This window comes from Anoxybacteroides tepidamans, from assembly GCF_014201465.1.
In the GTDB taxonomy this organism is placed as follows: domain Bacteria; phylum Bacillota; class Bacilli; order Bacillales; family Anoxybacillaceae; genus Anoxybacteroides; species Anoxybacteroides tepidamans.
The window spans coordinates 26,334-81,789 of record NZ_JACHEP010000012.1; the positions used below are offsets into that span (position 1 = coordinate 26,334).

A 55,456-nucleotide genomic window follows, 5' to 3' on the forward strand; every position below is an offset into this window, starting at 1 on the left:
TTCAATTCCTCATAGGTACGATACAAACAATATGCCTTTTGACCAAAACCAATTGCCAACGTGGAAGTTTCAATTCCTCATAGGTACGATACAAACGATATGCTGGTAGTGTTTATTACGATATTGTTGGATGTTTCAATTCCTCATAGGTACGATACAAACTTGGTAGTGGTTTTACAGATCACGATAGAGAGTTTTATTTGTTTCAATTCCTCATAGGTACGATACAAACAAATCGACAGCATTTAAGTTATTGCTTGCAGTTAAAGAGTTTCAATTCCTCATAGGTACGATACAAACGACGATCTTGAAATCTTGTACTGGATGGGGGCGATGGTTTCAATTCCTCATAGGTACGATACAAACGGAGGTTGTTTATTATGTTAAAAGTGGAACGTAAAGGTTTCAATTCCTCATAGGTACGATACAAACAGAGTGGACTATGTAAGGGATAGCGTAATTGTTAGCGAGTTTCAATTCCTCATAGGTACGATACAAACATTTTCTATAGCATAGTTAAATGCTTCATTGTACGTTTGTTTCAATTCCTCATAGGTACGATACAAACAGTAAGAAGCAAAATTATAGACAATAGCCATTTTTAGTTTCAATTCCTCATAGGTACGATACAAACAAAACTTGTTCATTGACAATACCAATGACGCAGCCAAACGTTTCAATTCCTCATAGGTACGATACAAACTTCTTCTGCGATTATCCAAGCTTTTTCTGCCAATTTGTTTCAATTCCTCATAGGTACGATACAAACTGGTGTTTCTTCTGAAAAGAATTGCAAGTCAAGTCGGTTTCAATTCCTCATAGGTACGATACAAACGGCCGTGTTCAGTTTGAAACAATTAGGTTGGAGAGAGTTTCAATTCCTCATAGGTACGATACAAACTCGAACTTGAATATTATTACGAGCAAGAAGGTCACTGGGGTTTCAATTCCTCATAGGTACGATACAAACGATATCGGGGATTGGGTTGTTTACTTGAATCAATCGAGGTTTCAATTCCTCATAGGTACGATACAAACGTTAGAACATATTTTCGTCAGAACACCTCTTTTCAAGCAGTTTCAATTCCTCATAGGTACGATACAAACTTTAGCCGACATTCACAACGCATACGAATGGATTATTGTTTCAATTCCTCATAGGTACGATACAAACACTCGACAAACAAGGGAATGTGCGCCCAATATGGGGTTTCAATTCCTCATAGGTACGATACAAACGAGTATAAAGGCGACCGCTACACGATTCAAAACTTGTTTCAATTCCTCATAGGTACGATACAAACAAAGGTGGCATATAAGCTAAACGCAGGAAAGATGGAAGTTTCAATTCCTCATAGGTACGATACAAACTTACATTAATCAAAAAAATCTAAAATAAACAAAATAAAGTTTCAATTCCTCATAGGTACGATACAAACAGTGTCGCCAAGCTGACCAAAGACAGCAAATTTTTGATGTTTCAATTCCTCATAGGTACGATACAAACCCGCTCCTGGAGTGGCTGTTATCCATCCTTGTTGAACCCAGTTTCAATTCCTCATAGGTACGATACAAACGCCAATGAATGGTTGTTGACTCTTCAAGCTGATTTTGTTTCAATTCCTCATAGGTACGATACAAACTTTTCACGATGCCTTTTTCCGTGTTCTGATACATTTTGTTTCAATTCCTCATAGGTACGATACAAACAAATACCCGTCTCTTATCATTTGGTCTGACAGTGTTTTGGTTTCAATTCCTCATAGGTACGATACAAACTTGCTCTTGCGGTTGCGGGAAAGAAATTAGACCTGAAGTTTCAATTCCTCATAGGTACGATACAAACAATATCCGGCAGAAGGATTGGTAGCGTTGCTAGCGCCGGTTTCAATTCCTCATAGGTACGATACAAACAAGAAGCGGAAGCAAAGTTACGTCCGAACGACGAGTTTCAATTCCTCATAGGTACGATACAAACAAAGCAATGCGACTATTCCGCGCTCACCACGTTGAAGTTTCAATTCCTCATAGGTACGATACAAACTCATTAACTTATCCACAATTTTGCTATGGAATGAGTGTTTCAATTCCTCATAGGTACGATACAAACGGTGTTATTGATGATCCGAAAGACATCGAACGAATATGTTTCAATTCCTCATAGGTACGATACAAACTGATAAAACATGAGACAGGTTTGTCCAAATTGTAATAGTTTCAATTCCTCATAGGTACGATACAAACGCTTTTTTATACGTCGATGTTATTTTTATTTTACCAATGTTTCAATTCCTCATAGGTACGATACAAACCCAAAAAAGTGCTGATAAATCAACACATGGAAATCATATACAAATTCATTATACAATCATGGGAAAATTCAGTCAATATGTTCAATCCATTGATAGCATTGAAAATGACGGAAAAAATAAACTGTCGTCGATCCCCCGGGATTTTTGCAAGATTGGAGGTCGACGACGGTTGTGAAATGTTTCACTTTTCTTTTATCATGCGGAACATGCCAAATCCTTGCGAGTTTCGCCCGCCGATGCCTACACGGTATAAAAACGTTAAATTTTCCGGCGATGAAATAAGCTTATATCGTCCTTTCCACGCCGTAATATAAAAGCCTTTAAAGCTCGTTACGACGCGGTCGTTTTTCCGAACATCGACAGGCTCGATCATCAGACGCTCACTTGGCGGAACGCCGTAATATGCTTCATATTTATTGTGAAAATTTCGTTCAATTAAATGTAGAAATACTTCATCGCTCGGATCGAAAAATTGCGTTTTTTTCTTTCCATCCACTGTTTCGTACGTGCTGTATACGGTCATTGGTGAAAGCATATCAACCTCAATCTCACGTTGTTGAATATTCCGTTTTTCAACTTCCACTCGTTCAACAATGACACGTTGATCGGCAATTTGCACATACGGCTGAAGAAGCAAATACTCCCCTAGCTGCTGCGTTAATTCAGGAAGTACTGTTCCTATGTACCATTGAATCGAATCAACAAAAGTAATCGTTTTCGCATCATATTGAACGTGATGTTCGCCAAATAAGCGGCTAAATGTAAACAGTTTAAACGATCGCTTTTCTTTGCGAAATCCCCGCTCGTGCAAAAAGTAAGCAAACGATTCGTCGCTAAGCGAACGATACAACAGCCCTTGCAAATAATGTTGGTAATGAAGCGGCAATGTCACCGCTCCATCTAGTCCCCTTAATGTAATCGTTAACCGCATTCGTTTCTTCCTCTCTACAAAATAAATTCCTCTCCGCCTTTTTTCAAACCAAATTCTTCACGCTTCGAATATTTTTGCGTACGAAACGTGTAAAAAATAACAGAGTCTTCATCCGGATGCATAATGTTTTGCAGTTCGATTTTCAATTTCTTGTAATTCGCTTCTGATATTTCACCTTCAAACACAGAGTTTTGCACCCAATGAAGATATTTACGCGCAATTTTTAACGCTTTGGCGACACGTTTCTCGTTAAAATCGTACACTAAAATGACGAACATGACGCTCCCCTACCATTTCGCCGCATATGGTTCATATGGCTTTTCACCAAGCAAATGCTTTTGTATTTTATACAGTTCTAACCTAATTAGTCGCCGATACGAAACAGATTTTCCTAAATGGCGATGTTGCACCGTCGTCTGCATTTTCTTTTCTAATTCGCTCACAAATATTTTTCGTCCTTCTTCTGACAAAAGAATGCCGTCCGTTAGCTTCTCAAAATGTTTCTTCGCCAACATTTTTTTATTCACAAGTGAAAAAATAAGACGATCAACAATAATAGGCTTAAAAATTTCAGCAACATCTAGGTTAAGTGAAAAACGACGGAAATTTGTACTATGCAAAAAACCAATCCGCGGATCAAGGTATGTCTTATAAATTTCACTTAAACACATCGTATACACGATCGAATTTCCAAAGCTAATGAGCGCGTTTAAACGATTATGTGGCGGGCGCTTCGTTCGTTTTTCAAATACAAAATCAGGATGTTGAATAATGGTATCAAACGTACCGTAATATTTTTCGCGCATATGTCCTTCGGATGACATTAATTGTTCTACTGATTGAGCATCCACTAACAAAAGCAACTCTTTTTCAAAACTGTCTAATACGTCATTGAAAACGTCTTTTTTCTCTAAACGGGAACGATAATATTTCAATACTCGACTCATTTGCTGGATCGAACCTTCAATAAACCGCCGTGCCAAGTCAAGACGTTTTTGTATGTCTATATAATGCTCCGCTTGTTTTAAAATCACATGGCCCGCATTTAAATGTTCCCGTGGATAAAACGAGCCAACGTAATAGCCGTAATGGTTAAAATAATGAACGATAATCTGTTTTTGCGAGGCAAACTCCAAAAAACGCTTAGACACATCTACCTCTCCAAAAATATATATGTCACTCGTGTTTTCGACTGGAATATACTTTTTCCGCTCTTCTGTTTCAAAATAAAGACTATTATCCTTTCGTCGCAACTCTCCGTTTTGAAAAATGTACAACGTTTTTTTCATCTTATTCCTCCGCCCAACAATATTCTCGATAAGCGCATTTTGCGCAAAATGGAATTTTCTTTCGTTCCGGTGGCACCGGCATACGTGCAATGCGGCGAATATGTTCAATTGCTTGTTCTAGTTCTTCCTTCGCTTCTTCCGTCCATTCAACCATTTCTTTTTTTCGTTCTTCGGGAAACAACAGCTCCCCTTTGGCGTAAATCCCCATTTTTCTTAATGTGTCAAGATAGTACAATAACTGCATTTTCGCACTTTTTATATAGCGCGACGATTTTTTCACTTCTCCAATCACGAGCTGGCCATCTTCTTGCCGAATGCGATCGACAACAATATTTCCAATAGACATCCCCTTTTTATCTCGTTTATAATACATCTCTGAAATAAATCGCCCAATATCTAGCGATTCATCTTCTTGATCGGGCGCAATTTGATGCTTCATGAGCCATACTTCGCGATGGCAAATGTAATAGTACCATATATCGGTTCCGGTTACGGGCATGTTGTAGTCTTCCATATACAATCTTCCTTTCTTAAATAATGCAATCAAATTGTTCATCGAAAGGAAAGGTTAGACCAAGTTTCGGGTGATATGCCTCTGTATCTTCCAGTAGTGGGATTCTTTTTTGCAAAAATTGTTCTTTGCTTGCAACTTTTAAAGCGTATTTAATTGGCACATTAACAACAAACGCATGTACAAGAATCATAAAACGTTTTCTTTCTTCAAATGATAAGCGTTTTAGCCATGCTTGATCTTGAAATTTTTCGTACAATTCCATAGGACAATGAACGTCGTAATGCTGCATTAACCTTATGACATCCGGCGATACGTATTGTATATACTCTTCCCAATCCCAGTCTACAAATAGGGGTAGTCTTAAATAATCTTTCCCGAAAGGTTCGTACTCGCTAAGCTTGTTCCAATTCCCTTCATATGCTTCTTGGATCATTCTTTTTGTCGCCTCATACGTGTTGTGAGCAAACATTTTTTCGTAATATTTTTGAACGACTGAAGTAAGCTCAAACTCCGTCCATGTTTCTTTTTCCATTAAAATTTCGTCCGTTATACTTGTTAAAAAACGATCGTAAATGGGATGTCGCGTATCCTTCTCTCCTTCACGATAAAATGGCATCATCCAAAATACTCCTTTTTCTTTTTCTAAGTGTCGATTAACCCGCCCCGCTGCCTGAACAATAGAAGGTAAAATCGCATTCGCTCGAACGACTGTTTCAAAACTCACGTCTACACCAGCTTCAATAATTTGCGTGGATATAACTGTTGTCGGCAATTGCTCTAGTAAACGAGACTGGATTTGTTTAATGACTGCTTGTTTATGAATCGGAATCATGAGTCCGTGAAGAAGATAAACATTTGTTTCTAACGATTTGATTTCTTTATACACCCGATACGCATCTTCAATCGTGTTTAAAATCATCGCCTTTGATTTACTATTACATTTTGACAAAAACATAGCAGCCTGTTTCTCATCCATGCTTTCTGTTCGCTTCACTTTATAACGATTATGAGCCTCTGTCGCTTGTACAGATAATGAAATGGGTGGCTGTGACAATCCGTATTGGAAAGGTGGCATCGTAGCCGATAGGAAAATAACCCGCAAATCATAACGTTCTACCATCGCCTCTAATCCTAACAAAAACACATTCCAGCCCTCTGGTTGAAATATTTGCGGTTCATCAATAATGATGACGCTTTTCTCTAAAAAGCTTCGACGCAATGCATGTTGAGCTCGTTTAGGAAACATTGCCCTTGTCCACTGTTGAAAGCTTGTGCACACAATTCCGTTAGCCCATGCTTCAATTGCGAGTGAGAGTCGATCTTCATCATCTGCTAGTGAAAGTCGTTTTTTGTCATCTTTCAGCATAGACAGCGAATGATGTTGCAATACATTTTGATTCAGTGCTTCCTCTATCGTTTTAGCTGTTTGTTCAATAATTGACAAATACGGAGCTACATAAATAATTTTTTTATAATCGTATGTTTGCAGCATTTCAAGCGCCAAATACAAAGATGCGATTGTCTTCCCGTAACCAGTAGGCATATTTACCGTGTAAAAACGAGAGGAATGATTACGTCGCCACTCATCAATAATTTTTTCCTTCGCTTGTTGGCGCACAGATGACATCGGATGTGAATTTTTTTTTGCACAATATTTTTGTAAATGAACGAACGATTCATCACGTTGCCAAACAGATATAATTGCTGGGCAGATGCTTTTTACATCGAACCGATCTCCTGAAATGAGTGCTGTCGTATAATGTCGCCATCGTTGTATTTCGCTCATCCAGTACCGGTAATGACTCTCTTGGTAAGATGTGTCTAATTCATGTAAAACTTCTTCAACAATCTCATCGACTCTCCACACCCATTCAGACAATTGTTCCTTTTGAACATATAAATGTGGAATATACTTGTTCAAAAAAGAGACATATCCATCTACATCGATTTTTGCCCACTCATATTGTTTTACCCAATTCATGTCACTTAAAGGATGCAGATGACTATGGTGATCAGCGATGTCACGCAATAGCCAAAGCCATTCGCGACAATACTTCTCCCAAACTTTCTCTTTTTCTAAATACTGATACGCTAAATAAGAAAAGAGAAAGGCACCGCTCGGAGCATGAGCAGGCCCTTTTGTACCAATGCCTTTAATGTACTTTTGCCAATCTATATGCGCTTTTGTCATATCGTGACATAATCCCGCTAAAATAAGCAATACTTTAATATGCGGATCATCTGTCCAATTCTTCATCCATTCACAAACGTTTGCTAAATGATTTTCTAACGGATACTTCCTGTCTTGATCATTAGGACGAGCGATACATTTCGAAAATGGGATTAAATGAGACATACATATCCCCCTAGGTAAGAAATAAAGGAAAATCCATCCTCTTTATAATCGTTCTTCACCTGTATTGTCATTGGCTTCCCGTTTTTTTCATATAAAAAACTTAAAGAATGGGAAAATGTTCGCTCTCCTTGGTAGTATCGTAAAAATCCTCCTGCACGACACAATTGTTTTTCATTTTCAAACGCAATGTGCTCGACAATGGAAGTAGGCACGACAGATAGTATGTCAATCATTTCTGTTGTTAGGACAGCTTCATTGACAGTAAAAACTTCTACATTAAATGGTTTTGTCAAAGCATACGCCACACCTAAATAAGTATGATACGTGCAGTGATCTGCCTTTAACTTCTCCGCGAGCGCATCCACATATTCCTCTCCTGCGTAAAAAATACGATAATGCGGAGAAACAATGAGCTCAATCGTTGTCGGTCGATTAAATTGCTTCCCATCTTCTTTCCCAAACATAGATAGCTGTTGGGAAATGGTACGAACCGGCGACATGATTTGAATGCCAATTTGATCGTTTGTTTGGAAATCTTCTACTCCAATAATTGCTCCAATTAACCCTTTAGCAGCAGTAATAGACATAAAAGGATACGTTAAATGCGTAGCTGTCGTATCTGGTCTACGAAAATGAGCAATTTGACCTTTTACTTCGAATGAAACTACTTTCATTTTGTTCACCGCTTTACCATAAAGGTTGCTCGTAAGCTGATGTATTTCCTATTACATGTAAACGATCATCTCTCCATATGCGAACATTGTGTATTTTATGATTGTACTTTTCAATAACATGTAAAAGATTGCTGACATCAAGTTGAACTTCTTTTAATGAAGAAGGACGCTTTCCATCTTTTCTCCATACATCTCCTTCTGGCAAAAGAGTGATATAATCTTCTAAGTAACCAATTCGGAAAAAAGGGTCGTTGTACTCGATATGAACGAGAAAAAGAGGTTGTTGCTGTCCTCGTCCACGTGCTTGACGATGCAACGTGCCGCGCCATAATGCTTTCAGTAACAATTCTTGGTCTTCGATTGTCATATGTGAGTGCTCTGCATTTTTTGCGTTAATAACCCCCGACATCGCAAAAACGGCAAACGGAACAATGTACGATGTCCAAATTGTCCCTTGAGTTTTCCCTTGTTCCTCGTTTCCTTTTGCATCTACCTTTTCATCGGAACTCGGCATGACAACCGTTCCTTGAACATACTGGCTATCAACAGGATGAAGCGAATGAGCCCATCCAAACTGAACAGGACCTGTTAAATGAAATTTCGGTGTAACAGAATATACGATTCCAAACGTCCTCACATCAAAACTATGCTCGAGCAAAACAGACTTCATATCTTGTTTCGCCTCTTTTTCCTTGCCAACTTGCTCCGCAATCCATTGCGCAAGACTTTGCCGACCTAATAATTTCCCTTTTTCATTCATTCTTTCTTGCACAAAGATGTAGTTACATTTCGATTGTCCACCGTCTTTTTCTTCTTCCAACACATAATCGCGAACATCACGCTTTATGCTCACATCGCTTAATGAAATTCGCCCATCTTCTTCTGGGAATATTCTTCGTACATCACTATCTTGGAGTGGATCACGATTAGGAATTCCATCTTTTACAGATTTAATAAATAAAATTTCCCCATTGCGAATGCTCATATTTGGATCCTCCTATTCTTTTGCTACTTGATCATACATTAAATATCCAGACCAAAAAGCTGTCATCATGTGTTCTTTTTTATTTGCTAGCCATCCTTCCTCCTTCGCACGAAGAAACCCAATCAATACATACGCCAATGTTGTTCGAAAGTTTTCTTTGATTCCTAAATCCCATTGCCTTGCCAACTCTTCACAACGAAGTAACCCATTTTTCCAAATCATTTCTGGATTTAACTTACTACCAAAATTCATCACTCGATGGTTTATAAAATCTTTTTTCGTTTTTGCTCCGTATGACCTTGAAAATTGTCGCAACGCTAGCCCAGATACAAATCCTAATGATTCTGGTGATGTTAAATCGTTAGCTGTTATCGTTCCTTCATGATATTTTGTAGCTAGCACAAGGAAATCTTGCAACGTTATCCCCTCCCTTTGATCGTTTAACACAATTTGATAATAAGCGTCTAAAAAATAAATAAAGCTATAATAAAAGACAAGCTCTTGACGCATAGAAAATATTTGCTGTTTATTTGCTAATTCTGTTAACTTTCGAGCAACCGCCTGACGAATGCGCTCCATTCGAATCGGCTGTCGATGAAATACAGATTGCATGCTGCTCCAAACGTATCCTGGCCCATATGCGTTTGCTAGCATCGCTGGCAAAGAAGAGAGTCGTACATCCTCCTCATTTTCCTTCCGTTCTAATCCAAACAACTCACGTATCGAAAATAGTTCCGAACGGTTCAACCTTTTTAAAATTTGTTGCACTTTACTTGCGACGCTAGGGATCACATCTTCAATAACTGCGCGAATATGCACATCCCCTCTCGATAAATCCCCAGAATAATATAAAAGCATGAGACGATAGTCATCCGTACTTTCTGGAACGACAATCCCATCTAATGCTGCCAACAGTTTCATATGTAGCGCTTCGTTGCTATGCTCCTCTTTTTTTAGAATCCGCCTATATTTTTTGAACAACTGTTTAACTTCACCATCATGTAAAGGAAGTATGAGGGGAACACCAAAAATTTTTTCAAAACTAGATGACTTCATTTTCTTTTTCGCTTCTACGTTTGTATGAGTGGAAAATATCTCTTTTAACGTCACGTTGGATAACGATACAGTTAGTTGTTTTAAAAGCTGAGCACCGTAAAGAAACGCTTCATATGATTGACGATCTACTTTAATCCCTTTCGTCCATTCCTTATCCCCCCAATAAATCGACTTTGGCGCTTTCCATGTAGACGATAGCCATAACCACGACTTGTTATAAATCGATACAACTTCTGTTTCCATTTTGTTTGTAAACGTCGAAACTTGATTTGTGTCTCTTCCTAATGTTTTTGCTTCTTCTAAACGTGCCGAAATAATTTCTTCTAGCAACACTTTTCCGTCCAAATATATCGATTTGTTCACATCAATATGGCTGTCTCCGATTTTTATATATTGTTGTGGATCTAGCTGTTGGGAGGTGTATTGATAAACAGGAAACAAAGGATCTACAATCATGAGAACCCCTAGCTGCTTCTCTTCATAAACAGACGTGGCTACTTGTTGGGACAATGAATCAGCAATTTTTTTTGCATAGGAAAGCTTCTGTTCATTAGTCATATGTCGTATACAAAGTGTTCTTTCAAAACGAGGCAAAAGCATTTCTTTTGCAAACTCACTGCTATTTTTAAGCATTTTTATGTGACGATCGTACATCAAGTAACATGGCAACGCATACAAACCTTGGGCTTTTAGCGGATCCCCTCCGTTAGGACAAATGATAGGAAAAGCAACGTTTTTAGCTCTATCAACAACAAACGTTTCTTTTTTACCTTCCTTCACCTTTTCTCCTATTCTCATCAAACGAACGTTCACTTGTTCCTCTATGCATTCCACAACCCAGACATGCTCAAAAAAATTCTTGCAAGCTTCATTATCTACATCCGTTAACCAACGAATACGCTCCGTTAAAGGTAAATCACTACTCGCAATCGGTCTACCGACTCGAATAATCGCTTCAGCTAACAAAATTCCACCTCACTTATAAATAAACTGGTCTATCTTACAAAATACGACATAAAAGAAATATATTCCTTCTAATTAAGATAATTTTTGAAATCAACGACATAAAAACATGGATTGGAAGGAAACAAAAACTGAGGATGATTAAGTGTCGGTCTAAATATTAGGATGAAATTAGAAATTATAGTAAAAAATAAGGGAGCAATTCTTAGCTCAAAACCTACAAAAGAAGCATCAATGTAGAAGTGGTGATAGTAACAAAATCCTTAATAGGTACGATACAAACCTGATTCGCACAAGTGAGATGGTGGATGCATGGACTATGGTTTCAATTCCTCATAGGTACGATACAAACTGAGGTAAAGCGTGTGGGAGCGCGGATGAACGGAAGGTTTCAATTCCTCATAGGTACGATACAAACACTAGGAACGGGATTTCATAACATGAAAGGAAGGCAGTTTCAATTCCTCATAGGTACGATACAAACAGAGTGTGACATTAAAGAAAAAATCGACTGGAGCGTTGTTTCAATTCCTCATAGGTACGATACAAACCACAATGGAGAAGTATTTCTTTCTAAAAGTAGATTGTGTTTCAATTCCTCATAGGTACGATACAAACGCAAAAACCTTTTCGGACCTTGTGTACTCATTACGGTTTCAATTCCTCATAGGTACGATACAAACCCTTTTATCGTTTTTGCTCCATATGATGGTATAGGTTGTTTCAATTCCTCATAGGTACGATACAAACCGGTGGATATTTAGGAGCAATGTTTGTCGATTCAGAAGAGTTTCAATTCCTCATAGGTACGATACAAACAACCTTCTCTAATAAAATCCCATATCAATTCTTCATCAGTTTCAATTCCTCATAGGTACGATACAAACTGGTGAATCTATGTCTACGAATTTAAGCCGGGGTCCTAGGTTTCAATTCCTCATAGGTACGATACAAACCATAACACGAATGAAGCCCAAACTCTGCAAATATCTTAGTTTCAATTCCTCATAGGTACGATACAAACTTCAATTGCTTTCGCCTTGATTGTGTCCCAATTTTGAGTTTCAATTCCTCATAGGTACGATACAAACGACCGGAGCGCTTACCCATCACTAACAGTTCCAAATCGTTTCAATTCCTCATAGGTACGATACAAACTCCGGAAGTCATGTCCGTGTATGTGGATTGGATGTGTGTTTCAATTCCTCATAGGTACGATACAAACAAGCCGTTTATGCGCGTTTAAAACGATGTTATTTTTAGTTTCAATTCCTCATAGGTACGATACAAACCATATTGGCAAATGTCAAAAGACGAGCAGGAACGAGGTTTCAATTCCTCATAGGTACGATACAAACAAGGATTTTTAGACAAAGAAATTGAAATGTATCTAGTTTCAATTCCTCATAGGTACGATACAAACTAAAGCTAAAAATAGTGATTTTATATTGTTAGAGTGCATGTTTCAATTCCTCATAGGTACGATACAAACGCGTTGCTAAAAAATTACTACATCTTATCGAATCGAAAGGTTTCAATTCCTCATAGGTACGATACAAACGAGTAGAAAACAGAACGGCCAAACTACGAAAAGAAGTTTCAATTCCTCATAGGTACGATACAAACTTCAGTTGCTTTGCTTCCTCAATTTTGTTTTCAGCGTTTCAATTCCTCATAGGTACGATACAAACTGCTAGGCACCGAGCACGCATCTTCTCAACGATCCAGTTTCAATTCCTCATAGGTACGATACAAACATTTTACCAATTAACACCGATTCAATATCCTCATTTGTGTTTCAATTCCTCATAGGTACGATACAAACCCCAAAAAGTGCTGATAAATCAACACATGGAAATCATATACAAAGTCATTATACAATCATGGGAAAATTCAGTCAATATGTTCAATCTGTTGATAGCATTGAAAATGGCGGAAAAAATAAAGTGTCGTCGATCCCTTAGGATTTTTGCAAGATTGGAGGTCGACGACATATATGAAAATATTCACTATTTAAAAACGAAGGAAAATGCATTTTCTTAAGTACATAGCCCCCTCAACTTCCTTACCCACTTCAGCGCATTTGGGAAGTTCGGGTAGCGGATTGGGATATCGAATTTTGTCGTTTGTTTTATTAAGACACTTTTGTAGTGCGAGAAGGCATCGAAGCTTGCTTTGCCGTGGTAAGCGCCGATTCCGCTTTGCCCGACGCCGCCAAATGGCAGATGTGGGTTGGCGATGTGCATAATCGTGTCATTGATACAGCCGCCGCCATGACGATTTTTCCGACCGGTACGCTTCCCGTGAAAAAAATATGGTCAAAGCGCAAATCAAGCAGTTGTTGACTGACGTCCGCATCACCCTCAACGACAGTAATATATTCTTCCGGAAACGCTTCGGCGACGATTGTTTTTACAATGCCGACATCGCTAGCATATATTCAGACGGTTTCACTACCGCACAATTTCCTGCGGCAATCGCTCCGATCAGCGGACTAACTGCAAGCTGAAACGGGTAGTTCCACAGCGCAATGATTAAACTCACTCCATATGGCTTTGGATATACGTAGCTTTTTGAGCCAAAGTGCGTCAACGGCGTCGGCACGCGCTTTCATTTCATCCATCGAGCAAGCCGCTTCATAATAAAATGGATTCCTTCATACACAATGCCGATTTCTGTCGTATATGCTTCAAACGGCGATTTATTCAGTTCTTTCGCTAATGTATCGATAATCGCTTGTTCATGCGCTTGAATTCGTCTCTTTCAAACGCGCAAGCTGTGCAAGCCGAAAAGACAACGAAAGCGTTGCCCCTGTGCGAAAATACCGCTTCTCTTTTTGTAGAATGTCATTCATGGCTTTCCCTCTCTTTGAATACATATTCCATATCAGATAAATACCTATAAAACTCCCTCGGATGAATTCGCTTAATCGATCCAATCTGGGCCGGAAATCGCCGATAATTGGTCGTAAGTATGTAATCACATTCCTCTTGAATAGCTGTTATCCAAACATGAAAGTCTTCTTGATCAAAACGATAAAGTGGCTCAGACATTTCTTGCGAAGTAATAATCTGCTTAGCAGTTTCGTGATCACATCCGCTTAACTCGACCAATACTTCTCCAATCGGGCGATTCTCTCGCATGATTGTTTCAACACTATACCGACCAACTAAGCTATTGACAGGAAGGTTTGTATAGTACCGAAAGATTGGACATAAAAATTCGTTTAAAAATGCTTCGATTTCTTGCAGAGTGTATACAACTATCTTATCTCCTTTTCCAAGTCCTTGGAAAGCATTTCTAACAAACTCAAATAAACAAACACGTGATATGACTGGCTGAAAGAAATGTGGGAAACGAGCAGCTTTAAGAATCTTTCGGTTAATTCCATCGACTCGCAGCGCACCGCATAAAACGGTCGTGTCGATCAATACTTTGGGGGGCGCAGGGAATCATAGATTAAATTCATCTACATCCCCTGCCTCTTGGTTCTTTCTATCGATTTGGTGTAGGATTTGCTCTGCACGGTCATCTTGTTCTGGTGTTGTAACAAAAATGTCTTGTGGAATTCTCCAATGACCGCCATCTGTTTTATATGCTCCTGGGAATTTTCCAATTTCACACATTCGTCGAATCGTTTGGTCACTTAACCCGAGCTTTTTCGCTACTTCAGTCGTCGTGTAATAAGCAATAGCAGTCTGTCTAGATGGAAATGAAACGATAGAGGTTGGTAGCTGGTAGTTTTTTATTTTATTGTTTAATTTAGCACTTTCATTTAACAGGGAAACAAGCAATTTTTTGCGAACAGTCAGTGAATCACCTTCCGCTATTTCGGACAGCTGTTCAATATAATCCACTAAATATTCATACGCCTTCTCCTGTTCTTTCGTTGTATAAGCCTCTCGCATTTTCTTTTCGATGTCCCGAAGCCGAGAAAGATGCTCCGCATTTGGCAATGAGAAACGAATCGTTGAAAAAACAGGGAGCGTAATCCCTAGTTGCCAAAAAGATTTTTCAATTGCTGCTTTGAATACAGCTTTCGCCTTTTCACTATTAATTTGCGAAAGAATGTACACACTATCCCACATATGTTCTTGCTCTCGGTCGATGGCACGTGTCACTTTTCCCACCTCCTGTTAACATTATTTTACTACCAAAACTCCAACAAAATCAACAATTCAAACAAAATCAACACCTCTCTTTACCTCCCTCCTCAACTCTTCCACAATCGCCTCTTGATATCCCGCTTTTTTCCGCCGCAACATTTCTTGTTTGACCGGCTGCAAGTCACGAAGCGTAACCGATTGCAATTTCGCTAGCCGCTCATCTGGTAACGGAACGGTCGGTTTTGTCGCCAAATAATCGGAACGGTCGTAATGCCAAAGCCGAACAGATGAACCGTATCGTTCGACAAGACGCTGGGCCATTTTTAATCCTTCCGGGTCAAAATCGCCGGAATAGTAAAGAACCGCTCCTTCTTTTACAAGCAAATCAAGCAGCCATATCGTTGCTAAGTTCAGCTGGCCGTTTGTGCTAATGAGCGACACGTTCGTATCCAAGAGCATCGAAAACACGCCGGCATTTTCAACGACAAAGACGGTGTTGCCAATGGACGGATACGCCCGTGTCAACGGCATCACTTCCCGAAGCGGTATGTTAAGCGCGGTGTTCGTTTCACACGCAGCGGCCCATACAAGATGGCGTCCGCTTTCTGTTTCTGCCATAATGCCAGCACACGTGACAAAATTCAACACATCTTCCCGCAACAGCCGATACGACTGCAATAGTTCGTTCACGTCTTCGACCGATGAGAGGTCGTACTCTTCTTCCGCGTAAAATTGCAGCGCCGAAAGTAACAGCTTTCCTGTAAGCGTATGCAAATCAAACGCATGCGGATCGTTCGCCACTTTTTGTGCAAATACCGGCAGACGCACATACATAGGCGCAGGAAGATGCTTGAGTGCATGACAGACAGCCACAAACGCTGTTTCTAGCTCTTCTCGCTGTTGGGCGTATGCCAATTGCACCAACCGCTGTTTGGAAGCGGCTTGAATCCAGTCGCGATGTTCTCGATCCATATTCATCAGCCGTTCGAAATACGCTTCTTTTTCCCGCTCCGCTTCTATCTGCTGTTCTTTTTTCGTCACAAGCGGTTCGCCAAAATAATGCGACAGCAGCTCGACAAGAGAAATGCCGGCAAACCGTGTATTTTGGAGCTGTTTTTCAAAAGCGGCGAGCGACACACGGCTCATTTCTTTGCCGAAAAACGACGCGACCGCTTCCTTTTCTTCCGCAGAAAAAGACGCAACGGAAATCGTGCCACCAATGCGGCCAAGCGATTCATATTTCTGTTTCATTTCGCAAAAAAGGCGGTGAAACGTGCGTTCACCGCGAAAAAATTGCACCGCTTCTTCCAATCGGCTCAATGCTCTCACCCTTTCGTCATCGCCAATTCGTCATCGTTCATGACAAGCTGTTTCACTTTTCCGTTCCAGTAATAACGAATGACCGTAACAAACGAGGCGTTTTTCGGACGAACGAGTTCGCAAACCGAAAGCGACGGAACGGTGTCATAATCGCCCCAAAGCGCTTGCGAGTTTATGATGTAATTAAACCCGAGCTGCTCGACTAAACCGAACATATTGCGAATATTATTTTCATCGACGCCGGCGAACGCTTCATCAAGCGAAATAATATACGGCGCGTCATCCGCCGCTTCTTGATAGCGTGAATACGCTGCGGCAAAAAGCGGAATGTACATCGCCATTGCTTTCTCTCCGCCGCTAAATTGGTAGAAACGCTGATTCGTCAATTCGCGTTTCGGCTCGTTTGTTTTTTGGTAATAAAGCGTAAACGCAAACCATTTCCGGTAATCGAGCACTTCTTTTATAATTTGATGAAGCGTATTTCCTTGCCCGCGCTCTTCTAATAGCTCGCGCGCTCGGTTAATTTTCGAGCGGAAATGTTTTGTCACTCGCTGCAAATCTTCCTCTTTCAACAGACGCGAATTCATGCGCAACAATTCAACGAGTTCTTTCGTATCCATTTCTTCTTCCGTTTCCGCTGTGCGCGGCTTCCATTGAATAAATAATACAAGCCCTGAAGACGTGTCGAGCTGCTGCATCAGCTCGTTCATATCTTTTACCCAGCGCTCCGCCCGCTGAATGCGGCTTCGCAAAATGCGCCCGATCGTTTTTAAAATAATGTCTTCATACAATTCGCGGTCTTGTTCTTTCATATATTCATTCTGGAGAAAAATATCGTGCTCAATTTCTTGCAGCACATAAAATGGAGTCACCCGCTGCCCTTTATAATCAAGCAAAAGAACGATCCGGTCTTGTTTTTCTTTCCAATCTCTCGCTTTCAGCTCTGCCTCATCATCGAGTACAGTCTCCGCAAAAGGATCGCTTTCATCGATAGCGACTGGTTCCTGATTGAGCCGATATTCCGTTAAATTGGCTGATTCTTGGAAAAAGACGCTATTTAAGCGATTTACAACCGATGCCCTTGTGTCTTTTAAAAGCGCCCCGTAACGCTCGATTGCCTCTTTCGCTCGGTCAAGCAACGTTTCCTGTTTACCGAGATCAACAAGCGCTAATTCCACTTCCCGTTCAAATGATCTTTTCCATACTTTTTCCATTAAATAGAAAAATGTTTCCTTTTGCGCCAGTTGTTCGCGTTTTTCCATAATGCGGGCAAGCTGCTGTTCCGCTTGTGCCCGCTCGTTCATTTTCGCCGGAATGTCGCGTTGCAAAAAGGCGATTCGGTCGCGGACGCGCTGAATTTCCGCCTGCACTTCTTCCGCTCCCATCAATTGAAGCGTCCGTTCCATTTGTTGCAGTTCAAGTTCAAGCTTCTGTTGCTCCTTCGCTAGCACATTCATATCGCCTTTTGCTTCATCGATTTCCTGCTGCAACGTTTCTAACTGCTCGGTTCGGTTGCGGATCATCTCCAGCAAGTGAATGAACGCGCCATGCGTGACTTGCACTTCATGAAGCTGGCGCATATATGACTTCATAAATGTCAGCGCCTGTTCGTAGCCGTACTTCGAAAACTCCAAATCAAGCCCGTCCGTTTGTTCACGCAACGTTTGTTTCACTTGTTGCCAGTCGCGGGCAAACTGAGCAAGTTTTTCGTTTTTGCGCTCCCATTCTTGTTGCCTGCTTGCGATTTCTCGCTTCGTTTTTTGCCATTCTTCAAACGCGGCACGCATATCGTGGTCGGACGGAAACGAACGGAACCAGCTGGCAATTTGCCGAAGCGATTCGTCGATGCGCGCTAATATTTCCGCTTGTTGTTGAAGTTTTGTTTGCAGTTCTATTAATTCCGCTTCCAGCATGGCGATTTTCTCAAGCCGCCACCGTTTGCGCGCTGTGCGTCCGATAAACATTGCTTTTTCGCGCTGCGGCGCATGCCCTTTCAATAAACCGAGCGTATAATATCCCGCTTCATTGATCGTAAGCGTTCCATCCCTTTCCTCATCGGCAATGACGATGCTGCGGAGCACTTCTTCGATGCGCGCTTTCGACACACGGCATTCATCATCGACATCAGGCTTTAAATACTCGGCCAGCGTATGCGCCATCTCAACCGGGCGCGGAACAATGATGCGGTCGCAAGCGACATTGACATCTGTTTCCGTAATAAGCGCATCAAGCAAACCCGTGTGATACAGCGTTGATTCGATCCGTTCCCGCAACGGCTCTGGCACATCGTCTTGAAATTCGACGCTAGCGTAAAATGGAACAAAAGCGATTCCTTTTTCTGTTAACTCCGTTCGTGCTGCCACCGTTTGTTCATCGCGCTCAAGATCGGGATCTTTTTGTTCCTTCCATGCACGCAATTCGGCTTCTTTATTAGAAATGCTTTCCTTTAATAACGCATGAACATGTTCTTGCTTAATTTTCTCTTCTTTTTTCTTATCCAATGCCGCATAATACGCCTCAACGAACGGCTGCTTCATTTCTTCTGCATGATACGTTTCATATATTTCATGAAGCCGCTGTAAAAACAATTGAATGGACGCCTCTGCGACGACAACATCCGCACATTGATCGAGCCAGCTGAACACTTCTTGTTGAAAGCGCGACTTTTCATGTTCCAAAAGCTCGAACCATTTCCTTTCATCATTGCGCAATTGATCAAGCTCGCGCTGCAATTCGCCAACTTCTTTACTCGTTTCTTCATATCGTTCTTTCACGTCATCATGGCGGCGCCAAAGGCTGATGATCTGTTCAAGCTTCTCGGCATATGCCTGTCCTTCCCGCTTCCATACGGTGAAGTCAAACGCCGTTTGGCGATGGCGGGCAAAGTCGGCTTCATTCAGTTCGTGCGCATAAAACGAACTTTCAAGGGCATCGTGGTGCAAATCATCAAGTAGTTCATCGATTTGTTTTTCCGTTTTATATAGCCGTTCCTCATCATCCGCCAGCTGACGGTGATAGCGTCGTTCCAATTGTTCTTTTTCCTCGATTTGGCGTGCGACTTTCTTTTGTTGTTCTTGTATATCTTGCCGCTCTTTCTTAATGCGTTCGTACTCTTTTGCCGCCTGAAACACTTCATGGCCAGCTAAATCAAGCTCACGTCGGTGAAGCACTTCCTGCTCGTTTGAAAGCGTCTGAATTTGCTCAACTAAGGCGGCAAGGCGTTGGCGTTCTTCTGTTTCTTTCTGTAGCCACTCTTTTCGCTCTTCCGCTAACCGTTTTGCTTGTTTGTCTGCCTTCAAAAATTCATTCGCTTTTTCGGCAATCATGTATTCGTTATACGCACGGTATTGCGAACAAAGCCGTTTTAACGATTGCTCATCTCGCTCAAGTTGCTCAAGTTGTTGCTTCGTCTGGTCCATATTTTCAATCGTTTCCGATAAATGGCGAAGCTCATCATCAGTGAGCGCCGGAAGCGAGCTTTCAAGAATTTCGTAAATGACCGTCGGCTTAAAATCTTTCGATAATTTCGGACTGCGTAATTGAATAAGGAGCTCGACCAATTCTTGAAACGCCTCGATCGATTCAAAACGGAAAACGTGTTTGTTGACAAGCTCCATATATTCTTTTTGCGTCTCGACAACCGTTCCGCCGCTGCCAAGAATGTTCGCTAATTCCCGTTTCGTCAGCGGAATTTTTTCCGTGCCGTTTCCTGTTTTTTCCGTTTTATAAAGAAAGAGGTCACGGCCGATGCGGCGGTTGTCAAAAATGACGAAGCCCCAAAAATCCATATTTTTTTGCCGTTTTGCCCGCAAGCCGATGCCTGTTGTCACATATTGGTCCGTCTGTTGGCGCTTATATTCCAAAAACAAATAGCCCGTCCGTTCATCGCGGTCGACGATTTCCTTTTCGCCGAGCAAATAATCTTCCATTTTTCGTGCGCGTGAACCGAACGGGTCGAGCCGGTCCGGCGTTTTTTTGCCGTCCAGTAATACAGGCAGAAGACTTTGCATCGTCACCGACTTTCCGGAGCCGTTCGTGCCGCGAAGCAACAGCTTACCATCTGCAAAATCGAAATATTGTTCATCATAATACCAAAAGTTGATCAACCCTGCCCGATGAAGCACCCATTTATTCGTCATCATCGTTCATTCCTTTCGTTGTAAAATCGTCCGGATAACGGCCGATAAGGCGTCCAAGCAGCGGATAAAGCACAATCATTCCGGTTTCGTGTTCTTCATCGGCCATCTTCCACTCTTTTAAAGCCACAAGCAATTCAACAGTGAGCTGAGAAGGCGTCATATCGCGGTACGTTTTGCTCCAGCCTTCGCCATATTCGTGAATGGACCGCTTGAGCAGTTGTTGAAACTCATGAGTGGTCAGGCGGATTTGCCCATATTCATCCGGCGGATACTGATCGAGATGGGCGCGCACAACTGCCGCAAAATGAAGGATAATATCTGATGTCCCTTTTTGGTCGGGAAAAAGCGTATACACATTTTGCCGTTGTGGAAGCGTCAACATCGCCGCATTTTTATACAGTTCATATCGAAAGTCCGTATGCGATTCAATATCGTCGCGCAATCGATGGCGGAAATTGCGCAAATAATAAAAATCAGGGTCGTCTTTTTGCGTTCGATAGACGGACGGCGATAAAAAGAGCTGCCGGTAGATGCGATGGCGGCGGTAGTCTTCCGGCGACGCTTTCCATTCTTCTTCAAGTAATTGGTCGATCGTTTCGTATTGAATAAAATCTTTCGGATACGAACGCATAAAATAACGGGAAAGAACTGGAACTTCATAAAGTGCTTCTTGGTCTTCGCGGTTAGCAAACGCCTCAAGTTCCCCGTCGACATGATGGATAATGCCGATTTGTTCCGCTGCTTTTAAGACGCGAATAAGAGCACGGCGATGTTGGTAGTTCGTCCAATCAAGCGCTACATCTCCCGGATACATTGCTTTCATTTCTTCACACACATCGGACAATAAAAACTTTTCTTCGACTGCTTTCCCTTCTAAATATGCAAGCAAACAACAAAACAGCGCATAATCAAGCGGTTCCTGAAACGACTCGATGCCCATCCATGCTTCCGGCTCCGCCGGTATTTTTTCCAGCTTGGCAAAATAGCGATGAACGATTAAGCGGTAGCCAAATTTCTCCTGCACATACCGCTTTAACACTTTTTCACGTTCGCGTATCATTTGAAAAAGCTCTGGTTCTTTTTCGCGAATGATCCAAAAGTTTTCAAACAGAACCGTCAACGCTTCTTTCGCTTTTTCGTCAAATTCTTTTTCCATCATTCCCCTCCTTCCAGTAAATGAATTTCATAGTTTGGCATGATCATCGTTCCGTCTTCCGCTTCTAGCTCAATCGTTCCTTCTTGTTGCACGATTTTCACTTTCCAGCCGTTTTCTGTTTTGGCAATGCGGTCTTCCCGTCCCATCGCTTTAGCGATCCAACTGAGCAGCGTTTTCCGAATATGTGGAGCTACAAGCGGCAACTCACGTAACACGATTTTTCCGTCGTTCATGAGCTTGGCAAGCTGCTCTTCCTCCTGCTTTTTCGCCGCTAAAAAGGCCGCCAGCGTTTCTTCTTTTTCTTTTTGCTTATCGGCAATCGCTTCCGGCTTTTTCTTTTCGCGATAATGACGAACGCGCGGTTTGACGGTCCACTCCGCCGGACATTCATCCCAAATGTCGTGATATATATTTTCCGTCGCGTCGTTTTCAGCCACAAGATGTTTCGTATGAAAGCAGCCAAACACAACAGCGGACAGTTTATGGGCTTCTTCAACCGTTTCGAATGACGAAAACCATTTGGCTAAATACAAGTAATCTTTTTTCCGGCTGCGGAAATGATGATGGCGCTCCCCTAACCGCTGCACGACGCGCGTCATCCGGCGGATCGCTTCGTTCGTTTGTTTTTGTAAAAACGATAGCTCACTTTCGTGTCCGTTCCGGCCTAAAAACCATTCTTTTAAACTGCTCCATGTTTCCAGTTTTTCTTCGATCCATTGTTCGCGTGACACGGCCGTTCCTTCCCAGCGCGGGATCGTCAGCTGATACGCGACAACGTGCTCAATAAAGCGCAAAATTCCTTCTTCCGGCAAATCTTCTAGCAATTTTTCAATTTGCATCGATGTTTTTTGCAAGGCGACGATAAAATCGCGCAAATATGCAGTAAACTGTTCTTTATAAACGAGAAACGAATCAGACATCATGCGTTCTTCCATGTTTTCTCCGTTTAAATACGCAATATAGTCAGCTGAATTTTGAATAATTTTTTTAAAGTAATCGAACGTTTCTTCCCACACTTGATTCATTTCGTCACGTTTTTCCGCAAATCCGCCTTGAATAATCGATTCGATTCGAACGAGCGACGCATATAAACGGTCAAACCGCGTCTTCTCGAGCGACCCGCCAAACGTATCCCCAAGCTGTTCAAGCGTGCGAATCATTCGTTCGATTTCGACCGTATACGGGCTGCATTGATAACGAAATCGTTTCTTTTTAAATTCTTCGATCGTGCGAATATGGCCGGTTTCTTGTCTAGCAATTAAATTTTTCCATTTGACGAGCTGCTCTAAGTCTTGTTGCAAGTCTTCTTCCGTATAATCGCGAAATTCGTCATATTGTTTTAAAAAGGCATATACTTCTTCCGGAAATAAATATTGCCGCATCCGCTCATGCTGCATATAAAAATAGCGCAAAATCGCCCGATAGCGATAAGCGTTATCAACCACTAAATACTTCGCCTCTGAAATCGGCTTTAGCCATGACGCATCCATCTTGTGCTCCCCTTCTATCATTCATCTACTATCATTGTAATCGATTCGCCAGCCGTTCTCTAGTAAAACATCGTTAGGAAAATGTGCTCCTCAAGCAACTTACCTAAAAAATGAAAATGTTCGCTAGCCATCCGCTGTCGATTCGTGTAAAATGGAAACGAAAAGGAGGGGAAAGGAATGGTAGAACAGCTGCTATACGAAATTCTCCATGAAGTAAAAGCAACACGAGAAAAAGTCGAATCGCTGGAAAAACGAGTAGAAGCAGTCGAGCAAAAGGTAGAAACTCTTGAAAAAGAAGTGTCTTCTTTACGTCAACAAGTTCAAGCGCTCGATAAAAAAGTTCAAGCGCTCGACGGAAAAGTTCAGGCGCTCGATGAAAAAGTTCAGGCGCTTGACGAAAAAGTGCAACTACTCGACGAAAGAACGCTCGAAACGAAAGCGATTTGTGAAGCGGTTCGTCACGGTCAAGAGGTGCTCGCCGCAAAATACGATGCACTCGCGCTTGATGTCCACAAAATGCAAGGAAACATTACCCACTTAACGAACATGCTTGAACAAAAAGTACTCCCTGCCCTCACTGACCACGAATCAAGCATCCAAGTGTTAAACCATCGCGTCTTTAAAGTCGAAAGCACACTGCAAAAACTTGTTCATCTGTAAATCCATCAAGCGGCATCGCTATGAAGCGATGTCGCTTTTTTTCTTATGTTGAATGCGGTAAAATGATCGGTAAAAGGAGGCGAAATTTTATGCCGCTACCAAACGAAAACAATATTTGGACGTATGCGGACTACGTAAAGATTCATAACGAAAAGCGATATGAAGGAATTGACGGCGTCCTAGTTATGGTACCTTCACCAACACCACGGCATCAACGAATTGTTACCGCATTGTCAGCGTTATTTTTCGATCAACTACAACGTCATCAGTGTGAAGTATTTGTCGCACCAATCGATGTATGTTTATTTGCGGCAAAAGATACTCCTCTTCATGACATTAAAGATTGGTATATCCCTGATTTAATCGTTGTATGCGACAAAAATAAAATTGGCGATGAACGGATTTACGGAGCTCCTGATCTTATTGTTGAAATTCTCTCTCCATCTACCGCAAAACATGATCGCATTACAAAATTTCAAAGCTACGAACAATCTGGCGTCAACGAATATTGGATTGTTGATCCGATTCATGAAACGGTGGAAATATATGCACTGCAAGACGGGCAGTTTCGCCAAGTTCAAATGCACTACAAAGACGAAACGATTTGCCCCTATATCTTTCCAAGCTGCTTCATTGCATTGCCAAAAGTATTTACCCCCATGTAATACATGGGGGTATCGATTATCGTTTGTTGATTTCTTCAAGCAATAGCTTGTTCACAAGCGGCGGGTTCGCTTGTCCTTTTGTCGCTTTCATAATTTGGCCGACTAAAAAGCCAATCGCGCGTTCTTTTCCGCTTTTGAAGTCTTCGACCGATTGCGGGTTCGCATCGAGCACTTCTAGAACGATTTTGCGCAACGTTGCTTCATCGGAAATTTGCACAAGTCCTTGTTCTTTGACAATTTGTTCCGGATCGCCGCCTTTTTCGACAAGCTCTTTAAAGATTTTTTTCGCGATTTTCGATGAAATCGTGCCGTTTTGGATAAGCCTAATCATGCCAGCTAAGCTTTCTGGTGTTAAAGCGATGTCGTGCAACTCTTTTTGTTCCGCATTTAAGTAGCCGGACACTTCGACCATCAACCAGTTGGAAGCCAACTTCGGATCAGCGCCGTTGGCGACCGTCGCTTCGAAGAAATCGGCCATTTCTTTTGTGATTGTCAATACTTTCGCATCATACTCCGGCAAGCCGAATTGTTCCACATACCGTTTTTGCCGCGCATCCGGAAGTTCTGGGATGGAGGCGCGGACGCGTTCTTTCCATTCCTCATCAATATACAGCATGACTAAATCCGGCTCCGGGAAGTAGCGATAGTCTTCTGAACCTTCTTTCGTCCGCATTAAAATCGTCGTTTTCGTCGCTTCATCAAAACGGCGCGTTTCTTGTTGGATGACGCCGCCGGAAAGTAAAATTTTCTCTTGTCGCTTCGCTTCATATTCTAAACCTTGGCGAACGAAGTTAAATGAGTTTAAGTTTTTCAACTCTGTTTTCGTGCCGAACTTGTCCGAGCCGATCGGGCGGAGCGAAATGTTCGCATCGCAACGAAGCGAGCCTTCTTCCATTTTGCAATCCGATACGCCTGTATATTGAATGATCGACTTTAATTTTTCTAAATACGCATACGCTTCTTCCGGTGAGCGAATGTCCGGTTCCGATACAATTTCAATGAGCGGCGTGCCTTGACGGTTAAAGTCGACTAACGAATAGCCGTCACCTGTATGCGTCAGTTTTCCGGCATCTTCTTCTAAGTGAATGCGCGTAATGCCGATTTTTTTCTTTTTGCCGTTCACTTCAATTTCAATCCATCCATTTTTCCCAATCGGCTGATCGTATTGCGAAATTTGGTACGCTTTCGGGTTATCAGGATAGAAATAGTTTTTCCGGTCAAACTTCGTTTCTGTGGCGATTTCGCAGTTTAACGCCATCGCTGCTTTCATCGCATATTCAACCGCTTGTTTATTCAACACAGGGAGAACCCCTGGATAGCCTAAATCAATGACGCTCGTCTGTGTATTTGGGGGCGCTCCGAATGCGTTGGGGCTGCTTGAGAAAATTTTTGACTTTGTTTTCAGTTCAACGTGGACTTCAAGTCCGATGACGATTTCAAAATTCATAGTTATTTCCCCCCTTACAACGTTGGTTTTTGTTTATGGTAATCCGTTGCTTGTTCAAACGCATGCGCAACGCGATAGACTGTACTTTCGTCGAAATGTTTGCCGATGATTTGCAGGCCGACCGGCAAGCCGTTCACAAATCCGCATGGAACAGAGATGCCCGGCACCCCAGCAAGATTGACCGGAATTGTTAAAATGTCGTTCGCATACATCGTTAACGGATCGCTTGTCTTTTCGCCAATTTTAAACGCTGGCGTCGGCGTTGTCGGTCCGATAATTACATCATATTTTTCAAAGACGTTCTCAAAATCTTGTTTAATGAGCGTGCGCACTTTTTGCGCTTTTTTGTAATACGCATCATAATAGCCAGAGCTTAACGCAAATGTTCCGAGCATAATGCGGCGCTTCACTTCATTGCCGAAACCTTCGCTACGCGTTTGTTTATACATCTCCATTAAGTTTTTCGCATTATCGGTGCGATAGCCGTAACGAACGCCATCAAAGCGGGCAAGGTTCGCGGATGCTTCTGAAGATGAAAGCAAATAGTAAGTAGCGAGCACGTATTTCGAATGCGGAAGCGATACTTCTTCCCACGTTGCGCCAAGACCTTCTAATACTTTAAGCGCATTTAATACCGATTGGCGCACTTCTTCCGATACACCTTCGCCTAAATATTCTTTCGGAACGGCGATTTTCAATCCTTGAATGTCGCCCGTTAATGCGGATACATAGTCAGGCACATCGACGTTTGCTGATGTCGAATCCATCGGGTCAAGCCCAGAAATAACTTGCAGTAAATATGCATTATCTTCAACGGTGCGCGTAATCGGGCCGATTTGGTCAAGCGAAGACGCAAACGCGACAAGACCAAAGCGCGATACGCGGCCGTATGTTGGCTTTAAGCCAACGACACCGCAAAACGCTGCTGGCTGGCGAATCGAGCCACCCGTATCCGAACCTAGCGCAAACGGTACTTCTCCTGCGGCTACTGCTGCAGCCGAACCGCCGCTTGAACCGCCCGGCACGCGCTCTAAATCCCACGGATTGCGCGTTAATTGGAAGCCGGAGTTTTCTGTCGACGATCCCATCGCAAACTCGTCCATGTTTAATTTCCCAATCGTAATTGCATCCGCTTCATGCAAGCGCTGCATGACTGTCGCATCATAAATCGGGTCAAAATTGTAAAGAATTTTACTTGCACACGTTGTGCGAAGCCCTTTTGTGACGATGTTGTCTTTAATCCCAATCGGCATGCCAAAAAGCAGCCCGAATTCTTTTTCCGTTGCCAACTTCTCGTCGAGTTCTTTCGCTTTCGCACGCGCTTGTTCTTCATTGAGCGTTAAAAATGCCTGAACTTTTTCGTCGATTTCAGCAATGCGTTTAAACGATTCAGCGACTAAGTCGGAAACTGAAATTTCTTTTTTATGTAACAAATGATGCAGTTCTGATACTCGATGATCAAACAATGACATACGTTTCCCCCCTTATTCTAAAATGGCCGGCACGCGGAACTGGCCGTCTTGTTGATCTGGTGCGTTTTTCAACACTTCATCAAGTGGAAGACCCGGCGTTGGTACATCTTCACGCATTACGTTTTTCATGTTTAACACATGTGACGTTGGCGGAACGTTTTCCGTGTCTAGTTCGTTCAGCTGCTCTGCAAAAGTGATGATCGCATCCAATTGTTTTGTAAACATTTCAGCTTCTTCTTCTGTAATCGCTAGACGCGCCAAGTGGGCCACATGCTTTACTTGCTCGATTGAAATTCTTGACATCTGATTCACCTCCAACAAATTCGTCCTGCCACAATACTATGATGATACCAAACTTTCGTTGAATGAAGCAACATTTCCCATCAAATGTCTAGTTAAGGATTTGAACGAAATGTTTGACGAAAAGACTTTTTCAATCATACAATGAAAAAAATTTTAGTTCGCCGACAACTCGTATAATTTCAGAAATACGATCTACCAAACGACCGTAAATCATTGAACTACGAGGTTTTCTCTTCGTATCGAGTTGTTAGGAAAGAGGAGGAACATCGGATGAAACAACAGTTATGGAAACGGCTTGCCGTCGCCGCCAAAAAAGAACAAGCCGATGTCGTCGTCAAAAACGGAAAAATCGTCAACGTCTTTACTCATGAAATCATAGAAGGGGATCTCGCCATTATCGATGGTGTGATTGCGGGCATCGGACAATATGAAGGGCAAACGATCATCGATGCGCAAGGAAAATACGTTTGTCCGGGATTGATTGATGGGCACGTGCATATCGAATCATCAATGGTCACGCCAAGCGAGTTTGCGCGCGTTGTCGTTCCGCACGGTGTCACAACAGTTATTACCGACCCGCATGAAATTGCCAACGTTGTTGGCACCGCAGGGATTCAGTTTATGCTTGACGATTCAGAACGCGTCCCACTTGACGTTTATGTCATGTTGCCATCGTGCGTACCGGCCACCTCGTTTGAACATGCAGGAGCAACGCTTGATGCAAATGATTTAGCTCCGTTTTTAAGTCATGAGCGTGTCCTCGGTTTAGCAGAAGTAATGGATTACCCATCCCTGTTACATGAACATTCACATATGATCGCAAAGCTAGCAATGACTTTAGAAGCAAACAAGCTCATTGACGGCCATTTAGCTGGGTTGGATCGCGAGGCTGTCGACGTATACCGCAGCGCGATGATTCGCACAGACCACGAATGCGTTACTGTTGAAGAAGCGCTTGAACGCATTCGCCGTGGCATGTACGTCCTTATTCGCGAAGGTTCGGTGGCAAAAGATTTGATGAAGCTCATTTCCACAGTCAATCTTTATAACTCGCGCCGCTTTTTATTTTGCACGGACGATAAGCATTTAGATGAATTGTCACTAGAAGGAAGCATCGATCATCACATCCGGCTTACGATTCAAGCAGGAATCGACCCGATTACAGCGATTCAAATGGCGACATTAAATGCGGCGGAGTGCTACCGGCTACAAACAAAAGGTGCTGTCGCCCCTGGATATGACGCCGACTTTTTATTCGTTGACGACTTGCGTTCGTTTTCGATTACGCATGTGTATAAAAAAGGGCAGCTCGTTGCCCGAAATGGAAAAGCAACATTTTCAGTAAACCAAACAGCGAGCGTCTGCCAAACATTAATACGTTCCATTCATGCGCAAGCGATCACGGAAGCCGACTTACAAATTCCGTTTAAAAATGGAAATAAGGCGAACGTCATTCAAATCATTCCAAACCATTTGCATACAAAACATCTTGTCACACACGTCGATGTCCGCAACGGCGTATTTCAACCGTCGATCGAACGGGATTTGTTGAAGCTCATTGTCGTGGAACGCCATCGCCATCTCGGAGTCAGTGTCGGTATTGTGAACGGATTTCAGCTGAAAAAAGGGGCGATTGCGTCATCGATCGCGCATGACTCTCATAACATCATTGCCACAGGAACGAACGACGGCGATATTATCGTTGCGATTGAACACGTGAAAAAAATGAACGGCGGGCTTGTCGTTGTGAAAAACGGCGACATTTTAGCGGATTTGTCGCTTGAAATCGGCGGGCTTATGACGGCTAAAAATTATGAAGACGTATTGCAACGTTTACAAAGTATTCATCATGCCTTGTCTACACTCGGGGTGTCGGACGAATTTAATCCGTTTATTACACTCGCTTTTTTAGCCTTGCCGGTTATTCCTGAATTAAAGCTGACAGATCAAGGGCTGTTTGATGTAAAATCGTTTCAGTTCATATCAGTGGAAGCATAAATCCCCCAAACAGATGGGGATTTTTTATCCCATCTGTTGTCGAATGATGTTATAATATGGTTGTGTGCAAAGGAGGTGAAAAAATGAGCGAGCAATTACTGCAACAAATTTTACACGCGGTCACGCACATTCAGCAAGAATTACGGGAAATTCGTGAGGAACAACGTGTCATTCGCGAGGAACAACGAGAAATTCGCGAAGAACAACGTGTCATTCGCGAAGAACAACAAGCGTTGAAAAACGGACAAAAAGAGTTGTACGACTTAGTAAACGCGCTCATTCATCGCCAAGAAGAAACAGATGCAAAGCTCGAGTCGTTAACGATGGACGTCCATCGCATGCACGGTGAAATAACAGCGATGAAACAAGAAATCCGCACACTCAACGAAAAAATTGATTCCCACTACGAACAATTCAACGAACGACTCAACAATCTCCAACTTGATGTCGATTTCACCGTCCACAAAACGACCATGACCGAACGCGAACTTTTCAAAATGAGAAATCGGTTGTTTTAAAACGACCCTCTCTAGCTAAGCTAGGGAGGGAAAAAGCCTATTCTTCAAATAATCAAACAAGTGAGCGTATTGCTCGCGAATATGTTTGTAAATCTCCATCACCGTATCTTTATCATACGTATGCAAGGTTCTATTTCAGGCATTTGAATCCACGTTTCTCCACCTTGAATGAGTCCTTCTTTAAACGTTTCCTTTATTCATTTGTTCTCCCCTTGACAATATGCCTGTATCGTATTCTAAAAATAGTTCATAATAAATACATACTCCCAGTTACCGTTTTGATCGGGAGATTTTAGAAAAATCCACCTCAATCACTGTTTTGACAGAGGTGGATTTTTTATTTTTTACACATGAATAAACGAATCTGTATTATCTAACCATCATAGGAAATCCCGCTTTACTTAATGAATTAAGTGCCCATTGCAAAAAATATTGCCATTATAATGGGAACAAACAATAACATATTTTATTGAAGATCCTATTTTTTGATATAAATCCATATAATTCATTATACAATAAAAAGTATCGACTATAAAGGTATTTCCTATGAAAACTCCCTCCCAGCCTTTACTGAGAGGGGGTTTTGCTTAAAACATTTCTGATACTGTTTTTGCTTGTATATGAAAAACGCACGACACTCCCGAATTTGTCGCAAAAATTGTGTCACTGATAAATATGAACAAACGGCTGATCCGATTTAGCCTGACGAACGATAATGCTTTCCGGGCCGCTGACGGAAGAAATATAGACGTTCACGTTCACATAATCAGGGAATTTTTCCATCACAAGCCCCGTCACATATTGCGTAAATGCAATCACTTCTGCTTTCCCGTAAAATTGCATCGGAATCGTAATTGTGAGTTGTTGCAGTTGGTCATCACGATAAAACGCTTTTCCGATGACCCCTGTGTAATTCGGGAAAAAGTCTTCAATATCGGATTTAAAGTTTAAAAATTTCATCAAATCTTCGCGATGGTTTTTCTCCGCTTCATCTGATGGAAAAAGAGCGTACTCTTCATTAATTTTTTCCCATTGATCAATCGTCGCACTTCCTTGATCGACATTTGCCATCGCAAAAAAGTGACCAGGAATGATCGAAGTTTGCGGCTCTTGCTTAAACAGCGCGATTGTAATCGGCACTTCTTTTAAGCCTTTAATATCGCGAACCCGTGACAATACTTCGGCAGCTATTCGTTTTCCTTCCCGCTCGATCACTTCGTCTTTTATCTCTACTTCACGCGGGTATCCTTGTTCTGTTTCATAATAATGAACAGAATTCAACGCAATCCCTAAGACGATACCGCCGAGCTGCACTTTGCCGCTATTGTTTTTGATTAAATAATCGTGCTCTAATATGCTCGCTAAATAAATCGGGCTTTTCGTATTCTTTTCCTCATTCGTTCCTTGGTCGCTTAACACCGGGTTTAAGCCGATATTGTCCGCTTCTGTCATTCCTTCTTCTTTCAGTTGCGCCGTTGTCATTTTGCGCATGAGCCATTTTTTAATCGTTTTTTTATCTAAATACTGGCCCTCTTGAAATAAATAATCTTTCGGCGAAAACCGTTGTTGCGCAATGCGCATTAATCCCGTTTCAAATTCGTCGACATCTAAGCGCGTATTCAAATTTTCAACCACTAGCCCACGTGCTTCTGACGGTGTAAATGGCAAAATCATTCGATAATACGAATCCGAAATATTATATTTTGGAATAACCGCTTTTTGTTGTTTGTTGTTTTTTTCTTGCACGACTTCTTGCTCGCTAAATTTTGGCGCACACGCCGACAGGAAAAGGGTGAGCGCTGTCGTTAATATCGCTAGTTTTTTCATGTTGTTGACACCTGCCGCTCGATTTCTTGAAGAAAGCGCGCTTCATCCCAAATTTCGATGTTGAGTTGCTGCGCTTTCGTTAATTTAGAACCTGCATCGGCACCAGCGATCACTAAATCGGTGTTTTTGCTGACGCTGCCGGCTACTTTGCCGCCGAGCTGTTCAATTTTTTCTTTCGCTTCATTTCGTGATAATGCCTCTAGCTTCCCAGTTAAAACAACGGTTTTTCCTGCAAAATAAGAGGAAACTTCGGCTGCTTTTGCCGATTTTTGTCCTTTGTATGTCATGTTCACGCCATAGGAACGAAGCTCGTTCAATAGCTGCCGGACTTCCGGTTTGGCAAAGTAGGTAACGATCGAATCCGCCATTTTTTCGCCAATTTCGTGAATGGCCGTTAATTCTTCTTTCGTGGCGGCTTGCAGACGGTCCATCGTCTCGAAATGCTCAGCCAATATTTTTGCCGCCTTCGCTCCGACATGGCGAATGCCAAGGCCAAATAAAAGGCGTTCCAGCGAATTTTGCTTCGATGCCTCGATTGCTTGAAGCAAATTGGTAGCCGATTTCTCCCCCATTCTTTCAAGATTCATAAGCTGTTCTTTCGTTAACGTGTATAAATCTGCTACATCATGAACAAGCCCTTCTTTGAACAGCTGGGCAATCACTTTTTCACCAAGCCCTTCAATATTCATCGCTTGGCGTGACACAAAATGAATCAATCCTTCGCGAATTTGTGCCGGACATTTCGGATTTAAACAACGAAGCGCTACTTCGCCGTCTAAACGAACGAGTTCACTGTGACACTCCGGACAATGCGTCGGCATCAAAAACGGCACTTCACTACCCGTACGGCGCTCCGGCAAGACATTCACGACTTCTGGAATAATGTCGCCCGCTTTTTTAATGACGACATCGTCGCCAATCATAATGCCTTTCGCACGAATCAAATCTTCATTATGAAGGGAAGCGCGCTGCACAATCGTTCCAGCGACGCGCACCGGTTCTAAAATGGCCGTCGGTGTGACCACGCCCGTACGTCCGACGCTTAATTCAATTCCGATGAGTTTTGTGACCACTTCTTCGGCCGGAAACTTGTAAGCGATGGCCCAGCGTGGACTTTTCGCCGTCGCGCCAAGCTGTTCTTGCTGCTTGAACGAATCGACTTTAATGACAATTCCATCAATTTCATAAGGAAGCTGGGGCCGCTTTTCATGCCGACTGTTTATAAATGCAACTACTTCGTCGATCGTTGCACAGCGACGGCGTTCCGAATTCGTTTTAAAGCCGAGTTGCTGTAAGTAGTCAAGCGCTTCGCTATGTGAACGAATCCCAAGCTCCTCCGCATTCACTAACCCATACACAAAAATGTCCAAGTGGCGGGAAGCGGCCACTTTCGGATCTAGCTGCCGCAAAGAACCGGCTGCAGCATTGCGCGGGTTTGCAAACAGTTCCTCGCCGCGCTCACGGCGCTGTTCATTTAACCGCTCGAACGATCGTTTCGGCATGTATGCTTCGCCGCGCACTTCTAACGTCACCGGTTCATGGAGCTTCAGCGGCAGCGAACGAATCGTCTTTAAATTTTCAGTAATATCCTCGCCCGTTACACCGTCGCCACGCGTCGCCCCTTGAACGAAGTACCCGTCTTCATATCGTAAAGATACAGCCAGCCCGTCGATTTTCAGTTCGCACACGTAAGCGATATCGTCGCCTACTTCTTGGCGCACGCGGCGGTCAAAATCGCGCAAATCCCCTTCGTTAAACGCGTTCGAAAGGCTTAACATCGGCACGCGATGTTCGACTTTTTGGAACGCATCCAACGCTCGTCCGCCAACGCGCTGCGAAGGAGAATCTTTTGTCTTTAAATCCGGATATTGTTCCTCTAGCGCAATCAGTTCCTGCATGAGCCGGTCGTATTCGGCATCAGGTACTGACGGACGATCCAACACATAATATTCATAGTTATATTGATTTAAAAGGCGGCGCAGTTCTTCGATACGCTCAATTGCCGTTTGTCGGTCCATTTTCATCCTCCTTACACTTTTGTAATCGGTGCAAATTTGGCCAATAACCGTTTAATTCCGATTGGGCTTGGGAAGGCGACATCGAGCTCTTGATCGTCCCCTTCTCCTCGCACGCTGACAATCGTGCCGATTCCCCATTTTTTATGTTCAGCTTTGTCGCCCACTTTCCAAGCGATCACCTCTATGCCGGCCGTTGCGGCGGCTGTCGTGCGGATCATTGCTGTTCTCGTCGGCCCGCTTGACGTCCAAGACTTCGCTTTGTTTGCCTGCTCGATTAATTCGTCTGGAATTTCGCCGACAAAGCGCGATACCGGATTGACCGTTGTTCTACCAAACAATGTCCGTATTTGGGCGCTCGTTAAAAACAGTTCTTCTTCTGCTCTCGTAATTCCGACATAGGCAAGGCGACGCTCCTCTTCCATTTCTTCTTCATCGTCGAGCGAACGGCTATGCGGGAAAATTCCTTCCTCCATACCGATTAAAAAGACGACTGGAAACTCTAATCCTTTCGCCGAATGAAGTGTCATTAACACAACTGCTTCGCTTCCTTTTTCTTCCGGATCGTTCAGTTGGTCAATATCGGCTACTAAGGCTAAGTCGGTTAAAAAGGCAATTAACGATTTGTCTTCGCTCACATTTTCAAAATGCTTCGTCACCGATAAAAATTCGTCAATGTTCTCGAGGCGGCTTTGCGCTTCTAACGTTTTCTCCGCGCGAAGCATCTCGCGGTATCCTGATTTCACCAACACATCTTCCACAAGCTCCGTCACGGACAAATATTCTTGCATTTGTCCCCAATGCTCGATTTGCCGGCGAAATTCCTGTAACGGAGCGGCAATACGTGCGCTCAGTCCGATATGTTCAAGCTCGCCAAGCGCTTGAAACATTGAAAGCCCGTGCGATGCGGCATAGCTGGCAATTTTATCGAGGGACGAAGCGCCGACGCCCCGCTTCGGTACATTAATAATTCTCGCAAAACTAATATCATCATTCGGATTGGCAATAAGGCGCAAATACGCCAAAATGTCTTTAATTTCTTTTCGGTCATAGAACTTCAGTCCACCGACAATTTGATACGGAATGTTCGCTTTCAGTAACACTTCCTCGATGATCCGCGATTGTGCATTCGTCCGGTATAAAATGGCAAAATCGGAATAACGGCGCTTGCCGGACTCGACATATTCTTTCACTTTTCCGACGACAAATTGCGCTTCATCCGATTCGCTCAACGCCTCGTAATACACGATTTTTTGCCCTTCCGGATTTTCCGTCCATAATTTTTTCGGCTTGCGATTGTAGTTGTTTTCGATTACTTCATTCGCTGCTTGCAAAATGCGTTTCGTCGAGCGGTAGTTTTGTTCGAGCAAAATGACTTTTGCGTTCGGATAATCTTTTTCAAACGATAAAATGTTTTGGATGTCCGCCCCGCGCCAGCGATAAATCGACTGATCGGAATCGCCGACAGCACATATGTTTTGAAACTTTGACGCTAACATTTTCACAAGCATATACTGCGCCCGGTTTGTGTCCTGGTACTCATCAATATGAATGTATTGAAACTTATACTGGTAATACTCCAACACTTCCGGCACTCGTTCGAATAAATGAATGGTCGTCATAATTAAGTCGTCAAAATCAAGCGCATGGTTGCGCAAAAGGCGCTGCTGGTACTCTGTATAGACGTCGCTCGCAATTTTTTCGTAATAGTTTCCTGCTTTTTTGGCGAATTGTTCTGGAGAAAGCAGTTCATTTTTCGCACTGCTGATCGTGCCTAAAATGGCGCGCGGGTCAAATTTTTTCGAATCGATATTTTTCTCATTCAAAATGTTTTTTAAAACCGAAAGCTGGTCAGTCGTATCTAAAATCGAAAAATTACGGTTGATTCCAATGCGGTCGGCATCGCGGCGCAAAATACGGACGCACATCGAATGGAACGTCGAAATCCAAATGTCTTCGGCCGCCCCGCCAACAAGCGATTGCACGCGTTCTTTCATTTCGCGGGCAGCTTTATTCGTAAATGTGATCGCTAAAATGTTCCACGGTGCAACATGCTTTTCCACCATTAAATAGGCAATGCGGTGCGTTAACACGCGCGTCTTTCCGCTTCCTGCTCCAGCCATAATGAGAAGGGGCCCTTCCGTCGTTCTCACCGCCTCTTGCTGTTCGCGATTCAAATTTGCAAGGAGCTTATTGGATAAAAAACTCAATGTCATCACCACCATACAAACATTCGTTCTATTTTACTACATTTTTCCCGGTCATACAACGTTCCCTTTCACAGCCTTCACCGTTTCAAGCGCTTTGGGCAAATCTTTATACACGGCGTTTCCGACGACAATCGTATCGGCGTATTGCGCCATTTCTTTCGCCTGCTCGGCCGTTTCAATTCCGCCTCCGTAAAACAGCCGGGCATGGTGCAGTACACGTTTCACACTTTGTACCGTTTGTACGTTCCCGTATGTTCCACTATATTCCAAATAAAAAATCGGCAGCTTGTACATGTTTTCTGCTATGCGAGCGTACGCCACGACATCTTCGCCCGATAGATCGGTGTTTGCCTCCGTTAGCGCCGCCGCTTTGCAATCTGGATTCAAAATGCAATACCCTTCCATCACAATTTCATCCCAGTTCATTAATTCCCCAAATTGTTTCACCGCTTCATGATGTAAATCAATGATCCATTTCGTTTTCCGGCTATTTAACACCGTCGGAATGAAATAAAAATCAAATCCCGGCGTCACCGCCTCCACGTTTGATATTTCCAACGCACAAGGAACGGCAAAGCGACGAATCCGTGCCATTAAATCAAGCACGTTTTCTAACGTCACTCCATCCGTTCCGCCAACAATGACGGCATCGGTTCCAGATTCGCAAACTAGTTCGAGCTCTTCATCGCTAATGTCTTTATTCGGATCTAGTTTAAACACATGACGCCATCGACGAATATCGTACATACAATAACCTCCATTATATATATCCGTCTTTTCATTATAACAAATCTGTTCTTTTTTCAGCCAAAAAGAAAAGGAGCCCCGGCTGGAATGCTCCTTTTTAAGCGTGATTTGTTTCTTTCGAATCATTTGATTGCTCTTCTTTAATGCGATCAAGCGCCATCCCGTATGCATCGTTTCCATAGTTTAAACAACGTTTGACGCGCGAAATCGTGGCTGTGCTCGCTCCTGTTTCCGTCTCAATTTTATGGTACGTGTACCCTTCGCGTAGCATCCGTGCCACTTCAAGGCGCTGTGCAAGCGATTGAATTTCGTTAACCGTGCATAAATCATCGAAAAAACGATAACATTCCTCTAAATCGCGAAGAGAAAGAATCGCCTTAAACAACTGATCTACCTCTCTGCCTCTCAGTTTGTCAATTTGCATGCGTTTTTCAACCCTCCATCAATGATATTGAACAATATCCATCTGTGGAACGATATTAATCCACGTTTTTCCCGGTACAAATCCGATGGGCACACCGTTTTCATATGGCAACAGGCGGCCGTTGACATTTTTCCATTCGACACGCCGTACTGTTCCGTTTTGAAACAAATAGCCGTTCCCTCCGGATTTCAAATCAATATCGCGCCGACCGTACTGGTCAGAAATGATATGCTTAGCTGCGACAACGAATAAGTTTTGAACCAACACAGGTTCGCGCGTATCATAATCGATCGTTTGCTCGCCCGCGCTATAGCGAAAATAGCCGTTTTGCTCTGGAACATATTTGTATTGAACTTGGGCGTACGCTTGGCGGGAATACGAAATCTCCACTTGTTGCGCGGATTCCCCTGTTGATTCGTTTTGGAAAAACGGCAGCGGCTCGACCGTTTCTTGCAGCGCATAGCCTTTTTCTTTCGCGCCTTTTTCGATATTGGCAAACGTAATGTACGAATTGTGGGGCGCCTTGCGGAACGACACGCGCTTGAACAGCGTCCCATCATAGAATAGTCCATTCAAATAATCGGCTTCTCCGGATTCCAGCATGCTTTTCGCTTCCGGACTCCAGCCATGGCAAATATACAGCGCATCGAACCCTTTGCTCAACTCAATGTAATAATCGCGGGCGCTGCGAACCGGTCCGACTTTTTCCGGAAATTCGCTTTGATATAGCGCCAAAAAGCGCGTAATATCGCCTTCGGCCAACACCTCATAAACGACATCCGCTTTCTGCAAGCCTGATTGCGGCCTCGCTTTCGGATGATTGTTGATCATGACGGCAACCACGCGATGATCCGTCCGTGTTTCGGCAGGCAATCCCGTTAACGGAAACATAGCTTGTTGTTGCGGTGTTTGTTCTTGACTTTCTTGCCTTGGCGCTTCAATCTGTGTTGCATTTTGTTCTTTCTTCGCGCAGCCGCTGAACAAAAGGTAAACTACGCTTATCACCATCAACCATCGTTTCACTGCTCACACAACCTTTTTCTTTTATATTTTAACGCATTATTGATGGAAAGAGTATCGTTTTGTTCATCACATCATAAATTCCTTTTTGCGTAATTCGAATATAAGGTAGATGAGTGGATTGGAAAAATAGAAGCGAATAAATCGGATCGGCGAAACGATATCCCCTTTCTTTTAATAGCTTCGTCAATTCCTTTTCTTCATCGATCAGTTCTTCCATTTTTTTCTTCGACATCATTCCGCTAAGCGGTAACGGAATTTCGTGAATGATTGTCCCGTTTTCCGCCAACACGATTCCGCCGCCGATTTCGTTCATGCGTTGAAACGCTAAAAACATATCGCGTTTGCTTTTTCCGATTAATAAAATGTCCCCTGTATTGGAATAAGAGCTAACCAATCCTTTCACATGAGTCGCAAATCCTTTGACTACTGTATTCACACGCCATTTCCCATTTCGGTCTACAAGCATTAAAAAGCTTTCATCATGGGCGGTAGACAACTCATCGTGTGACGTATCGATCGAAATGGAATACGGCCGCATAATGACGGAGTTTTGCATATGCAGTCCTAACGGCATCGAAAATTGTAAATCATCAAGCGACAATTGCCAAATCAAGCGAAGCGGAGTCATTCCATAAGACTCCCAGTCAATCACAGAAAACGGTTCTTCACAAACACCATCACGCTTCACCCAGTGCCCTTTTGCCAGCACGCTGACCGGTGTCGGGTCGTCTTGTGCCCGTAAAAAATTGATATTAGCCACCCGGCCTGTTGTAATGGAGCCGTGAAGATGTTCCATCTGATAATGGCGGGCGACATTCACTGTCGCCATATGATAGGCATCTATGATCGGAACTCCTTTTTCAATGGCGATTCGAATCATTTGATCGATTAAGCCTTGCTCGTAAAATGAAGGTGGCGAACCGTCTGTCGTGAAAATCAATCGGTCGTATTGCTCGATGCCTAATTCTTTGATTTCTTCAAGCAATGCCGGTAAATCCGGGCGAATCGAAGAATATCTCAACGAAACGGTATATCCGTGCAAAAGTCGGTTGTATACTTCTTTGCCCGTCATCGCTTCGTGGTCGCAATCAGCGCCGATTAGCATCATTTTTGTAAGCGTTTTCTCTGAAGCGCTAGGAAAATGGCCTTCGATTTGTTTTTTCATTTGTTTTGCTTCTTGTATCCAATGAAGCATCACATCATCCCCGGCAAGCAGCCGCGGCCATCCCGTCAATTCTCCCCCTTGCACGACGGACTTTTGTTTTAACCATTCTTTAATGGTCGCATAAGAAAACCGCTCTTCCTCTTTTTCAAGCTCTGTTTGTCCATCAAAGCGGCACCACCAATACATCGTCACCGGAAGCGATTCTATGTCCCGCAAAAAAGAAAACGCTTTCTTTTTTGATAGCTGCAATGCAAGAAATAAATTATCGTTGATGATTGTCGTCGTGCCAAACTTCGCTGCATATTCCGCCAACGTTTGGGGATTATATAACTGAAACGGATGCGCATGCGGTTCAATATAGCCTGGGACTAAATAATAGCCGCTGCAATCGATCACTTCGCATTGTCCAAGATCGTTCGGCAAACGTTCACCGGCGTAAATGATGCGATCTTGATAAATCCAAATGTTTCCTTTTTTCCATTGATGTAAATACGAATGCAAATAGGTAGCGTTTGTAAGCAACTTTGTCGGCGATCGTTTTCCGTCGATAATCGACATTTGTTCACGCAGTTGCTCACTTTTCCAGCGGTAACGTTGTTCAACCATATACATCCCCGTTCCTTTTTTTCCTAAATTGTACCATGTAACCATTTTACCGCATTAAAGTCATTTTCACAAACAAAAAAAAGAGGTGGAAATATATGGATAAAGTAAATATTGGAATATGGAACGCCCTACTTCGAATTACATGTGGGCTGACTTTGCTTGCTTGGATCACTGCAAAAATGGTGAAGCGCCCTTGGTACGATTCATATATCGTTGTAGCAATGTTAGCAGCCATGAAAGTAGCAGAAGGAATCACCCGCTTTTGTCCGTTAACGGCATTTATCGAAAAGTACCAGCAGCAAAAAAAACAAAACAACCAACCGCCAGGCAATCCAACGTAATTTTAAGAAATGAACCGCTAGTGTTATCCATTATTTCACCAAGCGTGTTAATTAACTATTAAAAACAAGTTGACATCGCTCTATTCCTTGCTTTTCTGCTTTAGAAAAGCCGCAGGTCGAGCGATGAGCATCGGTTTTGCTTAATCATTCAAACACGTAAAAACGGGCTGACTTTATTTACACAAGCCAGCCCGCAAACATAGATAGTAAGGAGAGAATCCATTATGTTGCTCGAATATATGACGGATATGTCGTTTGTGCTCGCCACATTAATTGGCGGAATTATCGCCCTTACTTTTGTTTATGTGAAGAAAAAGCGTGTGCGATAGCTTTATGGCCGATGTCGCGGCGATAAAACAGCTGGTCGCAGCGCACTTTGGCGATTTGTGCATATGCTTCTTGCTGCGCTTCTTCGAGTGTAGCTCCTTTTGCTGCAATCAATAGCACGCGTCCGCCGTTTGTGCATAATGCCCCATTTTCCGTTTTCGTTCCGGCATGAAAGACAAGCGTGCTTTCTTTTAATTCATTCAATCCCTCGATAACCGCTCCGCTTTCATATGCTTCAGGGTAGCCTTTCGAAGCTAAGACGACACCGATTGCCGCTTCTTTCGACCACGTTAACGCGACTTCCTTCCCTTCAAGTAAGTCAATGATGAATTGCACAAGATCGTTTTCTAAGCGCGGCAACACCACTTGAGCTTCTGGGTCACCGAAACGCGCGTTAAATTCAATCACTTTCGGTCCTTGAGCAGTGGCGATTAATCCTGCATATAAGACGCCCGTAAATGGACGACCTTCGGCAACAAGCGCTTTCGCAACCGGATAAATAATTTGTTCGACCGCTTGCTGCACGATTTCGCCAGCAATTTGCGGAACAGGGGAATAGGCACCCATTCCCCCGGTATTAGGGCCTTCATCATTGTCAAATGCACGTTTATGATCTTGAGCGATCGCCATTGGATACGCTTTTTCGCCATGAACAAACGCCATGAGCGAAAACTCTTCTCCTTCTAAAAATTCCTCAACCACCACTTGTTTACTTGCTTCCCCGAACTTTTCCTCTACCATCATTGCATATAGTGCATCGATCGCTTCTTGCACCGTCATGGCCACCGTGACGCCTTTTCCGGCCGCTAATCCATCTGCTTTAATGACGATCGGTGCCCCTTTTTGTTCGACGTACGCTTTTGCTTCCTCATAAGAAGTAAACGATTGATATTCAGCAGTCGGCACACGATATTTTTTCATCAATTCTTTTGCAAACGCTTTGCTTCCTTCAATGAGCGCCGCTTCTTTCCGCGGTCCAAAAATGCGCAATCCTTCTTCTTGGAAGCGGTCTACAACACCATTTAAAAGAGGGGCTTCCGGTCCGACAATCGTGAGATCAATCCGTGCGTTTTTCGCAAACTGTACAAGCGCTTCTGTATCATGTTCAGCAATCGGAACGAGCTCAGCTACCTCAGCGATCCCCGGATTCCCCGGCGCTGCATACAGTTTTGTCACAAGCGGGCTTTGCGCCGCTTTCCAAGCGATGGCATGCTCCCGTCCACCGCGACCAATAATGAGCACCTTCATTTCTTTCACCTCTTAATGTTTAAAATGACGCACACCCGTAAAGACCATGGCGATTCCGTATTCATCGGCTTTTTGAATCGAGTCTTCATCGCGAATCGATCCACCCGGCTGGATAATTGCTGTCACTCCTGCTTTCGCCGCCGCTTCGACCGTATCATTCATCGGGAAAAAGGCGTCAGACGCTAAAGCCGCTCCTTGTGCTTTTTCTCCCGCTTGCTCAATCGCAATTTTCGCTGCGCCGACGCGGTTCATTTGGCCCGCCCCCACGCCGATCGTCATTCCGTCTTTGGCAAGCACGATCGCATTCGATTTGACGTGCTTCACAACTTTCCAAGCGAGCTTCAAATCTTCCCATTCTTTTTCCGTCGGCTCGCGTTTCGTCACTACTTTCAACTCCGCGTCGTCAAGCGTATACCGGTCTTCCTCTTGCACTAACAATCCGCCTTTCACCGATACGAACATCGGCTCGTTCTTTTGTTCTGCGACAAAATCGACCGTGAGCAACCGAATGTTTTTCTTCTGCGTTAAAATCGCTAGCGCATCCTCACTGAACGATGGGGCGATAACAATTTCTAAGAAAATTTCGTGCATCTTTAACGCCGTGTCGCGGTCGACTTCCCGGTTAAGGGCGATAATGCCGCCAAAAATCGACGTTGGATCTGCTTCGTACGCTCTTGCGAACGCTTCAAAAATCGTGCCGCCAACCCCTACTCCGCAAGGGTTCATATGCTTCACCGCCACTGCTGCCGGTTCTGTAAATTCTTTCACAATTTGCAATGCGGCGTTAGCATCGTTAATGTTATTGTATGATAGTTCTTTTCCGTGCAATTGTTTGGCGGCTGCAATTGAGAACGAAGATCCTAACGGCTTTTGGTAAAACGCCGCGCTTTGGTGCGGGTTTTCGCCATAGCGCAAATCTTGCTTTTTCGTAAACGTCACCGTCAATGTTTCTGGATACGACTCGCCTGCTGTATTCGTTAAATATTCGGCAATCATTGCATCATAAGCAGCAGTGTGGCGGAATACTTTCGCTGCCAGCTTCAAGTTCGTGGCTTTGGAAACCGCGCCGTTTTCCCTTAATTCTTGCAGCACTGTTTCATAGTCGGCAGGATCGACTACTACCGTCACATATTGGTGATTTTTTGCCGCCGCCCGGAGCATCGTCGGACCGCCGATATCAATATTTTCAATCGCTTCCGCAAACGTCACATCCTGCTTAGCAATCGTTTGCTGGAACGGATATAAATTGACGACCACTAAATCGATCGGCTGAATTTGATGTTCGTTCAGTTGCTGAAGGTGGTCTTCGTCATCGCGAATGGCCAGCAATCCGCCGTGAATCATCGGATGAAGCGTCTTCACGCGCCCGGCTAAAATTTCTGGAAACCCGGTCACATCGGAGATGCTGATGACAGGAACCCCTTCTTGTTCCAACGTTTTTTTTGTTCCGCCTGTCGAAATAATCTCGACCCCTAATTCCGCCAATTGTTTGGCAAATGAAACAATTCCTTCTTTATTGGAAACGCTCAGTAATGCACGTTTAACGTTCATATGTTTCGACCCTTTCAAGCAATGTTTTTAAGACGGATGGATATAGTTCATGTTCGATGGCATGAATTTTTCGTTCCACCTGTTCCAGCGACTCCCCTTCCTCAATCGGAACCGCTCTCTGGGCGATAATCGGTCCGGTGTCCATTCCTTCATCGACGTAGTGAACGGTTACACCTGTAATTTTTACACCGTAGCGGTACGCTTGTCCAATCGCATCTTTTCCAGGAAACGCAGGTAACAAAGACGGATGGATGTTGACGATTCGCCCTTCATAAGCAGACAAGAGCGTTGGGCCAATTAGGCGCATGTAGCCGGCTAAAGCGATAAATTCAATGCCGCTCTCGGTTAATTGCGCTAAAATGTCCCGTTCAAAATCCGCTTTCGTTGCATAATCTTTTGGACGAAAAACGAAAGCGGGAATGCCTTCTTTTTTCGCCCGCTCGACCACTTTGGCTTCAGGGCGGTCACATACTAATAACGCTACTTCCGCCGCTAGTTCTCCACGTTTGACCGCATCGACAATCGCTTGAAAATTCGTTCCGCTCCCAGAGGCAAATATTGCAAGCTTCATTCCATTTTCCCTCCGGCAAACACAACGCCTTCACCTTTTTTGACGCGGCCGATTAAATACGCTTTTTCACCAAGCTGTTCTAAACGTTCAATGAGCGGATGAATCATTTCGCTGTCCACCGCCATGACTAAACCGATTCCCATGTTAAAAATATTAAACATCTCTTTCCGCACAAGATTTCCTTTTTCTTGCAACAAGTCAAAAATCGGCGGAATCGGCCAAGAACCGTAATTAATTTCTGCACATAACCCATTTGGCAACATGCGCGGAATATTTTCAACAAACCCGCCGCCTGTAATGTGAGCCATTCCTTTAATCTCAAACTCCTTCATCACTGCAAGCAGCGATTTGACATAAATGCGTGTCGGTTTAAGCAGCTCGTCGCCTAAAGGAAGTGGCAAGCCATATGTTTCATGCAAATCGAGCTTCGCCTCTTCCAATACAATTTTCCGCACAAGCGAGTAGCCGTTGCTATGGATGCCATTCGAGGCAAGCCCGATTAACGCGTCGCCTTCTTGAATCGTTTCCCCTGTAATTAATTTCGATTTCTCGGCAATGCCGACTGCAAAGCCAGCCACATCATATTCTTCTTCACGATACATGCCCGGCATTTCCGCTGTCTCTCCTCCGATCAGCGCACAACCCGCCTGCACACATCCATCGGCAATACCTTTCACGATTTGCTCAATTTTTTCCGGAACCGCTTTTCCGCAAGCGATATAATCGAGGAAAAAGAGCGGTTCCGCCCCTTGGACCACAATGTCATTGACGCACATCGCCACGCAATCGATGCCGATCGTATCATGCTTATCCATCATAAAAGCAAGCATCAATTTTGTGCCAACTCCGTCCGTCCCTGACACTAATACCGGTTCGTTATATCCTAGTTTCGATAAATCGAACATGCCGCCAAAGCTGCCAAGTCCGCCGAGCACTTCTGGGCGAGCCGTTTTTTGGACATGTTTTTTCATTAAGGAAACAGCTTTGTAACCCGCCTCAATATCCACTCCCGCTCGTTTATATGCGTCCGCCACCTTTAAAGCCCCCTTTTACTGTTTTGACGTTAGCTGCAGCCATTCTGTATATGTCTTAGTCGGATACGTTCCGGTAAAACAAGCCATACATTGCCCATGACACTGCGAGTCTCTCGAGCGACCAATTGCCTCAAGCAATCCTTCTTCGCTTAAAAACGCGAGCGAATCGGCACCAATCATTTGCCGAATTTCCTCAACCGAATGAGTAGCCGCCACTAACTCTTCTTTTGTCGGCGTATCGATGCCATAAAAGCATGGATGTGTAATCGGCGGTGAACTAATGCGCACATGCACTTCCGTCGCTCCTGCTTCCCGAAGCATCTTGACGATCCGCTTGCTTGTTGTTCCCCGGACAATGGAATCATCAACCATGACGACTCGCTTCCCTGCGACGACGCCACGCACAGGCGAGAGTTTCATTTTGACCCCTTGTTCCCGCAGCGCTTGCGACGGCTGAATAAATGTCCGACCTACATAGCGATTTTTAATTAAGCCGAGCTCATACGGTATCCCTGTTACTTCAGCGTAACCAATCGCGACCGAGATGCTTGAATCAGGTACCCCTGTTACAACGTCCGCTTCTACTGGCGCTTCGAAAGCAAGGCGCTTGCCTAAATTTTTGCGGGCTGTATGAACGTTAATGCCGTCGACATTGCTGTCAGGCCGCGCAAAATAAATGTATTCCATGCTGCAAATCGAACGAACTCTTTTTTCAGCATAGCGTTCTGAATGAATTCCTTCCTTGTTGATAATGATAAGCTCGCCTGGTTCCACTTCACGTTCATACGTCGCACCTACGGCATCAAATGCACACGTTTCGGAAGCGACCACATAAGCATTGCCGAGACGGCCGATCGAAAGCGGCCGAAATCCTTGAGGATCGAGAGCAATGTACAACTCTGTTTCCGTTAATAGAAGAAATGCAAAGGCCCCTTCCAAATAAGTAAGAGCCACTTTAATTTGTTCTTTTAACGTAGGTGCCATGCTGCGGCGGATTAAATGCGCAAACACTTCCGTATCGGATGTCGTTTGAAAAATGCTGCCTTGTTGTTCAAGACGAAGTTTTAGCTCAGCAGCATTGACTAAATTGCCGTTATGCGCCAACGCAATGCTTCCGCTTTGCGAACGGAACAACAGGGGCTGAACATTTTCATAGCCCCCGCCTCCCGCTGTCGCATAGCGCACATGGCCGATCGCAGCTGCTCCGCTTAATTGTTGAAGCTCCCCGTTGCTAAACACTTCCGTCACCAATCCAAGTCCTTTATGTCCTTTTAATGTTTCGCCATTAGCTACAACAATTCCGGCGCCTTCTTGGCCGCGATGCTGCAAACTATGCAAGCCGTAATATGTCAATTGCGCTGCTTCATCATGTCCCCAAATGCCAAAAATCCCACATTCCTCGTTTAAGCCTTTGATTTCAGCAAGCATGGAATAGCTCCTTTCCATACGCTTCTCATTTGTTCAACCGAAAGATTCACGACCGCTTCGCCATGCTCATTTTCGATGCGAAGCGTGCCCTCATCAGTCACTTCACCAATTTTTTTTGCTTCCACCAGCTGTTCAAATGTAGCCTGATGCTCTTTTTTCACAGAAACGACGAAACGGGATTGCGTTTCGCTGAATAATTCTGCGGCAAGATCACCGCTTATTGTCACCTTTGCTCCTAGTCCGTTTGCGTTCATTAAACACTCGGCTAACGCAACAGACAATCCGCCTTCAGCCACGTCATGAGCAGAAGCAACCACTCCTGCGCGAATCGCGGCAAGAAGCGCTTGTTGACGCTGTGCCTCTACTTCTAAATCGATGCTTGGCGCTTTGCCAAAAATGCGGCCTTCTAGCAGTTTTTGCAATTCGCTGCCGCCAAATTCTTGTTTGGCTTCCCCAATTACATAGATGATATCGCCTGCCTGTTTAAAAGTTTGAGTCGTCACATGATCCAAGTGTTCGACTAACCCAACCATACCGACGACCGGTGTTGGATATACCGCTTCACCGTTTGTTTCGTTGTAAAGCGATACGTTTCCGCTAATAACCGGTGTCGCAAGCGTGCGGCACGCCGCACTCATGCCATCGACCGCTTTTTCCAGCTGCCAAAAAATTTCCGGTTTTTCTGGAGAGCCGAAGTTTAAGCAATCGGTAATAGCAAGCGGCTTAGCTCCCGAACAAACGACGTTTCGCGCCGCTTCCGCTACCGCAATTTTCCCGCCTGTTTCCGGGTCTAAATAAATATAGCGGGAATTGCAGTCGGTTGTCATCGCCAGCGCCTTTTTCGTGCCGCGAATGCGAACGACCGCTGCATCCGAACCTGGAGCGACTACGGTATTCGTGCGCACCATATAATCATATTGGTCATATACCCATTCTTTGCTCGCAATCGTCGGTTGCGCTAATAACGAAAGCAACGTTTCTTCATAGTTTTCGACATGCGGCACGTAATCGATCTGTTGAAACTCACGGTAATAAGCCGGTTCTGCTGATGGCTTATGATAAACAGGTGCATCTTTTGCTAACGCATCAACCGGAATTTCCGCAACCACTTCTCCATGAAAATAAAGGCGAAGCATTTTGTCATCCGTTACTTTGCCGATCGCCTTTGCCTCAAGTCCATACTTGGCAAATAAATCACAAATTTCTTGCTCACGGCCTTTTTTCACGACAAGCAGCATGCGTTCTTGCGACTCGGAAAGCATCATTTCATACGGCGTCATCCCTGCTTCACGCTGCGGGACAAGGTCTAAATTCATTTCAATGCCGACGCCTGCTTTGCTCGCCATTTCAGCCGAAGAACTTGTTAATCCTGCGGCTCCCATATCTTGAATGCCGACTAATGCATCTGATTTGACGACTTCTAAGCATGCCTCCAGCAGCAGTTTTTCCATAAATGGATCGCCCACTTGCACAGCCGGACGTTTTGCTTCCGATGCTTCTGTTAATTCTTCAGAAGCAAATGTCGCGCCATGAATGCCGTCGCGTCCTGTTTTCGCCCCGACGTACATGACCGTATTGCCAACGCCTGACGCCACCCCGCGCTGAATGTCTTCATGGCGGATCAAACCGACGCACATCGCATTGACAAGCGGATTCCCTTCATATGCCGCATCAAACTGCACCTCTCCACCGACAGTTGGGATTCCTACACAGTTTCCGTACCCAGCGATGCCCGCAACGACATGTTCAAATAAATATTTCACGCGCGGAGACGTTAATTCCCCGAAACGAAGTGAATTAAGAAGCGCAATCGGGCGTGCGCCCATCGAAAAGACGTCGCGAATAATGCCGCCGACCCCTGTTGCTGCTCCTTGATACGGTTCAATGGCAGAAGGATGGTTATGGCTTTCAATTTTAAACGCTACCGCCAATCCGTCCCCAATATCGACAATGCCCGCTCCTTCTCCCGGACCTTGCAATACGTGTTCTCCTTCGGTTGGAAATTTTTTTAACACAGGTTTAGAATTTTTATAACTGCAATGTTCCGACCACATCACTGAAAAAATGCCTATCTCCGTATAGTTCGGCAAGCGGCCGAGAATGCGTTCCACCATCGCAAATTCTTCGTCCGTCAATCCCATTTCGCGGTATAGCTTTTCTTCCTTAATCGTTGTTGGACTTGGCTCAAGAAGTAACGACATGTTTCACCCTCCAGTATTTCACGATTGATTGGAACAGTTTCAATCCGTCCGCACTGCCGAGCAACGCATCGACCGCCCGCTCCGGATGCGGCATCATTCCAAGTACGTTCCCTGTTTCATTCATAATGCCCGCAATATTTTCTAAACTTCCGTTCGGATTTTCGTCGTGGTAGCGGAAAATGATTTGCCGGTTTTCGATCAGCTTGGTCAGCGTTTCCTCGTCGCAATAGTAATTGCCTTCCCCATGAGCGATCGGAATCGTAATCACTTCTCCTAGCTCATATAGCGATGTAAACATTGTTTCATTATTTTCTACCCGCAACGTAACAGGGCGGCAAATAAATTTCAAGCTGTTATTGCGGCGCATCGCCCCTGGCAACAACCCCGCCTCTAATAAAATTTGAAACCCGTTGCACACACCGAGAACCGGTTTTCCTTCATCAGCCGCTTTTTGGATCGCTTTCATCACATTCGAAAAACGGGCAATCGCCCCTGAACGAAGATAATCGCCATACGAAAAACCGCCCGGTAGCAAAATGCCGTCAAACTCATCAAGGTTGTCGGCATCGTGCCATACGTACGCGACTTCCTCTCCTAACTCATCTTTAATCGCATGATACATATCAACATCGCAGTTGGAACCCGGAAATACAATCACGGCAAATTTCACTGGACGACTACCTCCTCAATTTCGTAACGGTAGTCTTCAATGACGGTATTCGCTAATAGCTTTTCGCACATTTCACGCACGATCTCTTCAACGTTTCGTTCGCTTTTTTCAATCACAAGCTCCATAAACTTGCCGATTCTTACATCTTGCACTTCGCGATAAGACAAACTATGCAGCGCTCCTTTCACCGCCGTCCCTTGCGGATCCAACACGTTTTCACGCAGTGTGACATATACTTTTACTTTGTACATTCTGTTTATCCTCCTAATCTTTGTAAAATAACTTCATATGCATCGGCTAAGTTCCCTAAATCTCGACGAAATACATCTTTATCGAATTTTTCATTCGTTTCCATATCCCATAAACGGCACGTATCAGGTGAAATTTCATCCGCTAATACGATTTTCCCTTCCGCATCGAACCCAAATTCGAGCTTAAAATCAATCAAGCGGACATGACAGTTTTGAAAATATTGGGTGAGGATCTCATTGACCTTTAAAGCATATTCCTTCAAAACAGCGATTTGTTCTGAAGTAGCTAGCTTTAAAATGGCAATGTGGTCTTCCAACAAAAGAGGGTCGCCAAGTTCATCATTTTTGTAATAAAACTCAATCAGCGGTTTTTCTAGGCTTGTTCCTTCGGCGATGCCAAGCCGCTTTGCAAGACTTCCAGCAACATAGTTACGGACAACAACTTCAAGAGGAATAATCGTTACTTTTTTTACAAGCTGTTCTGTTTCAGATATTTTTTGAATAAAATGATTATCAATGCCTGCGCTATGGAGTTTAGAAAATAATAAACTGGTGATTTCATTGTTTAAACGGCCTTTTCCAGCGATTGTCGCCTTTTTTTCTCCGTTAAACGCTGTAGCGCTATCTTTATATTCGATCCAAAGAACGTTCTCTTCATCCGTCATATACACTTTTTTCGCTTTTCCTTCGTAAAGCAATTCCAATTTTTTGACCATACGAAAGGCCTCCTAGACAGAATATTAGGAATTTTCCTTTGATTGCATAGGTAAGGAAATCCTTACCTATGCCTCCTTACAATCCTAACCGTTCAAAAATCGTATCGACATGCTTCAAGTGATAGTTGTAATCAAAGCAATCATCGATCTGTTCTTTCGTTAAGCGGTTCGTAATCGTTTCGTCCGCTTCAATTAACGAACGGAACGGCACTTGCTTTTCCCACGCTTCCATCGCTTTCGGCTGCACTAAATCATATGCTTCTTCGCGGGTCATTCCGGTATCAATGAGGGCGAGCAAGACACGCTGCGAATAAATGAGTCCGAGCGTCCGGTCCATATTCCGTTTCATATTTTCCGGGAACACCGTTAAGTTTTTCACAATATTCGCAAAGCGGTTCAGCATATAGTTTAACGCAATGGTCGCATCCGGCAAAATAATGCGCTCTGCTGACGAATGAGAAATATCGCGTTCATGCCATAACGGCACGTTTTCATAAGCGGTCAGCATATATCCGCGGATCACCCGCGCCATTCCTGTCATATTTTCTGAGCCGATCGGATTGCGCTTATGTGGCATCGCCGAAGAACCTTTTTGGCCTTTAGCAAAAAACTCCTCGACTTCGCGCGTTTCGCTTTTTTGCAGCCCACGAATTTCTACCGCAAATTTTTCAATCGATGTCGCAATTAATGCCAATGTCGCCATATAATGGGCATGGCGGTCACGCTGCAACGTTTGCGTCGAAATCGGCGCCGGCTCTAATCCAAGTTTTTCGCATACGTATTTTTCAACAAAAGGATCGATGTTCGCATACGTCCCAACCGCACCGGAAATTTTCCCGATGCGCACCGTTTCCGCTGCCTGTTTGAACCGCTCTAAATTCCGTTTCATTTCCGCGTACCAAAGCGCCAGTTTCAAACCAAACGTCGTCGGTTCCGCGTGAACGCCGTGCGTGCGCCCCATCATCACTGTATATTTATGTTCTTGTGCTTTTTCCTTTAACACCTGAATAAAGTTTTCAAGATCGCGAAGTAAAATCTCATTTGCTTGCTTTAATAAATAAGATAATGCTGTATCGACGACATCCGTCGATGTTAAACCGTAATGCACCCATTTTCGCTCTTCGCCTAACGTTTCAGAAACAGCACGCGTAAACGCTACGACATCGTGGCGTGTTTCTTCTTCAATTTCTTTAATTCGTTGAATGTCGAATGAAGCATTTTGACGGATTTTCTCGACATCCTCTTTTGGGATGACACCAAGTTCCGCCCACGCCTCACACGCTAAAATCTCCACTTCTAGCCATGCTTTGAAACGATTTTCTTCCGTCCAAATCGCTCCCATTTCCGGTCTAGTGTACCGTTCAATCATTGTGATCCTCCTTCTTTTTCGTTCCAAATATGCAAGGCGTTAATCGCCTGCAACGCTTCCTCCACCGTTTCAGCAAGCACCGTGACATGCCCCATTTTGCGTTTTTTCTTCGCTTCTTTTTTGCCGTATAAATGAAGATGCATGTTTTGGAATTTCGGAATGTTGTCAATGACCGGCTGCATATGCTCTCCTAAAATGTTAACCATCACCGCCGGCGTCAACAATTTCGTGCTTCCAAGCGGCCAATTGCAAATGGCACGAACGTGCTGTTGAAATTGAGACGTTGCACAAGCATTAATTGTATAATGACCGGAATTGTGCGGTCTAGGGGCAAGTTCGTTAATGTAAATATCCCCTTCTTTTGTCAAAAACATTTCCACCGCTAACGTTCCGATTAGTTCAAAATGTTTCGCCAGCGTTTCGGCATATACGATAGCTTTTTCTGCAATATGTGGAGAAATTCGTGCAGGAACAATCGTTTGATGCAAAATGTTGTCCACATGAATATTCTCGCCAACCGGAAAGACGCTCATATCTCCCAATCCGTTTCTTGTGACAATAACGGAAATTTCTTTTTCAAAAGAAAGCCAGCTTTCTAATACACAAGGGCCGGATTGCAATAAGAGCAACGCTTTCTCGATATCTTCCTTGCGGCGAATGACAGCTTGTCCTTTCCCGTCATATCCGCCGCGGCATGTTTTCAAGACGCAAGGAAGTCCGATCGTATCGATGCCGCTCCGCAGTTCTTCGGAAGAACGGACTTCGATGTAAGGAGCGACCGGAAGCCCCGCATCCGTAACGGCCTTCTTTTCAGTCGCCCGATCTTGAGTGATCGCTAGCAAATTGCTTCCTTGAGGCACACGCGAATGCTCCACTAACCACTCAAGCGCTGCCGCATCAATATTTTCAAATTCATACGTAATCACATCGCTTACATCGGCTAACCTTTTGATCGCTTCAATGTCATTATATTCCCCTGTAATTTCAATATCGGCTACTTGACCGCATGGAGAATCGGAAACAGGATCAAGCACCGCCACCCGAAATCCCATTTCTTTTGCCGAAATCGCCATCATTCTGCCGAGTTGGCCGCCTCCGATAATTCCAATCGTCTGGCCTGGAATGATTGTTTTTTTATTCAAGATCATCACTGCTTTCTAATACTTCTTGACGAATACGCTCTCTTCTTTTTTTCAAGGCTTCCATATATTTCGGTTCATTAATTCCAAGTATCGATGCGGCTAAAAGCCCCGCGTTCGTCGCGCCTGCTTTGCCGATCGCTACCGTTGCCACCGGCACACCGCCTGGCATTTGCACAATCGATAAAAGAGAATCCAAACCGTTCAACGCTTTTGATTGAACAGGCACACCGATAACCGGAAGCGTTGTTTTGGCCGCGACCATTCCTGGCAAGTGTGCCGCTCCTCCCGCTCCGGCAATAATCACTTTAATTCCTCTTCTTTCCGCTGTTTCTGCATATTCAAACATATAGTCAGGCGTTCGATGCGCAGAAACAACTTTTTTCTCAAACGGGATCCCTAGTTCTGTTAATATATCACATGCATATTTCATCGTTTCCCAATCCGACTGGCTCCCCATAATCACACCAACAAGCGGCTGCATCTATTTTCACCTCATTTTTTAACCATATAAAAACCCAGAACAAGCGTTCCTCTCCCAAGGGAAAGCATCGTTCTGGGCATAACTTGGCCATAGAAAGGCAAAAAGCCGTTCCGATCCTTTCCCTCATAGTCCAATAATTTACGGTTATTGGGTAGAAACTTTTGGGCCATATTCCCAAGATTATATGAGGGAATGTTATTAAAGTTACCATTATCTTATCAATGTTTTTGCAAAAATGTCAACATAAAATCGAACATTTATTAAAAAACTAAAATTAATGTTCGGATTTTCCGTTATTTCACCAATTGACATCCTTAACATATGATAAAATAACAGGCGTGTTGATTAACCAATAAAAACCAGTTTAGATGACTCTATTCCTAGCTTTTCTGCCGGCGTCGGCAAGCGATTCGCTTGCCGACTGGGCATGCGTATATAGCATGCCCTCCTCGAACAATGAATGCTTTGCGGGCAAAAAAGTGAGCCCACTGGCGTTCTTGTTCAAGGGATGTGGCAGAAAAGCTTGTGTTCAGCCATACGATTTTGTATTTTTAAGTAAAATAACGGATAATCAACACTCGTGATAAAATAACACGACTGTCAGTTACCGATCGTTAAAAAACTGAATCACAACGATAGATCGGGATGTTACAACCAAGATTTTTACACGGAAGAAAGGAGGCGAACGCTCATGAAAACAAACCCGTTCGGTTCATTTCCTGACTGGACAAAGCAGTGGGAACATTTTTTTAATCATGATTTTTGGGGGAATTTTCAACCTTTTTTCCAAAACAACAAAAAGACACCCAGCATCTCTGGAGTCAATATATATAAAAAAGACAATGAATTGTTGATTGTTGTTTGTTTGCCCGGTTTAGAAAGCATAGATCATGTCGAGCTATATACGTATTATAAAACATTAGAAATTAAAGCAACGATTAATTTACAGTTTAAAGGATTTGAATTAGTCGAAGAAGGAATTTTTCAAGGAACATGGGAAAAGACAATTCCCCTGCCGTTTGCTGTAAAAGAAGAGAGGGTTGAAGCGACGTATCACCACGGGTTATTAATGATTCATCTTCACCGTTTAATTCCAGATAACCGAAAAAAGCGGATTGAAATTAAAAAGCTCGAATAATAAAAGCGACTAACCTCTAAAATAAAAGGTTAGCCGCTTTTCTTTTGTTTTAGCACCTAATTTTCTGCCACGGTGCTTTTATTTTATGGGGGAGAGGATTTCTTTAAAACGGCGTTAATAAAAACGCAAAATTTGCTGGACAAAAAAAGTTAGAGAACTGATCGAACGCTCTCTAACCGCTGTCCGCCTAGCAACGTCCTACTCTTGCAAGGGCGCTGGCCCCGACTACCATCGGCGCTGGAGAGCTTAACTTCCGTGTTCGGGATGGGAACGGGTGTGACCTCTCCGCTATCGTCACTAGGCTTATTTTCTCAAACAGACAATTTTTATTATAAATAAGTTATCTTACTATGTCAATATTTTTTATTCCTCGAAAAACTTTCTGATATTTTACAGCAACTTTAACAATATACCACCATCTTCTTTTATCAGTCAACTATTATTTTCGTGGTGATTTTTATACTTTAGTGCTGATCATGACAAACGAGGATGTCCGAAAAGTTCTGGGACATCCTCTTCTTCCGTTCTATTCTCTTAAGAATACAAAGTATGCAAGGAAAATAAAGAACAGTATATAGAGAATCGGATGCACTTCTTTGCCGCGCCCTTTTAAAATC

The 55,456-nt window shown here is 43.6% G+C and carries 43 protein-coding genes, 1 rRNA gene, 1 pseudogene, 2 CRISPR repeat arrays and 1 riboswitch; of the genes and pseudogenes, 7 read left to right on the plus strand and 38 right to left on the minus strand.

Annotated elements, in window-relative coordinates:
• The first annotated feature begins 66 nt into the window (after nt 1-66).
• Nucleotides 67-2,312: direct repeats of the CRISPR family, unit length 30 nt; unit sequence GTTTCAATTCCTCATAGGTACGATACAAAC.
• A gap of 181 nt (nt 2,313-2,493) precedes the next feature.
• From cas6 to HNQ34_RS10935, 15 genes and pseudogenes are all read right to left on the minus strand, one after another.
• Nucleotides 2,494-3,243: a CRISPR-associated endoribonuclease Cas6 gene (gene cas6, locus HNQ34_RS10865; protein ID WP_183254428.1), complete on the minus strand. Its 750-nt coding sequence runs from the start codon at nt 3,241-3,243 to the stop codon at nt 2,494-2,496.
• Nucleotides 3,244-3,257: 14 nt separating this feature from the next.
• The gene (gene cas2, locus HNQ34_RS10870; protein ID WP_183254430.1) at nt 3,258-3,521 is read right to left on the minus strand and encodes a CRISPR-associated endonuclease Cas2; all 264 of its coding nucleotides are present in this window, start codon (nt 3,519-3,521) and stop codon (nt 3,258-3,260) included.
• 9 nt (nt 3,522-3,530) lie between these two features.
• Nucleotides 3,531-4,532: a type I-B CRISPR-associated endonuclease Cas1b gene (gene cas1b / locus HNQ34_RS10875; protein ID WP_183254432.1), complete on the minus strand. Its 1,002-nt coding sequence runs from the start codon at nt 4,530-4,532 to the stop codon at nt 3,531-3,533.
• A 1-nt stretch (nt 4,533) separates the two neighbouring features.
• Nucleotides 4,534-5,031 carry a CRISPR-associated protein Cas4 gene (gene cas4, locus HNQ34_RS10880; protein ID WP_183254503.1) on the minus strand — a complete coding sequence of 166 codons (498 nt, stop codon included), beginning with the start codon at nt 5,029-5,031 and terminating at the stop codon, nt 4,534-4,536.
• A 31-nt stretch (nt 5,032-5,062) separates the two neighbouring features.
• Entirely contained in the window at nt 5,063-7,402 is a 2,340-nt protein-coding gene (cas3, locus tag HNQ34_RS10885; protein WP_183254434.1) for a CRISPR-associated helicase Cas3', read from the minus strand.
• A complete protein-coding gene (gene cas5, locus HNQ34_RS10890; protein WP_221277393.1) occupies nt 7,390-8,076 on the minus strand; it encodes a CRISPR-associated protein Cas5 in 687 nt (228 codons plus the stop codon). The genes cas3 and cas5 overlap by 13 nt, the downstream gene beginning before the upstream one ends.
• A 13-nt stretch (nt 8,077-8,089) precedes the next feature.
• Complete coding sequence (locus HNQ34_RS10895; protein ID WP_183254439.1) at nt 8,090-9,061, minus strand: CRISPR-associated protein; 972 nt, start codon at nt 9,059-9,061, stop codon at nt 8,090-8,092.
• Nucleotides 9,062-9,073: 12 nt separating this feature from the next.
• On the minus strand, nt 9,074-11,083 hold the full coding sequence (locus HNQ34_RS10900; RefSeq protein WP_183254441.1) for a hypothetical protein: 2,010 nt from the start codon (nt 11,081-11,083) through the stop codon (nt 9,074-9,076).
• Nucleotides 11,084-11,402: 319 nt separating this feature from the next.
• A CRISPR array of direct repeats spans nt 11,403-12,905; the repeat unit is 30 nt; unit sequence GTTTCAATTCCTCATAGGTACGATACAAAC.
• A 214-nt stretch (nt 12,906-13,119) separates the two neighbouring features.
• Nucleotides 13,120-13,934, minus strand: a pseudogene (locus HNQ34_RS10905) (aldehyde dehydrogenase family protein).
• A complete protein-coding gene (locus HNQ34_RS17840; protein WP_337959701.1) occupies nt 13,927-14,223 on the minus strand; it encodes a hypothetical protein in 297 nt (98 codons plus the stop codon). The pseudogene HNQ34_RS10905 and the gene HNQ34_RS17840 overlap by 8 nt, the downstream one beginning before the upstream one ends.
• A gap of 309 nt (nt 14,224-14,532) precedes the next feature.
• A complete protein-coding gene (locus HNQ34_RS10915) occupies nt 14,533-15,201 on the minus strand; it encodes a helix-turn-helix domain-containing protein (RefSeq protein WP_183254443.1) in 669 nt (222 codons plus the stop codon).
• Between the two features lie 57 nt (nt 15,202-15,258).
• Nucleotides 15,259-16,506, minus strand: a complete 1,248-nt coding sequence (locus tag HNQ34_RS10920) for a TIGR02679 family protein (RefSeq protein WP_183254445.1) — start codon at nt 16,504-16,506, stop codon at nt 15,259-15,261.
• A 5-nt stretch (nt 16,507-16,511) separates the two neighbouring features.
• A complete protein-coding gene (locus HNQ34_RS10925; RefSeq protein WP_183254448.1) occupies nt 16,512-20,645 on the minus strand; it encodes a TIGR02680 family protein in 4,134 nt (1,377 codons plus the stop codon).
• Complete coding sequence (locus tag HNQ34_RS10930; protein WP_183254449.1) at nt 20,635-21,801, minus strand: TIGR02678 family protein; 1,167 nt, start codon at nt 21,799-21,801, stop codon at nt 20,635-20,637. The genes HNQ34_RS10925 and HNQ34_RS10930 overlap by 11 nt, the downstream gene beginning before the upstream one ends.
• The gene (locus tag HNQ34_RS10935; RefSeq protein WP_183254452.1) at nt 21,801-23,291 is read right to left on the minus strand and encodes a TIGR02677 family protein; all 1,491 of its coding nucleotides are present in this window, start codon (nt 23,289-23,291) and stop codon (nt 21,801-21,803) included. Before HNQ34_RS10935 ends, HNQ34_RS10930 begins: the two co-directional genes overlap by 1 nt.
• 177 nt (nt 23,292-23,468) lie before the next feature.
• On the opposite strand from HNQ34_RS10935, the gene HNQ34_RS10940 reads away from it, so the two are divergent.
• Both HNQ34_RS10940 and HNQ34_RS10945 read left to right on the plus strand, forming a co-directional pair.
• Nucleotides 23,469-23,951: a DUF2730 family protein gene (locus HNQ34_RS10940; RefSeq protein ID WP_183254454.1), complete on the plus strand. Its 483-nt coding sequence runs from the start codon at nt 23,469-23,471 to the stop codon at nt 23,949-23,951.
• 89 nt (nt 23,952-24,040) lie between these two features.
• Nucleotides 24,041-24,616, plus strand: coding sequence for a Uma2 family endonuclease (locus tag HNQ34_RS10945; protein WP_183254457.1), 576 nt, complete (start codon nt 24,041-24,043; stop codon nt 24,614-24,616).
• Nucleotides 24,617-24,632: 16 nt separating this feature from the next.
• Here HNQ34_RS10945 and gatB read toward each other — a convergent pair whose 3' ends face one another.
• The 3 genes from gatB to gatC are packed head-to-tail and all read right to left on the minus strand — an operon-like array spanning nt 24,633 to nt 27,838.
• Nucleotides 24,633-26,063 (minus strand): Asp-tRNA(Asn)/Glu-tRNA(Gln) amidotransferase subunit GatB, encoded by a 1,431-nt coding sequence (gene gatB / locus HNQ34_RS10950; RefSeq protein WP_183254459.1) that lies wholly within the window; start codon nt 26,061-26,063, stop codon nt 24,633-24,635.
• A gap of 14 nt (nt 26,064-26,077) precedes the next feature.
• On the minus strand, nt 26,078-27,535 hold the full coding sequence (gene gatA / locus HNQ34_RS10955; protein WP_183254460.1) for an Asp-tRNA(Asn)/Glu-tRNA(Gln) amidotransferase subunit GatA: 1,458 nt from the start codon (nt 27,533-27,535) through the stop codon (nt 26,078-26,080).
• Between the two features lie 12 nt (nt 27,536-27,547).
• Nucleotides 27,548-27,838, minus strand: a complete 291-nt coding sequence (gene gatC, locus HNQ34_RS10960) for an Asp-tRNA(Asn)/Glu-tRNA(Gln) amidotransferase subunit GatC (RefSeq protein ID WP_183254461.1) — start codon at nt 27,836-27,838, stop codon at nt 27,548-27,550.
• 270 nt (nt 27,839-28,108) lie between these two features.
• Between gatC and ade the strand changes: the two genes are divergently transcribed.
• A complete protein-coding gene (gene ade, locus HNQ34_RS10965; protein WP_183254462.1) occupies nt 28,109-29,836 on the plus strand; it encodes an adenine deaminase in 1,728 nt (575 codons plus the stop codon).
• 83 nt (nt 29,837-29,919) lie between these two features.
• Nucleotides 29,920-30,354: a hypothetical protein gene (locus tag HNQ34_RS10970; RefSeq protein ID WP_409978368.1), complete on the plus strand. Its 435-nt coding sequence runs from the start codon at nt 29,920-29,922 to the stop codon at nt 30,352-30,354.
• Nucleotides 30,355-31,017: 663 nt separating this feature from the next.
• Here the strand turns inward: HNQ34_RS10970 and HNQ34_RS10975 are convergent.
• The 7 genes from HNQ34_RS10975 to HNQ34_RS11005 form a co-directional block, all read right to left on the minus strand.
• A complete protein-coding gene (locus HNQ34_RS10975) occupies nt 31,018-32,181 on the minus strand; it encodes a CamS family sex pheromone protein (RefSeq protein WP_183254464.1) in 1,164 nt (387 codons plus the stop codon).
• Nucleotides 32,178-34,199 (minus strand): NAD-dependent DNA ligase LigA, encoded by a 2,022-nt coding sequence (gene ligA, locus HNQ34_RS10980; protein WP_183254465.1) that lies wholly within the window; start codon nt 34,197-34,199, stop codon nt 32,178-32,180. Before ligA ends, HNQ34_RS10975 begins: the two co-directional genes overlap by 4 nt.
• A gap of 11 nt (nt 34,200-34,210) precedes the next feature.
• The gene (pcrA, locus tag HNQ34_RS10985) at nt 34,211-36,406 is read right to left on the minus strand and encodes a DNA helicase PcrA (RefSeq protein WP_221277394.1); all 2,196 of its coding nucleotides are present in this window, start codon (nt 36,404-36,406) and stop codon (nt 34,211-34,213) included.
• A 51-nt stretch (nt 36,407-36,457) separates the two neighbouring features.
• Nucleotides 36,458-37,153 (minus strand): heptaprenylglyceryl phosphate synthase, encoded by a 696-nt coding sequence (gene pcrB, locus HNQ34_RS10990; RefSeq protein WP_183254468.1) that lies wholly within the window; start codon nt 37,151-37,153, stop codon nt 36,458-36,460.
• Between the two features lie 97 nt (nt 37,154-37,250).
• Nucleotides 37,251-37,577, minus strand: coding sequence for a YerC/YecD family TrpR-related protein (locus HNQ34_RS10995; RefSeq protein WP_183254470.1), 327 nt, complete (start codon nt 37,575-37,577; stop codon nt 37,251-37,253).
• 18 nt (nt 37,578-37,595) lie between these two features.
• Nucleotides 37,596-38,600 (minus strand): DUF3048 domain-containing protein, encoded by a 1,005-nt coding sequence (locus HNQ34_RS11000; RefSeq protein ID WP_409978369.1) that lies wholly within the window; start codon nt 38,598-38,600, stop codon nt 37,596-37,598.
• Nucleotides 38,601-38,628: 28 nt separating this feature from the next.
• A complete protein-coding gene (locus tag HNQ34_RS11005) occupies nt 38,629-40,371 on the minus strand; it encodes an adenine deaminase C-terminal domain-containing protein (protein WP_183254472.1) in 1,743 nt (580 codons plus the stop codon).
• 95 nt (nt 40,372-40,466) lie between these two features.
• Between HNQ34_RS11005 and HNQ34_RS11010 the strand changes: the two genes are divergently transcribed.
• Nucleotides 40,467-40,712 (plus strand): YgaP family membrane protein, encoded by a 246-nt coding sequence (locus HNQ34_RS11010; RefSeq protein ID WP_183254474.1) that lies wholly within the window; start codon nt 40,467-40,469, stop codon nt 40,710-40,712.
• 248 nt (nt 40,713-40,960) lie between these two features.
• Nucleotides 40,961-41,041, plus strand: coding sequence for an EYxxD motif small membrane protein (locus HNQ34_RS17845; protein ID WP_337959702.1), 81 nt, complete (start codon nt 40,961-40,963; stop codon nt 41,039-41,041).
• Here HNQ34_RS17845 and purD read toward each other — a convergent pair.
• The 12 genes from purD to purE all read right to left on the minus strand — a co-directional run bounded on the left by purD (nt 41,004) and on the right by purE (nt 53,701).
• Nucleotides 41,004-42,287, minus strand: a complete 1,284-nt coding sequence (gene purD, locus HNQ34_RS11015; protein WP_183254476.1) for a phosphoribosylamine--glycine ligase — start codon at nt 42,285-42,287, stop codon at nt 41,004-41,006. The two genes, HNQ34_RS17845 and purD, sit on opposite strands and share 38 nt — an antisense overlap.
• 12 nt (nt 42,288-42,299) lie before the next feature.
• Complete coding sequence (gene purH, locus HNQ34_RS11020) at nt 42,300-43,838, minus strand: bifunctional phosphoribosylaminoimidazolecarboxamide formyltransferase/IMP cyclohydrolase (RefSeq protein ID WP_183254478.1); 1,539 nt, start codon at nt 43,836-43,838, stop codon at nt 42,300-42,302.
• Nucleotides 43,828-44,409 (minus strand): phosphoribosylglycinamide formyltransferase, encoded by a 582-nt coding sequence (gene purN / locus HNQ34_RS11025; RefSeq protein WP_183254480.1) that lies wholly within the window; start codon nt 44,407-44,409, stop codon nt 43,828-43,830. Before purN ends, purH begins: the two co-directional genes overlap by 11 nt.
• Complete coding sequence (gene purM, locus HNQ34_RS11030) at nt 44,406-45,443, minus strand: phosphoribosylformylglycinamidine cyclo-ligase (protein WP_183254482.1); 1,038 nt, start codon at nt 45,441-45,443, stop codon at nt 44,406-44,408. Before purM ends, purN begins: the two co-directional genes overlap by 4 nt.
• 15 nt (nt 45,444-45,458) lie before the next feature.
• A complete protein-coding gene (gene purF / locus HNQ34_RS11035; protein WP_183254484.1) occupies nt 45,459-46,871 on the minus strand; it encodes an amidophosphoribosyltransferase in 1,413 nt (470 codons plus the stop codon).
• Nucleotides 46,847-49,072 (minus strand): phosphoribosylformylglycinamidine synthase subunit PurL, encoded by a 2,226-nt coding sequence (gene purL / locus HNQ34_RS11040; protein WP_183254486.1) that lies wholly within the window; start codon nt 49,070-49,072, stop codon nt 46,847-46,849. The genes purF and purL overlap by 25 nt, the downstream gene beginning before the upstream one ends.
• Complete coding sequence (gene purQ, locus HNQ34_RS11045; protein ID WP_183254488.1) at nt 49,056-49,742, minus strand: phosphoribosylformylglycinamidine synthase subunit PurQ; 687 nt, start codon at nt 49,740-49,742, stop codon at nt 49,056-49,058. Before purQ ends, purL begins: the two co-directional genes overlap by 17 nt.
• Nucleotides 49,739-49,993: a phosphoribosylformylglycinamidine synthase subunit PurS gene (gene purS, locus HNQ34_RS11050; RefSeq protein ID WP_183254490.1), complete on the minus strand. Its 255-nt coding sequence runs from the start codon at nt 49,991-49,993 to the stop codon at nt 49,739-49,741. The genes purQ and purS overlap by 4 nt, the downstream gene beginning before the upstream one ends.
• Nucleotides 49,994-49,998: 5 nt before the next feature.
• The gene (purC, locus tag HNQ34_RS11055) at nt 49,999-50,709 is read right to left on the minus strand and encodes a phosphoribosylaminoimidazolesuccinocarboxamide synthase (RefSeq protein ID WP_183254492.1); all 711 of its coding nucleotides are present in this window, start codon (nt 50,707-50,709) and stop codon (nt 49,999-50,001) included.
• Nucleotides 50,710-50,785: 76 nt separating this feature from the next.
• Nucleotides 50,786-52,078 carry an adenylosuccinate lyase gene (gene purB, locus HNQ34_RS11060; protein ID WP_183254494.1) on the minus strand — a complete coding sequence of 431 codons (1,293 nt, stop codon included), beginning with the start codon at nt 52,076-52,078 and terminating at the stop codon, nt 50,786-50,788.
• Nucleotides 52,075-53,226, minus strand: coding sequence for a 5-(carboxyamino)imidazole ribonucleotide synthase (gene purK, locus HNQ34_RS11065; RefSeq protein ID WP_183254496.1), 1,152 nt, complete (start codon nt 53,224-53,226; stop codon nt 52,075-52,077). Before purK ends, purB begins: the two co-directional genes overlap by 4 nt.
• Nucleotides 53,213-53,701 (minus strand): 5-(carboxyamino)imidazole ribonucleotide mutase, encoded by a 489-nt coding sequence (gene purE / locus HNQ34_RS11070; RefSeq protein WP_183254497.1) that lies wholly within the window; start codon nt 53,699-53,701, stop codon nt 53,213-53,215. The genes purK and purE overlap by 14 nt, the downstream gene beginning before the upstream one ends.
• 106 nt (nt 53,702-53,807) lie before the next feature.
• Nucleotides 53,808-53,909, minus strand: a riboswitch (purine riboswitch).
• Between the two features lie 483 nt (nt 53,910-54,392).
• Here purE and HNQ34_RS11075 point away from each other — a divergent pair.
• Nucleotides 54,393-54,839 carry an Hsp20/alpha crystallin family protein gene (locus tag HNQ34_RS11075; RefSeq protein WP_183254499.1) on the plus strand — a complete coding sequence of 149 codons (447 nt, stop codon included), beginning with the start codon at nt 54,393-54,395 and terminating at the stop codon, nt 54,837-54,839.
• A gap of 185 nt (nt 54,840-55,024) precedes the next feature.
• Here the strand turns inward: HNQ34_RS11075 and rrf are convergent.
• A 5S ribosomal RNA gene (gene rrf, locus HNQ34_RS11080) occupies nt 55,025-55,141 on the minus strand.
• Nucleotides 55,142-55,456 lie beyond the last annotated feature (315 nt).

Bases quoted from the DNA above. Each gene is read 5' to 3' on its own strand.
- cas6 (WP_183254428.1), bottom strand. From the start codon at position 3,243: ATGCGGTTAACGATTACATTAAGGGGACTAGATGGAGCGGTGACATTG.
- cas2 (WP_183254430.1), bottom strand. From the start codon at position 3,521: ATGTTCGTCATTTTAGTGTACGATTTTAACGAGAAACGTGTCGCCAAA.
- cas1b (WP_183254432.1), bottom strand. From the start codon at position 4,532: ATGAAAAAAACGTTGTACATTTTTCAAAACGGAGAGTTGCGACGAAAG.
- cas4 (WP_183254503.1), bottom strand. From the start codon at position 5,031: ATGCCCGTAACCGGAACCGATATATGGTACTATTACATTTGCCATCGC.
- cas3 (WP_183254434.1), bottom strand. From the start codon at position 7,402: ATGTCTCATTTAATCCCATTTTCGAAATGTATCGCTCGTCCTAATGAT.
- cas5 (WP_221277393.1), bottom strand. From the start codon at position 8,076: ATGAAAGTAGTTTCATTCGAAGTAAAAGGTCAAATTGCTCATTTTCGT.
- HNQ34_RS10895 (WP_183254439.1), bottom strand. From the start codon at position 9,061: ATGAGCATTCGCAATGGGGAAATTTTATTTATTAAATCTGTAAAAGAT.
- HNQ34_RS17840 (WP_337959701.1), bottom strand. From the start codon at position 14,223: ATGCGAGAGAATCGCCCGATTGGAGAAGTATTGGTCGAGTTAAGCGGA.
- HNQ34_RS10925 (WP_183254448.1), bottom strand. From the start codon at position 20,645: ATGACGAATAAATGGGTGCTTCATCGGGCAGGGTTGATCAACTTTTGG.
- HNQ34_RS10930 (WP_183254449.1), bottom strand. From the start codon at position 21,801: ATGGAAAAAGAATTTGACGAAAAAGCGAAAGAAGCGTTGACGGTTCTG.
- HNQ34_RS10935 (WP_183254452.1), bottom strand. From the start codon at position 23,291: ATGGATGCGTCATGGCTAAAGCCGATTTCAGAGGCGAAGTATTTAGTG.
- HNQ34_RS10940 (WP_183254454.1), top strand. From the start codon at position 23,469: ATGGTAGAACAGCTGCTATACGAAATTCTCCATGAAGTAAAAGCAACA.
- HNQ34_RS10945 (WP_183254457.1), top strand. From the start codon at position 24,041: ATGCCGCTACCAAACGAAAACAATATTTGGACGTATGCGGACTACGTA.
- gatB (WP_183254459.1), bottom strand. From the start codon at position 26,063: ATGAATTTTGAAATCGTCATCGGACTTGAAGTCCACGTTGAACTGAAA.
- gatA (WP_183254460.1), bottom strand. From the start codon at position 27,535: ATGTCATTGTTTGATCATCGAGTATCAGAACTGCATCATTTGTTACAT.
- gatC (WP_183254461.1), bottom strand. From the start codon at position 27,838: ATGTCAAGAATTTCAATCGAGCAAGTAAAGCATGTGGCCCACTTGGCG.
- ade (WP_183254462.1), top strand. From the start codon at position 28,109: ATGAAACAACAGTTATGGAAACGGCTTGCCGTCGCCGCCAAAAAAGAA.
- HNQ34_RS10970 (WP_409978368.1), top strand. From the start codon at position 29,920: ATGAGCGAGCAATTACTGCAACAAATTTTACACGCGGTCACGCACATT.
- HNQ34_RS10975 (WP_183254464.1), bottom strand. From the start codon at position 32,181: ATGAAAAAACTAGCGATATTAACGACAGCGCTCACCCTTTTCCTGTCG.
- ligA (WP_183254465.1), bottom strand. From the start codon at position 34,199: ATGGACCGACAAACGGCAATTGAGCGTATCGAAGAACTGCGCCGCCTT.
- pcrB (WP_183254468.1), bottom strand. From the start codon at position 37,153: ATGTACGATATTCGTCGATGGCGTCATGTGTTTAAACTAGATCCGAAT.
- HNQ34_RS10995 (WP_183254470.1), bottom strand. From the start codon at position 37,577: ATGCAAATTGACAAACTGAGAGGCAGAGAGGTAGATCAGTTGTTTAAG.
- HNQ34_RS11005 (WP_183254472.1), bottom strand. From the start codon at position 40,371: ATGGTTGAACAACGTTACCGCTGGAAAAGTGAGCAACTGCGTGAACAA.
- HNQ34_RS11010 (WP_183254474.1), top strand. From the start codon at position 40,467: ATGGATAAAGTAAATATTGGAATATGGAACGCCCTACTTCGAATTACA.
- HNQ34_RS17845 (WP_337959702.1), top strand. From the start codon at position 40,961: ATGTCGTTTGTGCTCGCCACATTAATTGGCGGAATTATCGCCCTTACT.
- purD (WP_183254476.1), bottom strand. From the start codon at position 42,287: ATGAAGGTGCTCATTATTGGTCGCGGTGGACGGGAGCATGCCATCGCT.
- purH (WP_183254478.1), bottom strand. From the start codon at position 43,838: ATGAACGTTAAACGTGCATTACTGAGCGTTTCCAATAAAGAAGGAATT.
- purN (WP_183254480.1), bottom strand. From the start codon at position 44,409: ATGAAGCTTGCAATATTTGCCTCTGGGAGCGGAACGAATTTTCAAGCG.
- purF (WP_183254484.1), bottom strand. From the start codon at position 46,871: ATGCTTGCTGAAATCAAAGGCTTAAACGAGGAATGTGGGATTTTTGGC.
- purL (WP_183254486.1), bottom strand. From the start codon at position 49,072: ATGTCGTTACTTCTTGAGCCAAGTCCAACAACGATTAAGGAAGAAAAG.
- purS (WP_183254490.1), bottom strand. From the start codon at position 49,993: ATGTACAAAGTAAAAGTATATGTCACACTGCGTGAAAACGTGTTGGAT.
- purC (WP_183254492.1), bottom strand. From the start codon at position 50,709: ATGGTCAAAAAATTGGAATTGCTTTACGAAGGAAAAGCGAAAAAAGTG.
- purB (WP_183254494.1), bottom strand. From the start codon at position 52,078: ATGATTGAACGGTACACTAGACCGGAAATGGGAGCGATTTGGACGGAA.
- purK (WP_183254496.1), bottom strand. From the start codon at position 53,226: ATGATCTTGAATAAAAAAACAATCATTCCAGGCCAGACGATTGGAATT.
- purE (WP_183254497.1), bottom strand. From the start codon at position 53,701: ATGCAGCCGCTTGTTGGTGTGATTATGGGGAGCCAGTCGGATTGGGAA.
- HNQ34_RS11075 (WP_183254499.1), top strand. From the start codon at position 54,393: ATGAAAACAAACCCGTTCGGTTCATTTCCTGACTGGACAAAGCAGTGG.